General features: G+C 72.1%; 47 protein-coding genes and 2 tRNA genes (2 of these 49 cut by a window edge). 37 read left to right on the top strand and 12 right to left on the bottom strand.

The features are described 5' to 3' along the window. Both obgE and M6G08_RS03865 read left to right on the top strand, forming a co-directional pair. Positions 1-574 carry the end of a GTPase ObgE gene (obgE, locus tag M6G08_RS03870; protein WP_272585785.1) on the top strand. It extends 863 nt beyond the left edge of the window, so only the last 574 of its 1,437 coding nucleotides appear in the window; its start codon lies off the left edge, out of view; the stop codon is at positions 572-574. Positions 575-817: 243 nt separating this feature from the next. Next, entirely contained in the window at positions 818-2,797 is a 1,980-nt protein-coding gene (locus tag M6G08_RS03865) for a glycosyltransferase family 2 protein (RefSeq protein ID WP_272585784.1), read from the top strand. A gap of 19 nt (positions 2,798-2,816) precedes the next feature. Here M6G08_RS03865 and galU read toward each other — a convergent pair whose 3' ends face one another. The 4 genes from galU to M6G08_RS03845 form a co-directional block, all read right to left on the bottom strand. Further along, entirely contained in the window at positions 2,817-3,725 is a 909-nt protein-coding gene (gene galU / locus M6G08_RS03860) for a UTP--glucose-1-phosphate uridylyltransferase GalU (protein ID WP_272585783.1), read from the bottom strand. Between the two features lie 59 nt (positions 3,726-3,784). After that, complete coding sequence (locus tag M6G08_RS03855) at positions 3,785-6,094, bottom strand: bifunctional glycosyltransferase/CDP-glycerol:glycerophosphate glycerophosphotransferase (RefSeq protein WP_272585782.1); 2,310 nt, start codon at positions 6,092-6,094, stop codon at positions 3,785-3,787. Positions 6,095-6,464: 370 nt separating this feature from the next. Further along, a complete protein-coding gene (locus M6G08_RS03850; RefSeq protein WP_272585781.1) occupies positions 6,465-8,696 on the bottom strand; it encodes a bifunctional glycosyltransferase/CDP-glycerol:glycerophosphate glycerophosphotransferase in 2,232 nt (743 codons plus the stop codon). 177 nt (positions 8,697-8,873) lie between these two features. Further along, on the bottom strand, positions 8,874-10,910 hold the full coding sequence (locus M6G08_RS03845; RefSeq protein ID WP_272585780.1) for a hypothetical protein: 2,037 nt from the start codon (positions 10,908-10,910) through the stop codon (positions 8,874-8,876). A gap of 418 nt (positions 10,911-11,328) precedes the next feature. Here M6G08_RS03845 and proB point away from each other — a divergent pair, with 418 nt between their 5' ends. From proB to M6G08_RS03820, 5 genes are all read left to right on the top strand, one after another. Continuing rightward, on the top strand, positions 11,329-12,435 hold the full coding sequence (gene proB / locus M6G08_RS03840) for a glutamate 5-kinase (RefSeq protein WP_272591249.1): 1,107 nt from the start codon (positions 11,329-11,331) through the stop codon (positions 12,433-12,435). Between the two features lie 145 nt (positions 12,436-12,580). Next, complete coding sequence (locus tag M6G08_RS03835) at positions 12,581-13,057, top strand: DUF8830 family protein (protein WP_524540350.1); 477 nt, start codon at positions 12,581-12,583, stop codon at positions 13,055-13,057. Positions 13,058-14,384: 1,327 nt separating this feature from the next. Continuing rightward, a complete protein-coding gene (locus tag M6G08_RS03830; RefSeq protein WP_272585778.1) occupies positions 14,385-15,671 on the top strand; it encodes a glutamate-5-semialdehyde dehydrogenase in 1,287 nt (428 codons plus the stop codon). A gap of 133 nt (positions 15,672-15,804) precedes the next feature. Continuing rightward, positions 15,805-16,383 (top strand): SCO2584 family spore wall biosynthesis protein, encoded by a 579-nt coding sequence (locus M6G08_RS03825; protein WP_217251876.1) that lies wholly within the window; start codon positions 15,805-15,807, stop codon positions 16,381-16,383. A gap of 86 nt (positions 16,384-16,469) precedes the next feature. Continuing rightward, a complete protein-coding gene (locus tag M6G08_RS03820; RefSeq protein ID WP_272585777.1) occupies positions 16,470-17,540 on the top strand; it encodes an SCO2583 family membrane protein in 1,071 nt (356 codons plus the stop codon). A 28-nt stretch (positions 17,541-17,568) separates the two neighbouring features. Here the strand turns inward: M6G08_RS03820 and M6G08_RS03815 are convergent, their stop codons facing one another. Then, a complete protein-coding gene (locus M6G08_RS03815) occupies positions 17,569-18,717 on the bottom strand; it encodes a M48 family metallopeptidase (protein WP_272591248.1) in 1,149 nt (382 codons plus the stop codon). Between the two features lie 141 nt (positions 18,718-18,858). Here M6G08_RS03815 and M6G08_RS03810 point away from each other — a divergent pair, with 141 nt between their 5' ends. The 10 genes from M6G08_RS03810 (at position 18,859) to M6G08_RS03765 (ending at position 24,174) form a co-directional block, all read left to right on the top strand. Further along, positions 18,859-19,020 (top strand): hypothetical protein, encoded by a 162-nt coding sequence (locus tag M6G08_RS03810; RefSeq protein WP_079187196.1) that lies wholly within the window; start codon positions 18,859-18,861, stop codon positions 19,018-19,020. Positions 19,021-19,161: 141 nt separating this feature from the next. After that, the gene (locus tag M6G08_RS03805) at positions 19,162-19,329 is read left to right on the top strand and encodes a hypothetical protein (protein WP_272585776.1); all 168 of its coding nucleotides are present in this window, start codon (positions 19,162-19,164) and stop codon (positions 19,327-19,329) included. 74 nt (positions 19,330-19,403) lie between these two features. Then, the gene (nadD, locus tag M6G08_RS03800; RefSeq protein ID WP_272585775.1) at positions 19,404-20,102 is read left to right on the top strand and encodes a nicotinate-nucleotide adenylyltransferase; all 699 of its coding nucleotides are present in this window, start codon (positions 19,404-19,406) and stop codon (positions 20,100-20,102) included. A 17-nt stretch (positions 20,103-20,119) separates the two neighbouring features. Beyond that, positions 20,120-21,913 carry an LCP family protein gene (locus M6G08_RS03795; protein WP_272585774.1) on the top strand — a complete coding sequence of 598 codons (1,794 nt, stop codon included), beginning with the start codon at positions 20,120-20,122 and terminating at the stop codon, positions 21,911-21,913. Positions 21,914-21,994: 81 nt separating this feature from the next. After that, the gene (gene rsfS, locus M6G08_RS03790; RefSeq protein ID WP_272585773.1) at positions 21,995-22,441 is read left to right on the top strand and encodes a ribosome silencing factor; all 447 of its coding nucleotides are present in this window, start codon (positions 21,995-21,997) and stop codon (positions 22,439-22,441) included. After that, positions 22,438-23,109 carry a histidine phosphatase family protein gene (locus M6G08_RS03785; RefSeq protein WP_073722978.1) on the top strand — a complete coding sequence of 224 codons (672 nt, stop codon included), beginning with the start codon at positions 22,438-22,440 and terminating at the stop codon, positions 23,107-23,109. Before rsfS ends, M6G08_RS03785 begins: the two co-directional genes overlap by 4 nt. A 145-nt stretch (positions 23,110-23,254) precedes the next feature. Further along, a tRNA-Ala gene (locus M6G08_RS03780) sits at positions 23,255-23,327 on the top strand. A 201-nt stretch (positions 23,328-23,528) separates the two neighbouring features. Continuing rightward, positions 23,529-23,702, top strand: a complete 174-nt coding sequence (locus M6G08_RS03775) for a hypothetical protein (RefSeq protein WP_107429636.1) — start codon at positions 23,529-23,531, stop codon at positions 23,700-23,702. 3 nt (positions 23,703-23,705) lie between these two features. Next, a complete protein-coding gene (locus M6G08_RS03770; protein WP_003976229.1) occupies positions 23,706-23,939 on the top strand; it encodes a hypothetical protein in 234 nt (77 codons plus the stop codon). A gap of 162 nt (positions 23,940-24,101) precedes the next feature. Beyond that, positions 24,102-24,174, top strand: a tRNA-Ala gene (locus M6G08_RS03765). Positions 24,175-24,224: 50 nt separating this feature from the next. Here the strand turns inward: M6G08_RS03765 and M6G08_RS03760 are convergent. Next, entirely contained in the window at positions 24,225-25,838 is a 1,614-nt protein-coding gene (locus M6G08_RS03760) for an NADH-quinone oxidoreductase subunit NuoF family protein (protein ID WP_272585769.1), read from the bottom strand. After that, positions 25,835-27,121 (bottom strand): ferric reductase-like transmembrane domain-containing protein, encoded by a 1,287-nt coding sequence (locus tag M6G08_RS03755; RefSeq protein ID WP_272585768.1) that lies wholly within the window; start codon positions 27,119-27,121, stop codon positions 25,835-25,837. The genes M6G08_RS03760 and M6G08_RS03755 overlap by 4 nt, the downstream gene beginning before the upstream one ends. Positions 27,122-27,615: 494 nt before the next feature. Between M6G08_RS03755 and leuS the strand changes: the two genes are divergently transcribed. The 5 genes from leuS (at position 27,616) to M6G08_RS03730 (ending at position 36,188) form a co-directional block, all read left to right on the top strand. Beyond that, complete coding sequence (gene leuS / locus M6G08_RS03750) at positions 27,616-30,501, top strand: leucine--tRNA ligase (RefSeq protein ID WP_272585767.1); 2,886 nt, start codon at positions 27,616-27,618, stop codon at positions 30,499-30,501. Positions 30,502-30,705: 204 nt separating this feature from the next. Continuing rightward, complete coding sequence (locus M6G08_RS03745; protein WP_272585765.1) at positions 30,706-31,452, top strand: hypothetical protein; 747 nt, start codon at positions 30,706-30,708, stop codon at positions 31,450-31,452. A gap of 72 nt (positions 31,453-31,524) precedes the next feature. After that, positions 31,525-32,370 carry a DegV family protein gene (locus M6G08_RS03740; protein ID WP_272585764.1) on the top strand — a complete coding sequence of 282 codons (846 nt, stop codon included), beginning with the start codon at positions 31,525-31,527 and terminating at the stop codon, positions 32,368-32,370. A 108-nt stretch (positions 32,371-32,478) separates the two neighbouring features. After that, positions 32,479-33,555, top strand: coding sequence for a ComEA family DNA-binding protein (locus M6G08_RS03735; RefSeq protein ID WP_272585763.1), 1,077 nt, complete (start codon positions 32,479-32,481; stop codon positions 33,553-33,555). Further along, the gene (locus M6G08_RS03730; protein ID WP_443048730.1) at positions 33,552-36,188 is read left to right on the top strand and encodes a ComEC/Rec2 family competence protein; all 2,637 of its coding nucleotides are present in this window, start codon (positions 33,552-33,554) and stop codon (positions 36,186-36,188) included. Before M6G08_RS03735 ends, M6G08_RS03730 begins: the two co-directional genes overlap by 4 nt. A gap of 43 nt (positions 36,189-36,231) precedes the next feature. On the opposite strand, the gene M6G08_RS03725 is transcribed toward M6G08_RS03730, so the two are convergent. Continuing rightward, on the bottom strand, positions 36,232-36,855 hold the full coding sequence (locus M6G08_RS03725; protein WP_272585762.1) for a histidine phosphatase family protein: 624 nt from the start codon (positions 36,853-36,855) through the stop codon (positions 36,232-36,234). 98 nt (positions 36,856-36,953) lie between these two features. Here M6G08_RS03725 and M6G08_RS03720 point away from each other — a divergent pair, with 98 nt between their 5' ends. The 4 genes from M6G08_RS03720 to holA all read left to right on the top strand — a co-directional run bounded on the left by M6G08_RS03720 (position 36,954) and on the right by holA (position 40,133). Beyond that, positions 36,954-37,802: an arylamine N-acetyltransferase family protein gene (locus tag M6G08_RS03720; protein ID WP_272585761.1), complete on the top strand. Its 849-nt coding sequence runs from the start codon at positions 36,954-36,956 to the stop codon at positions 37,800-37,802. Between the two features lie 156 nt (positions 37,803-37,958). Then, a complete protein-coding gene (locus M6G08_RS03715) occupies positions 37,959-38,840 on the top strand; it encodes a YceI family protein (protein WP_272585760.1) in 882 nt (293 codons plus the stop codon). 15 nt (positions 38,841-38,855) lie between these two features. Next, on the top strand, positions 38,856-39,101 hold the full coding sequence (locus tag M6G08_RS03710; RefSeq protein WP_272585759.1) for a hypothetical protein: 246 nt from the start codon (positions 38,856-38,858) through the stop codon (positions 39,099-39,101). Positions 39,102-39,143: 42 nt separating this feature from the next. Next, on the top strand, positions 39,144-40,133 hold the full coding sequence (holA, locus tag M6G08_RS03705; RefSeq protein WP_272585758.1) for a DNA polymerase III subunit delta: 990 nt from the start codon (positions 39,144-39,146) through the stop codon (positions 40,131-40,133). Positions 40,134-40,374: 241 nt separating this feature from the next. On the opposite strand, the gene rpsT is transcribed toward holA, so the two are convergent. Continuing rightward, complete coding sequence (rpsT, locus tag M6G08_RS03700) at positions 40,375-40,641, bottom strand: 30S ribosomal protein S20 (RefSeq protein ID WP_272585757.1); 267 nt, start codon at positions 40,639-40,641, stop codon at positions 40,375-40,377. Positions 40,642-40,893: 252 nt separating this feature from the next. Between rpsT and lepA the strand changes: the two genes are divergently transcribed. The 5 genes from lepA to M6G08_RS03675 all read left to right on the top strand — a co-directional run bounded on the left by lepA (position 40,894) and on the right by M6G08_RS03675 (position 49,275). Continuing rightward, complete coding sequence (gene lepA, locus M6G08_RS03695; RefSeq protein ID WP_272585756.1) at positions 40,894-42,762, top strand: translation elongation factor 4; 1,869 nt, start codon at positions 40,894-40,896, stop codon at positions 42,760-42,762. A gap of 308 nt (positions 42,763-43,070) precedes the next feature. Continuing rightward, complete coding sequence (locus M6G08_RS03690) at positions 43,071-44,948, top strand: AMP-dependent synthetase/ligase (RefSeq protein WP_272585755.1); 1,878 nt, start codon at positions 43,071-43,073, stop codon at positions 44,946-44,948. A gap of 207 nt (positions 44,949-45,155) precedes the next feature. Next, entirely contained in the window at positions 45,156-47,303 is a 2,148-nt protein-coding gene (locus tag M6G08_RS03685) for a SpoIIE family protein phosphatase (protein WP_272585754.1), read from the top strand. A gap of 60 nt (positions 47,304-47,363) precedes the next feature. Further along, the gene (hemW, locus tag M6G08_RS03680; protein ID WP_272585753.1) at positions 47,364-48,596 is read left to right on the top strand and encodes a radical SAM family heme chaperone HemW; all 1,233 of its coding nucleotides are present in this window, start codon (positions 47,364-47,366) and stop codon (positions 48,594-48,596) included. Between the two features lie 100 nt (positions 48,597-48,696). After that, a complete protein-coding gene (locus M6G08_RS03675) occupies positions 48,697-49,275 on the top strand; it encodes a Uma2 family endonuclease (protein ID WP_272585752.1) in 579 nt (192 codons plus the stop codon). Here the strand turns inward: M6G08_RS03675 and M6G08_RS03670 are convergent. Next, on the bottom strand, positions 49,253-50,071 hold the full coding sequence (locus M6G08_RS03670; RefSeq protein ID WP_272585751.1) for a DUF3097 domain-containing protein: 819 nt from the start codon (positions 50,069-50,071) through the stop codon (positions 49,253-49,255). The genes M6G08_RS03675 and M6G08_RS03670 overlap by 23 nt on opposite strands. A gap of 34 nt (positions 50,072-50,105) precedes the next feature. After that, positions 50,106-50,840: an MBL fold metallo-hydrolase gene (locus M6G08_RS03665; protein ID WP_272585750.1), complete on the bottom strand. Its 735-nt coding sequence runs from the start codon at positions 50,838-50,840 to the stop codon at positions 50,106-50,108. Between the two features lie 194 nt (positions 50,841-51,034). Here M6G08_RS03665 and hrcA point away from each other — a divergent pair, with 194 nt between their 5' ends. The 4 genes from hrcA (at position 51,035) to M6G08_RS03645 (ending at position 55,131) form a co-directional block, all read left to right on the top strand. Then, a complete protein-coding gene (hrcA, locus tag M6G08_RS03660) occupies positions 51,035-52,051 on the top strand; it encodes a heat-inducible transcriptional repressor HrcA (protein WP_272585749.1) in 1,017 nt (338 codons plus the stop codon). Further along, the gene (gene dnaJ, locus M6G08_RS03655; RefSeq protein ID WP_073722961.1) at positions 52,052-53,188 is read left to right on the top strand and encodes a molecular chaperone DnaJ; all 1,137 of its coding nucleotides are present in this window, start codon (positions 52,052-52,054) and stop codon (positions 53,186-53,188) included. Between the two features lie 111 nt (positions 53,189-53,299). Beyond that, positions 53,300-54,385: a nitronate monooxygenase gene (locus M6G08_RS03650; protein WP_272585748.1), complete on the top strand. Its 1,086-nt coding sequence runs from the start codon at positions 53,300-53,302 to the stop codon at positions 54,383-54,385. Next, positions 54,382-55,131: a 16S rRNA (uracil(1498)-N(3))-methyltransferase gene (locus M6G08_RS03645; RefSeq protein WP_272585747.1), complete on the top strand. Its 750-nt coding sequence runs from the start codon at positions 54,382-54,384 to the stop codon at positions 55,129-55,131. The genes M6G08_RS03650 and M6G08_RS03645 overlap by 4 nt, the downstream gene beginning before the upstream one ends. Positions 55,132-55,138: 7 nt before the next feature. Here M6G08_RS03645 and M6G08_RS03640 read toward each other — a convergent pair whose 3' ends face one another. Further along, the gene (locus M6G08_RS03640) at positions 55,139-55,495 is read right to left on the bottom strand and encodes a hypothetical protein (RefSeq protein WP_272585746.1); all 357 of its coding nucleotides are present in this window, start codon (positions 55,493-55,495) and stop codon (positions 55,139-55,141) included. A gap of 72 nt (positions 55,496-55,567) precedes the next feature. Here M6G08_RS03640 and M6G08_RS03635 point away from each other — a divergent pair, with 72 nt between their 5' ends. Next, positions 55,568-56,077 carry a hypothetical protein gene (locus M6G08_RS03635; RefSeq protein ID WP_272585745.1) on the top strand — a complete coding sequence of 170 codons (510 nt, stop codon included), beginning with the start codon at positions 55,568-55,570 and terminating at the stop codon, positions 56,075-56,077. Between the two features lie 72 nt (positions 56,078-56,149). Then, positions 56,150-57,671 carry the 5' portion of a S41 family peptidase gene (locus M6G08_RS03630; RefSeq protein WP_272585744.1) on the top strand. It continues 1,694 nt past the right edge of the window, so the window shows 1,522 of its 3,216 coding nt (coding positions 1-1,522); its start codon is at positions 56,150-56,152; its stop codon lies off the right edge, out of view.

The raw sequence follows: 57,671 nt of genomic DNA, 5'->3' as shown, positions 1-57,671 counted from the left end.
CGGCAAGGACCTCGCCGAGATGGTCCGCCCGGACCTGGAGGAGCGCGGCTACCGCGTCTTCGAGGTGTCGGCGGTGGCCCACACGGGCCTGAGGGAGCTGTCGTTCGCGCTGGCGGACCTGGTGGCCAAGTCGCGTGCCGCCCGGCCGAAGGAGGAGGCGACGCGGATCGTCATCCGGCCCAAGGCCGTGGACGACGCGGGCTTCACCGTCACCCGCGAGGAGGACGGCCTGTTCCGGGTGCGCGGCGAGAAGCCCGAACGCTGGGTGCGTCAGACCGACTTCAACAACGACGAGGCCGTCGGCTACCTCGCCGACCGGCTCAACCGCCTCGGAGTCGAGGACGAGCTGATGAAGGCCGGCGCCCGGGGCGGCGACGGCGTGGCCATCGGCCCCGAGGACAACGCGGTCGTCTTCGACTGGGAGCCGTCCGTGTCGGCCGGCGCCGAGATGCTCGGCCGCCGCGGTGAGGACCACCGCCTCGAGGAGTCCCGCCCCGCCGCCCAGCGGCGCCGGGACCGGGACGCCGAACGGGACGAGGCGCAGCGGGAGTTCGACGGCTTCGAGCCGTTCTAGGCTGTTGCCGGGAGACGACGGTACCCGGTGTTCACCCGGGGGCATGCCGCAGGACATCGATCATGCAACCTTGGGACGTTTTCGGGAGTCCTACCTCACGTACTCAGCCGCACATCTTCACAAGTGTCCATCTGGAAGCAGCCGTACCCGGTTTCCCCACGGTCGGAAGCCGGGTACGCGAAGCGCTGTTGCCCCGGTGGCGGGTGGGTACACGCCACCGCCACCGAATCGTCGAGGAAAGCCATGCAGCCCCGAGTCAGTGTGATCGTCCCCGCCTACAACGCCATGCCCGAGCTGACCGACTGCATCACCTCGGCGATGGAACAGACCATCGGTCTGGACCAGCTTGAGATCATCGCGGTGAACGACGGGTCGACCGACGGCACCGGGAAGGAACTCGACCGGCTCGCCGCGACCTGCACGGCGCTCCGCGTCATCCACCAGGAGAACTCGGGCAACGCCGCCGTCCCGCGCAACGTCGCGCTGGACGTGGCCCGCGGTGAGTACGTCTTCTTCCTCGACTCCGACGACTACCTGGGTCCCGACGCACTGCGCCGCATGGTGGCCATGGCCGACGAGAACGACACCGACATCGTGCTGGGCAAGATGGTGTCGGTGGGCGGCAGGGCCGTGCCCACCGCTGTCTTCAAGACGACCCAGCCCCGTACGGACATCTTCTCCTCCGCCGCCTACCGGACCCTCGGCTGCTGGAAGCTCTTCCGCCGCTCGCTTCTCGAACGGCTGAACCTGCGATTCCCCTCGTTCCGCAATACCGAGGACAAGCCCTTCACCGCGGCCGCCTACCTCAACGCGAACGGTGTGTCCGTCGTCGCGGACTACGACTGCTACTACCACCGCGACCGCGCGAACGGGAACAACCTCACCCTCACCGCGCAGAACCTGAGCCATCGGATGCAGGGCTCCCGGATGTGCTTCGAGACGGTGGCCCGCTATCTGGAGCCCGGGCCGCGGCGCGACCAGATCATGCGCCGGCATGTCGAGTGGGAACTGTGCGGCCCGCTGTGGTGGCTGCTGCTCCGGGAGAGTGAGCAGGACGTGCGCGAGAGCATCTACCCAGAGATCCGTGACTGGGTGGAGAACTGGGTCACGGACCCGATCATCGCAATGCTGGAGTCGCGCGACCGCGTGCTGCTGCACTTGCTGCGGGCCGACCGCTTCGACGAGCTGATGACGGTCATCCGCAACGCCAAGGAAGATGCCGGGCGCGGTCACGTCGTCGAGGGGGGCCGGGTCTACTGGCAGCATCCGCTCTTCCGCGACACGGCGGTGGGGGTGCCGGACAGCGCGTTCGACGTCACCGGTCGGCTGCCGGTGCGCCACCGCGTCGAGTCGGTGGGCTGGCAGAAGGACGGGGCGCTACGGCTGTCCGGCCATGCCTACATCGAGAACGTGGCATCTTCGGACCCGGCCACCGAGCTGGTGCTGCGCTGCTACGACGCGGACCATCCGGAGGTCCGCGTGCCCGCCCGGGTGCACGCCGTCGCCGGACTTCCGGACGACGAGCGCTACGCGAACGCGGGCTTCGTCGTTGACATCGCGCCGGCCACGGCGGCGGCCGGCGCCCCACTGGGCCGCGGGCGGTGGAATCTCTTCCTCGACATACGGGCACAGGGCGTCAGCCGTGTGGTCCGGCTGAAGAGCCTGGAGGCCGGGCGGACACCACCGCAGAGCATCGTGACGACGGGCACGGGCAAGCCCACCACCGTCACACCGTATGTGACGAAGTGGGGCAACCTTTCCCTCAATGTCGGCCGGGAAGTGCCGCGCGACGACACCCCCTGCCGGGTGACCAAGCTGGCCTGGCACAGGTCGCGCAAGGGCACGCTGACGGTGACCGGCACCCTGGCCGAGCGCGTCGACGCACTGCGCCTGCGCGTGGAGAACGCCACCGGCGACCGCCGTGAGGTGACGGCGCCGATCAGCGGGACCGACGGCGGATTCTCGGTCGAGCTCCCGCTCAGGACTCTGCGTCCGGGCCGCTGGACGGTGACTCTGTCCCTGCCCGGCGCTTCCCCGGCTGCCGCCGTTCCTTACCTGGCCGGTCTGGGCCGCACTCACTGGTTCCACCTCGCCCGCCCCTACACCGCCCGTCCGGTGAAGGAGGCGTCGGAGACGACGCTGGTGGTGGAGGTCCGCGCGGTGGACGTGCGGGCAGCCGTGCGGCGGAGGCTGCGGAGGGCTGCGCGGAAGGTGCGAGGGTAGCCCGCCCCGTTCAGCGCTGTCAGGCGCCGGCGTCCGTCAGCTCCTGGTCGGCATACCCGCGAAGCCAGGTCCGGAAGTCCGGGCCCAGGTCTTCACGTTCGCATGCGAGTCGGACGATGGCACGCAGATAGTCGCCGCGGTCGCCGGTGTCATAGCGGCGGCCCTTGAAGACGACGCCGTGGACCGGACCGCCGACCTTCTCGTCCTCGGCGAGCTGCTGGAGGGCGTCGGTCAGCTGGATCTCGCCGCCGCGGCCGGGCTCGGTCTTGCGGAGTATGTCGAAGACGTGCGGGTCGAGGACGTAGCGGCCGATGATGGCGTAGTTGGAGGGGGCGTCGGCCGGGTCGGGCTTCTCGACCAGTCCGCTCACCTTGACCACGTCGTCGTCCCCGGTGGCCTCGACGGCCGCGCAGCCGTAGAGGTGGATCTGCTCGGGGGCGACCTCCATGAGGGCGATGACGCTGCCGCCGTGCTGCTCCTGGACGTCGATCATGCGCTGGAGCAGGGGATCGCGCGGGTCGATCAGGTCGTCGCCGAGCAGGACCGCGAAGGGCTCGTCGCCGACGTGCGGCGCGGCGCACAGCACGGCGTGGCCGAGGCCCTTGGGGTCGCCCTGGCGGACGTAGTGGATCATGGCGAGGTCGCTGGATTCCTGGACCTTCGCCAGCCGGCTCGCGTCACCCTTCTTCTGGAGGGCGGACTCGAGCTCGTAGTTGCGGTCGAAGTGGTCCTCCAGGGGGCGCTTGTTGCGGCCCGTGACCATGAGGACGTCACCGAGGCCGGCGGACACGGCCTCCTCGACCACGTACTGGATCGCCGGCTTGTCGACGACCGGCAGCATCTCCTTGGGAGTGGCCTTGGTGGCCGGCAGGAACCGGGTGCCGAGTCCGGCCGCGGGAATGACAGCCTTGCGAAGCCGTGGGGCCATGGGTTGTCTGATGTCCTTCGTCGTTCGAGTCGAAAGGTGTTCGGGACCGCCGGGCCGGGTCAGGCGTCGACCAGGCCGCTCTCGTTCCGGCCCGCCCGCTGCCGCACGATGCGAGCGGTCTCCACCGCGGCGGGTGAGGGCGCCGGCGTGCGCTCCTCCAGGGGCAGCACCCTGGGGCTGGACTCCTCGCCGAGGAACATGTGGCGGACCACACGCTCTGCTGCGTGCCCGTCGTCGTACTGCACGAACCGCTCACGGAACGCGGAACGCAGCTCGGCCGCCCGGGAACTGTTCCACGCACCGGAACGGAAGACCTCGATGAGCTGATCCTCGCTGGTCGCGGTCGCCCCGGGGGTCTCGCCCGCTTGTCCCGAGAGGATGTCGAAGTACACGCCGCGGGCCCGACTGTAGACCTGCCAGTCGTCCGCGTACGTGACGATCGGCCGGTCAAGGCAGGCGTAGTCGAACATGATGGACGAGTAGTCGGTGATCAGAGCGTCGGCGGCCAGGCAGAGGTCCTCCACCACCGGGTACCGCGACACGTCCTTGATCAGGCCCCGCTCCTGCAGAGCCTCGAGACTCGGGTCGGCGCCGTAGAAGTAGTGGGTGCGTACCAGGACGACGTAGTCGGGGCCCAGTTCGCGGCAGAACCGCTCCAGGTCGATGCGGGGTACGTAGCCCTTCTGGTAATCGCGTACCGTCGGGCAGTACAGGATGGCGGTCTTGCCCTCCTCGATGCCGAGCTCCCCACGGATTCGGGACACGTCCTCCGCGGTGGCGCGGAAGTAGACGTCGTTACGCGGGTAGCCGTACTCGATCGCCTCGAACGCGCAGGGGTAGACCCGTTCCCAGATCTCCGTGGAGTGCTGGTTGGACGTCAGGCTCAGGTCCCACTTGTCGGCCCGCTCCAGCAGTTTGCCGAAGCTCATGCCCTTGGCGGCCGCGGGGAACTTCTGCTGGTCGATTCCCATCTGCTTCAGAGGCGTGCCGTGGTGGGTCTGCAGGAAGACCTGTTCCGGACGCTTGACTATTTCGTTCGGGAAATTGACGTTGTTGACGAGGTACTTGGCGCGGGCCATGACCTCCCAGTAGCGGGGAGAGTTCGCCACGACGTAGTCCACGCCCGCGGGAACGGAGTCCACCTCTGTGCGCTTCACGACCCAGACGCCGTGGACGTCGGGGGCGAGTTCCTTCGCCTTCTGGTAAATGGCCGCAGGGTTGCAGGCGATGCCACGGTTCCAGTAGGCGGCGTACACGGCGAGGTTCTCGTCGACCGGTCGGCGCAGGTGCAGTCGGTAAAGGCGGTTGTAGGCGGTCTTCCCGAGCTTGGTCTTCGCCTTGGAGGCTCGCTGTACGACCTGGCGGTGGGTGCTGGAAGCGAACGTCATCGCCGCGTACGCGGCGTAGGATCCGCGGTCCAGTATCTGGAAACGCGTTCCCTGCCTGCCCTCGGGGACGACGAAGTCCCGCGGCTTGAGCCGCCGGTACTGCGCTGCCGACAGCTTGAAGAACTCTGCCCGGTCCTTGGGGACGATGCGGTCCTCGCGGGCGAGGGTGAAGAGGAAGTGGCTGGCCATGCGCTCGAAGAGCAGCGGCCGTACCGGGGCGAGGTGGGGGCGCTCGTCGAGGAACTCGAAGAGCCGCGCGTACTGCTGGAAGATACCGAAGTGCTTTCGCCCCGGGGTGCGCATGGAGTTGCCCTGGCGACGCTGGCGGTACTCGACGCAGACATGGTCGGTGGCGGCGATCCGTTCCGCGGTCAGCATGGTCTTGTAGACCATGAGAGCGTCCTCGTAGATGCCGTCGGTGAAAGTGAAATTGTGGTCGTCCACGTAGAACTGGCGGCGGTAGGCACGGTTCCATACCACTGCGAACATGCTCAGATACTCGGGGCGTTCCAGGGCGGTGAAAACGTCCGAACCAGCAGCGGCGAGAATTTCACCGGCGGCACTTGGCTGGACGCGATTGTTCCAGTAGGTGCGGACGTGGTTGAACAGCAGAATGTCCGGATTGCCGGTCTCGTCGATGCGGTCGGCCATGGCCTGCAGTGCACCCTCGGCGAGGGTGTCGTCGCTGTCCAGGAACACGATGTACTCGCCACGGGCCCTCAGCGCGCCGGCATCCCGCGCCTTGCCTATTCCCTGGTTCTCCTCCAGGTGGACGGGTATGACCCGGCTGTCCGCAGTCGCGTAGTCATCGAGAATGCGGCCGCAGGCGTCCGGCGAGAAATCGTCGATGGCGATGACCTCGAAATCGCCGAACGACTGCGAGAGGATCGAATCCAAGCATGCGCGAAGGTACCCCTGAACCTTGTAAACGGGTACGACAACGCTGATCTTCGGCGAAGTGTTTCCATTCGCGACGGACATGCTTGGGGCTCCTGGAGTGTCGATCAGACTCAACCGCGCCCCGTGACGGTGACCTGAACGGGACGCGAGAGGCACAAGGAGTGCAGGTTAACGGCTCGATCAGAGTACTGTACGCCCTGTGTTCGACGGTTCGACCGCGCGCGCTACCGCGAGGGCCTGATCCGGTGCCGTCCAGCAAAGTCGCAGACCAGAAGGTGTGGGCGGAAGGGCCGCCGAGCGTCACTCCATGAGTGAGTGTGACCTTTCGCTCGGTGGGCAACCATTTCCGTGAGTTATGGGTCGGCGCGCCCTGGGCAAGTGCGGCACCACTGGTCGAAGGGCACTCTCTGTCCGTGCCCGTCGCTCCCCAGAGCGGGCCGCCCCGACTACGTCAGACCCGCTCGTCGCCCTCGATCGTCTGGGCCGGGGTCGGGACGGGGAGGCGTTCGTCGAACGGGACCACGGGCAGCGGCGCCTGCTCGCCCAGGAAGACGCGCCGCACGACGCGCTCCGCCGCGTGCCCGTCGTCGAACGTGCAGAAACGGCGACGGAAGGCGTCCCGGTGCCGGGTGGCCTCCGGAGCGTCGTACTCGCCCGTGGTGAGCAGCCGGATCAGCTCCTCCTGCGTGGTCGCCACCGCGCCGGGCGGCTCCTGGAGGAGGTCGAAGTACGTGCCGCGGACCACGGAGTAGGTATCCCAGTCGGGGACGTAGCTGATGATCGGACGGTCCAGTACGGCGTAGTCGAACATCGCCGAGGAGTAGTCCGTGATCAGGGCGTCCGCCGCGAGGTACAGCTCCTCCACCGTGGGGTGCCCGGAGACGTCGACGATCCGGCCCGTGCTGCGCAGCTCGTCGGCGTGGGCCGAGTTGCCGTAGAAGTAGTGGCCGCGCAGCAGCACGGTCACGTCGGGCCCGAGCTCGTCGGCGAGCCTGGCGAGGTCCAGCGGCGGAGTGAAGTCCGGCTGGTACTCGCGGTGGGTCGGCATGTACAGGAACACCTTCGTGCGCTCGCCCAGCCCCAGCGCCGCACGCGCCTTGCGCACGGCGTCGGAGTCGGCGTTGACGAGGGCGTCGTTGCGCGGGTAGCCGGTCTCCAGCGTGGTGTAGGAGCAGGGGTAGACCCGTTCCCACACCAAGGTCGAGAAGCGGTTGGAGCTGATGCTGAAGTCCCAGCGGTCGCAACGCTTGAGAAGCTTGTGGAAGCTCATGTTGGTGGACGCCGGGTACTTCCGCTGATCCAGCCCCATGGTCTTCAGCGGAGTGCCGTGATGCGTCTGTACGTGCACCTGGCCTTCCCGCTTCACCACGTTGTCGCCGAAGTTCACGTTGTTGACCAGGTACTTGGCGCGCGCCATGACCGCCCAGTACTCGCGCGAGCCCACCCGCACGAAGTCCGTGCCCGCGGGCACCTGGTCCACCGCGTCCGGCCGGATCGCCCACACCCGGCGGATGTGCGGAGCGACACGGGCGACTTCGGCCTCGATGGCCGCGGGGTTGCAGGAGACACTGCGGTTCCAGTAGGCGGAGAACACCGCGAGGTTCTCGTCGAGCGGCAGCCTGAGCTGGGAGCGGTAGAAGGCCCCCATGGCGCGACGCTTGGACCGGTTCAGGGCGGAACGGGCCCGCTTCCTGACCTCATGACGCAGCCGCACCGCGCGCGTGGCGTACACCATGGTGTTGTACGCGCCACGTTCCAGCATGGCGTACTTGTGGCCCTGGCCACCGGCCGGCCGGGCGAAACCTCGCGGGACGCGGGCGCGGTAGTCGGCCGAGGCGCGGCCGAAGAACTCCGCCCGCGCCTTGTGCGGCAGACGGCCCGGGTGCTCCAGCACGGTCAGGTAGTGGTCGACCATCTTGCGGAACAGCGGGCCGCGCCACTGGTCCAGTTCCTCGTGCGCGTCGAGGTAGTCGAAGACGCGGCGGTACTGGTCGAACACGTCGAAGTGCTTGCGGCTGACCGTCTTGAGGATGTTGCCGCCCTCGCGGCGCTGCCGGTAGTACACGCAGACGCGGTCCAGAAGGGTGATCCGCTCGGCAGTGATCAGGGAGCAGAACGTCCAGGGGGCGTCCTCGTAGTACCCGGGCGGGAAGGTGAGCCCGGCGCGGGCGACGAAGTCGCGCCGGTACGCCTTGTTCCACACGATCTGGAGCAGATCCAGCAGCTCGGGGCGGTCACGCAGGGAAATGACGTCCGGTCCGTCGTTCGCCAGCAGGTCGGCCCGCTGGTTGCGCCTGACCTTGCCGTCCCAGTAGGTGCGGGCGTAGTCGTAGATGAGTATTTCGGGGTCGTCCGTGGCGTCGAGACGGTCGGATATCGCGGTCAGCGCTCCGGCGGACAACGTATCGTCGCTGTCCAGAAACAGTACGTAGTCGCCCTTGGCCTTTTCCAGGCCCGCGTTCCGGGCTCGCCCCAGCCCCACGTTCTCGGTGAGGTGAATCACCTCGATCCGTGCGTCGCGCGCCGCGTACTCGTCCAGGAGGACTCCGGAACCGTCCGGCGAGCAGTCGTCGACCGCGATCACCTCGAAGTCCGTGTAGTCCTGCCCGAGTACGGAATCGAGGCACTCGGGCAGATAGGCCTGCACCTTGTGCACGGGGATGATGAGGGAAAGCCTGGGCATCCTTTGCAACCTGTTCCAATGAGGGCTGGTGGTGGTTTTCGAGACACCGTAGCGGGCCAGTCTGTGCCGCGCCGCCAAATCCGATGCCCTCGATGTGGGACTACGTTTCATCTTCGGCCGGATTGCCTCTTGAGGATCCACACATGCGTTGTACTGTGCGCACACATCACGCACGGTTCACACGCGCCGCTCCGGAACGTCGGCGGGCAGGGTGCCGGGCGACTGCTGCCGGGGGCCGGGCAGCGACAGTTCCGTCGCGAGCCGCCCTGCCATCCGCGCCCGGTGCTCACCGGCCGCCGCGCACAGCGCCCGTACGGCCCCGGCGAAACGCTCCTGGGACGACGGTTCGGCGGGGCCCAGCAGGCGCCGGGCCAGCCCGGCCCGTTCCGCCGCCCGCGCGTCGCGCTCGGGGTGCCGGACCGCGTCCAGCAGCGCGGGCACCCCGGCCGCGTCCGGCGCCAGCACGGTCGCCGCCGCCACCGTCGGGAACGTCTTGCGGAACCCGTCCTCGGCCAGCCCGCTGGTGTTGGCCACCGCGTACGGCTTGCCGCTCGCCAGGAAGTCGCTGATGACGCTCGACACATCGCTGATCAGCAGGTCGGCCCGGTTGAAGCAGGCGTACAGCGGCGGCCGGGCGTCGGTGACGACCTGGTGCTCCCACTCGGGCAGCGAGGCCCAGTACGCCTCCTCCCAGGCGGCCGCCGCCCGCGCCACCGCGGCGGCCCGTCCCGGCTCCGGCGCCGGCTGCCGCAGCATCCGCTCCGCCTGGTCCGCGGCGGAGCGGAAACCGGATGTCGTCAGCCGGTCCAGCTCCGCCGTCAGCCGGCCCAGCCCGGCCGCCGCCGACGCGTCCGGCCGGGGCCCGCCCCGCTCCCGGTTCGCGGACCGCACCAGCTCCCGGATGCGCAGGTCGGCAGCGCGCGCCCGCGGGTCCACCGACCCCGTCAGCGGATGCGGCTTGTACAGCAGCCGTACCCTCGGGTCCGCGAGCAGCGCCCGCACCAGGTTCTCGCCGGCCTCCACCACCGACGTGTTGCCCGGGTTGCCGTCCCAGCCCTCCCAGGTCGGCGCGTAGAGCACCGTCGTGAACGCCCCCTGCGCGGGCGGTCCCGCGTACGGCCGTACGGCGTCCAGCTGCGGGCGGCCGATCTCCACCACGTCCTTGTCCTCGACGCCGACCTCCGCCAGCGCGTACCGCTCGCGCGCCGCCGGACCGGCCACCCACACCTCGTCGTACGCCTTCGCGTACGGGTTGCAGGAGGACAGCTTGTCGCTCTCCCCGTGGTTGACGAACGCGTGCTTGATCGTGGGGATGCGCAGGACCTGCGAGGTCTTGCCCGAGTTGGAGGGGTGCAGGAGCACCTGGAGCGTGGAGTGTTCCAGGCGCATCAGCGTGGACACCTTCGGCAGGCACACCACGGGGATGTCGGTCGCCGCGATCCGCTGCACCATGTGCCGCTCCCGCAGCAGGATCACCGGGCGCTGATCCAGCCGCGCCAGCGGCTCCAGCCACATGTTGGCCTGGTACGCCGAGGACGCCCCGCCCGAGAAGTACAGGCCGACGGTCGGCCGGTACTGAGCCAGCCAGGCGTCGAACCAGTCCAGGACCTCCTGCTCGCCCGCGGGCCGGCGCCCCGGCAGCAGCCGCAGCAGCAGCACGCCCAGGCCGGTCAGCGCCATGGTCAGCGACAGGGCGAGGCCGGCCGCCCCGTACACCGGGGCGTCGGCGGCGGCCGTGGCCAGCAGCCCGGCCGTCGCGGGCAGCCCGAGGACCGCCAGCCGGTGGCCGGGGCGGCGCAGCAGCGCGGGTGGGGCGGGGGACAGGCGCAGCGCGGAGGTGTCCACGTTCCGGGTGACCACGGGCAGCGTGCGGGTGCGCCGGACCAGCACGGAGGCGGCCTGGATCGCCCAGTGCAGCCCGTAGAAGGCGAGCAGGGCGGCGACCAGCGGGGCGTACGCGGGCTCCCGGTGCTGCTCGCCCAGGCGCAGCAGGCCGACCACGAGCAGCAGGTCCCGCAGCACGTGCCGCACCGTGACGTCGGCGTGCGACTTGGCGAACAGCGACACCATGCCCCGCTGCCACCGGTACAGCACCCCTTCGGCGGCGAGCGAACCGGCGGTCGCGGCGAGCAGCAGGGGCACGTGCGGCAGCAGCGCGCCGACGGCCTGCGCGACCGACGCGGTGGCCAGCACGGCGAGGACGAGCAGCTTCACGGCGGTCCGGCGGCGCGGCAGGGCGAGGCCGGGGACACGGGGGCGCGGGCGGCGGCCCGGGCGGGGGACACGGCGGGGAAGTCTGCGGCGGGGCAGGGATAGGGGCACTGCGGTCGCTCCAGGCTTGCTCGTCGCGCATCGGACATCCGGGTTAACGCACGGCGGCCACCCGACGACACGCACGTGTTGGCCCGGGCGCCGGTGCGGGTGGCCTCCGGCGGTCGGTACGGGTGGGCGCGTGCGGTCGACGCGGTCGCCCGCGGGGCTCGGCGCGGGAGCCGGGCCGGCCGCGCCGTCCGCAGCCTGGACCGCGGCGCGGCACGCGACCCGCTTCGCGTAGATTGCCTGGCGGGCGCCCGGACGGGCGCGCGTCGACGGGGAAGGACGGGCGGCAACAGTGGCTGGGGCAAGGCAGGCCGTGGGCGAGGCCCGCAGGATCGTCGTCAAGGTCGGTTCCTCCTCGCTGACCACGGCGGCGGGCGGCCTGGACGCCGACCGGGTAGACGCGCTCGTCGACGTCCTCGCGAAGGTCCGCAGCGGCGGGGAACGGGAGATCGTCCTGGTCTCCTCCGGCGCCATCGCCGCCGGTCTGGCCCCGCTGGGCCTGCGCCGCCGTCCCAGGGACCTGGCCCGTCAGCAGGCCGCCGCCAGCGTCGGCCAGGGCCTGCTGGTCGCCCGCTACACCGCGTCCTTCGCCCGCTACGGCGTCCGTGTCGGCCAGGTGCTGCTGACCAGCGACGACATGAGCCGCCGTGCCCACCACCGCAACGCGTCCCGCACCCTCGACAAGCTGCTGGCGATGGGCGCCTTCCCGATCGTCAACGAGAACGACACCGTCGCCACCGACGAGATCCGCTTCGGCGACAACGACCGGCTCGCCGCCCTCGTCGCCCACCTGGTCCGCGCCGACCTGCTGGTGCTGCTCTCCGACGTGGACGGCGTCTACGACGGAGACCCGAGCAGGCCCGGCACCTCGCGGATCGCCGAGGTGCGCGCACCGGCCGACCTCGCGGACATCGAGATCGGCAGCGCCGGCAAGGCGGGCGTCGGCACCGGTGGCATGGTCACCAAGGTCGAGGCGGCCCGGATCGCCGCCGCCGCCGGCATCCCCGTCGTGCTGACCAGCGCCGTCCACGCCGCCGACGCGCTGGCCGGCGGCGACACCGGCACCTACTTCCACGCCACCGGCAGGCGTTCCGCCGACCGGCTGCTGTGGCTCCAGCACGCCTCCACCCCGCAGGGGGCGCTCGTCCTCGACGACGGGGCGGTCCGCGCGGTCGTCGAGGGCCGCAAGTCGCTGCTGCCGGCCGGCATCGCCGGTGTCGAGGGCGACTTCGCCGCGGGCGAGCCCGTCGAGCTGCGGGACGGGGCGGGCCGCGCGGTCGCCCGGGGGCTGGTCAACTTCGACGCCAAGGAGCTGCCTCGGCTGCTCGGCCGCTCCACCCGGGATCTGGCGCGCGAACTCGGACAGGCGTACGAACGTGAGGTCGTACACAGGGACGATCTGGTGATCCTGCACCCGTAATGGGCCGAAACGTCCCCGAATCGGCGGTGTACGTTCCGCAAAACCGCCCCGCGATCTTGCGAGGCCTGCTCAACTTTCCTTCAGCGACAGGCCCGGCCGACCACCGGGCTCAGCAGTGTGCGTGAAGGAGGCCGTCGTGAGCGGAGTGCGCCCTGGAACGGCGGCGTCCCGCGCCCGCCCGGGCGGCAGCGCCCGCAAGGTGCCCCGCGCGGCCGGCGAGGAACGCCCCCTGACCAGCGTCGCGGCCGGCGACCGCTTCCAGGGCGGGGAACCCGAGCACACCCCGCGCCTGTGGCACGTCACGCTCAGCGTCTCCGGCGCCCGCGCCCCGTTGTCCGAGGTCCGCCGGGCCCTGGAACAGCTCGCCCACGACCACCCCTTCCTGCTGACCAGCCGCTACGCCGACGACCACGCCGAGATCCGGTACTGGGAGGAGGCCCGCGACCTGCACGACGCCGCCGCCGTCGCCCTGCGCCTGTGGGGAGAGCACCGGCAGACCGCGGGGCTGCCGCCCTGGGAGATCGTCGGCCTGGAGGTCATCGACCGGGCCACCTACCACCAGCGCATCGCCGCCGGCTACGGCCCGGCTCCGGCGACACCGGTGGGGGTCCACCCGTTCTAGGGGGACTGTCCGCGCTCGGTCTGTGTTCATCGTGCGGGGTACGCCGGGAGCGCTCGGCGTCCGCGCTCGCAGACCCCGGCGGCACCGGTCCGTGTCTGTGGTGCGAGGCCTGCCGGGGACGCTCGGCGCAGGTGGCCGCGATTGCCCTGTGCCCGACCCGTGCGTGGAGGGCGTCTGCCTGCTCTGCCCACAGTCGGCGGCATCCTCACCGATGCGCGGGACCGACCTGCGCGCGGGAACGCCCACCGCGCCACCCCCTCAGGTCCCCGGCCATCCCAGCGCGCCTGGGCGCGGGAACGCCCTCGCGCCGGCCCCTCAGGGCCCCGCCATCCCAGCAGTGCCCCGACCCCGCCACCCCGAGCTGCCCCTGCGTCACCGGGCTGCCTGATGGACCTGGGCTGCCGGGCTGTCTCTGCGTCTTCGGGCTGTCCCTGAGCTCCTGTGTTGCTCCCGCGTCGTCGCCGCGTTGTTCCTGTGTCGCCGGGTGCTGGCCCCGTGCGGCCGCTGCGCCGCCCGACCGCCTCGGCTGCGGGGCTGTCTCTGTGTCGAGGGGCTGCCTGATGGACCTGGGCTGCGGGGCTGTCTCTGCGTCGACTGGCTGCCCACGAGCCACTGGGCTGCTCCCGCGCGGCCCCTGCGCCGCCGCCGCTGCGCCACCCGACCGCCCTCGGCCGCCGGTCCACCCCTGCGCTCGGGCCTTCGCGTCGCCCCGACCGCAGGGCTGTTCCCGAGCCACCGGGCTGCTCTCGAGGCCGCCGGGCTGTTCCCGAACCACCGAGGCCGCCTCCGAGGCACCGAGGTCGCCCCCGAGCCGCCGGGCTCGCCCTCGCGCCACCGGGCCCGCCGCCGAGCCGCCGCGGGGCGCCCCGACCGCCCGGTCCACCCCGACCGCCGGACTGTTCCCGAGCCACCGGGGAGCCGCCTCCAAAGCACCCGGACTGTTCCCGAGCCACCGGGGGAGCCGCCTCCAAAGCACCCGGACTGTTCCCGAGCCACCGGGGAGCCGCCTCCAAAGCACCCGGGCTGCTCCCGAGCCACCGGGGCCGTCCCCGAGCCACCGGGGCCGTCCCCGAGCCACCGGCGTCCCCGAGCCACCGGGGCCCATCCCCGCGCCACCGGGCCCGCCCCCGAGCCGCCGCCGGGCGCCCCCGCCCCCGGCCGGCGCCGGGCGCCCCCGCCCCCGCCCGCCGGGCTCGCCTCCCCGGGCCGCGACCGGAAACCAGACCGGGCCCGGGCCCTGGCCCGTCCCTTTTCGCCCCCTTCGGCGCATGTCTCGGGGTTTGGGACGACCGGTGGGCAGCGCCGTCCGGCCTACTACGCTTCCCCCATGACCACGCTCTCGCCGTACGACTCGATGTCCCCGGTCACCCGGGCCGCCTACCGGGCCAAGGCCGCCGCGGCCGACCTCGCGCCGCTGCCGCGGGCCGCCAAGGACGACGCGCTGCTCGCCGTCGCGGACGCGCTGGAGGTCCGTACCAGCGAGATCGTCGAGGCCAACGCCCAGGACGTGGCCAAGGCCCGCGCCGCCGGGACCAGCGAGGCCATCGTCGACCGGCTGACGCTGACCCCGGAGCGGGTCCGTGCCATCGCCTCCGACGTGCGGGACGTCGTCGCTCTGCCCGACCCGGTCGGCGAGGTCGTGCGCGGCAACACCCTCCCCAACGGCATCGACCTGCGCCAGGTCCGCGTGCCGCTCGGCGTCGTCGGCATCGTCTACGAGGGCCGGCCCAACGTCACCGTCGACGCCGCCGCCCTCTGCCTGAAGTCCGGCAACGCGGTGCTGCTGCGCGGCTCCTCCTCCGCCTACCAGTCGAACACCGCCCTCGTCCGGGTCCTGCGCGACGCAGTGGGCGGGGCCGGGCTGCCCGCCGACGCCGTGCAGCTGGTGCCCGGCGAGAGCCGCGAGAGCGTGCGTGAGCTGATGCGGGCGCGCGGCCTGGTCGACGTGCTCATCCCGCGCGGCGGCGCCTCGCTGATCAACACCGTCGTCCAGGAGTCCACCGTCCCCGTCATCGAGACCGGCACCGGCAACTGCCACGTCTACGTCGACGCCCAGGCCGACCTCGACACGGCGGTCGACATCCTCGTCAACTCCAAGGCCCAGCGGGTCGGCGTCTGCAACGCCGCCGAGACCCTCCTGGTCCACCAGGACATCGCCGCCGCCTTCCTGCCCCGCGCCCTGGACGCCCTCGCCGAGGCCGGCGTCACCGTGCACGCCGACGAGCGGGTCATGGCCTACGCCGAGGGCTCCAAGGTGACGGCCGTCGAGGCCACGCCGGAGGACTGGGAGACCGAGTACCTGTCGTACGACATCGCCGCGGCCGTCGTCGACTCCCTCGACAAGGCCGTCGAGCACATCCGGCTGTGGACCTCCGGCCACACCGAGGCCATCGTGACGACCTCGCAGCAGGCCGCCCGCCGCTTCACCCAGCTGGTCGACTCCACCACCGTCGCCGTGAACGCCTCCACGCGCTTCACCGACGGCGGCCAGTTCGGCTTCGGCGCCGAGATCGGCATCTCCACGCAGAAGCTCCACGCCCGAGGCCCCATGGGCCTGCCGGAGCTGACCAGCACCAAGTACATCGTCACCGGCGACGGGCACGTACGGCGCTGACGGCCGGCGCCGCGCCCACGGCGCGCGCCGAGGGTGGATGCCACGCGCCCGTGACCCGATCGGGGCATCTCACCCACCGGATGAATTTCCCCGCCGTCTGCCCAAAACGACCCCCCAGGTCTACTCTGGACCCGTGCCGGAGGACGTGGGGGGTAGGCCGTTCCCTGACGGCTGGGAGCCCGACGACGACCACGACCACGGGGTGTCGGACGAAGAGTTCGCCTCCGTGGTCTTCGACGAGGCCTTCGTACGGGCGGCCGCGGTGCACGAGCCGTCCGCCGTCGAACGCCTCCTGGCCGCCGCCGAGGCCAGAGCCGAGGCCACCGAGGCGGAAGCGGCCCGCCGCGGCCGCAGCAGAGCCGAGCGCTACGACGACGGGTACGGCGATTTCGGCCATGATCCCGACCTCGACGACCCGGACGACGACCGAGACCTCCTGGACCGCCCCTACGGCGCCCCGCCGGCCACCGGCAAGCAGGTCCGCTGGCACCGGCCGGTCGCCTGGATGCTCGCCGTCGTGATGGGCGTCGGCATGGTCGCGCTGGCCTTCGCGGCGGTCTACCGCGGCGCCTCCTCGGGCGGCGGCACCCAGCAGGTGCCCCCACCGGCCTCACCCGCCTCCACCGGTCCCGAACAGGGCGGCAAGGTGACGCCGTCGGCCTCCGCCGACTACTCACAGCCCGCCGTCCCGGTCATCCCGCGCAGCCCCTGACCTGCCCGCCCGGCGGCTCGCAAGCTGTCCCGACCTGACCCGTGGCGACGCGTTTACCGGGCCCCGGGCAGACCAACCCTGAAGGTATGGCAGGGCTGGGCGACCCGCCCGGAGGGACGCCCGAGGGCTCCCCCGGAGGCGGAGAGGACGAATACCGATCCGTCGTCTTCGACGAGTCGTTCGTCCGTGCTGCCCGGCTGGAGGAGTTCTCCGCCCAGGAGCGCATGGCCGACCACGCGCACGCCGTACGCCGCCGCACCCCGCTGCGCCGGGCCGGCCTCTCCCGGCAGGCGCTGATCCTCGTCGTCCTCGTCGCCGTCGCCGTCGGCACCGCCCTCTACATGGGTGTACGGCACCCGTACCAGAGCCCCGCCGCCCAACGGGCCGCCGAGCCGGTGCGGATGACCGTCGTCCCGCTCGCCCCGCAGGGCGAGGTCCCCGGCGCGGCCGACGCCGCCCACCTGTACGAGCACAGCCCCGCCGCGGAGTTCCAGGCCGCGGCGAGGGGCGTCCCGCTGCCGGGCCACCACCGCACCGCGCACTTCTCGGACGACCAGGTCATGAACGCGCTGACCACCGCCAAGCAGTACATCGTCCGCTCGGCGCTGGACCCGGACGTGCTCGGCGGCGAGGAGGTCCGGTCGGTGCGGGTGCTGCTCGACCCGGCCCAGCTGGAACAGTTCGACCGGAGCTTCGAGAGGCCCGCCCGGAACGGCCGGCACGCTGCCACCGGATGGCTGGTGCGCTTCGACCCCGCCCGCACCGAGCTGGCCGACGCCGAGATCCGGGTGCACGGCAGCATGCGCTTCACGGAGACCGACGCCTCCACGCTGGAGGTCACCGCCGACCACACCATGGTGTACCCGCTGCGGCCCGCCGGCGACGACCGGGCGGAGACGTCCCTGTTCACCGTCCGGCGCGAACTGCACTTCCGCTTCGACCGGGACGACCTGCGCCTGCGGCAGACGCAGCTCGTCGCCTCCCACGTCCAGGCCGGACCGCTCTCCTGCGCCGACGACCCGGCCGGCCACCTGCGCCCGCTGCTCGCCGGCCAGACGGCCGGGACCGGACTCCCCGCCGGCACCGACCCCTACACCGAGGACAACCCCAAGGCCCTGTGCGGCACGCTCGCGGCGAGCGCCCAGCCGAAGGTGTAGGGCCTGTCCTCAGGCGCCCCGCGGCCTCTCAGGCGCCGCCGCCCGGCGGACGGTCGTCCGGCGTCCCGGGGCCGCCCGACGCGGGGCCCGGTCCCTCGGACGCCGGCCCGCCCTCGTCCTTGGGCGGCCTCGGCTGCGAGGACGCGAATCCGCCGAAGCCGCGCCGCATCCGGTCGCCGAGGTCCCCGGCGCCGCCGGCGATGTCGTTCACCAGCTTCATCAGCGGATCCTTGGAGTCGCGCACATGGGTGGCGTAGCTGGACGCCGACTCGCGGAAGGAACCCCGCACCGAGGTGTCCTTGTCCTCGTCGCGCCGCGGGTAGTGGCCGTCCATGATCCGCTGGTGGTCCCGGGAGGCCGCCCACTTCTTCAGCTCGGCGGCCCGCACCGTCGTGAAGGGGTGGGACCGGGGCAGCACATTGAGGATCTTCAGCACGGAGTCGCGCAGGTCGCCGCCCGCCTCGTACTCGTCGGCCTGCTCCAGGAACGCGTCCACGTTCATCTCGTGCAGGTGGTTGCCGCCCGCGATCTTCATCAGGCCCCGCATGGACGCCTGGAGGTCCTGGCCGACCAGCAGACCCGCGCGGTCGGCGGACAGCTCCGACTTGCGGAACCACTCGCGCAGCGCGGTCACGATCGCCATGATCGCCACGTTGCCCAGCGGGATCCAGGCGACCCGGACCGCGAGCGAGGTCAGGAAGAGCAGGATGGTCCGGTAGACCGCGTGCCCGGACAGCGCGTGCCCCACCTCGTGCCCGACGACCGCCCGCATCTCCTCCTCGTCGAGCAGCTCGACCAGGCCCGTGGTGACGACGATGATCGGCTCGTCCAGGCCGATGCACATCGCGTTCGGCTTGGGGTCCTGGTTCACGTACATCGCCGGGACCTTCTCCAGGTCCAGGATGTAGCAGGCGTCGCGCAGCATGACGTTCAGATGGGCGAACTGCCGGTCCGAGACCCGCACCGAGTCGGACAGGAACAGCAGCCTGAGACTGCGCTCGGGCAGCAGCCCGCTCAGTGCCTTGAACACCGTGTCGAAACCGCTCAGCCTGCGCAGCGCCACCAGCGCGCTGCGGTCGGCCGGGTGCTCGTACGCACGCGAGGAGATTCCGGGGAAGCGCCTGCGCTGCCTGCTCGGCACGTTCTCGTGCCCGTTGTGCTGGTGGCCGTCGGACATGTCTTCCCCCATGTGCGTGTGTGTGGCCTGTGCGTATGTCTGGGCCTTTGCGAACCCTTGTACGGCCCTTTGCGCCCCCGAAGCCGAGCCCAGCCTAGGCGGAGATACCGTGGACGGGCAGTACAGCGAAGGAGTCCCGTCATGGCGCACACCCCCCACACCGACTGGCTCGCCGCCGCGGCGACGGCGGCAGAGCAGCAGGGGCCGGGGAATCTGCTCCGGATCGTGCTGATCGTGATGGTGGTGGGCTGTGTGCTGACCGCGTGGTTCCTGCTGCGGGGGTACAGCCGGAAGGACGACTGACGCCACCCGAAGGTTCCCCGGACCGCACCGGACAGCCCCCGGACCTCCCCGACGGCGGAGTCGGCGTGATCGCCCGCGAGGCGCCCGCATACGATGAGGCGACGTCTTTATTCCGCCCACACCGGATAGGTCCTGCCGAAGATGAGCTTCCACAGCACCGCTGCCCAGATCGTGACCCTCGCCTCCGAGGGTGGCGAGGGTCACGGCGGCAACCACGAGAGTCTCAGCCCCTACGTCACCGGCATCGGCGCGTTCGTCATCCTGATGCTCCTGCTGTGGATCACCACCCGGTTCAACCGCGACCGCTGAGCGCGGGGGGCCGTGTGCCCCCAGGCAGTGGGCCCGGCAGGAGCCGTCACGCCGGGCCGGTAGGGTCTGCACGCATGGGAGAGCAGGACATGCCTACCGGTTCGGCGCACGCGCCGGCGCACGGCACGCACAACCGCGCGGTGCCCGCCCGCGCCACCGGCCGGGGCAACGGCCCGGCGCCCTCGGGCAAGCGCCGCCTCGGCGTCATGGGCGGCACCTTCGACCCGATCCACCACGGTCACCTCGTGGCGGCCAGTGAGGTCGCCGCGCAGTTCCACCTCGACGAGGTGGTGTTCGTGCCCACCGGGCAGCCCTGGCAGAAGAGCCACCGCACGGTCTCCGCCGCCGAGGACCGCTATCTGATGACGGTCGTGGCGACCGTCGAGAACCCGCAGTTCTCCGTGAGCCGCATCGACATCGACCGCGGCGGTCCGACTTACACCGTGGACACCCTGCGCGACCTGCGCGCGCTCAACCCGGACGCCGACCTGTTCTTCATCACCGGCGCCGACGCCCTCGCCCAGATCCTGACCTGGCGCGACAGCGAGGAGCTGTTCTCCCTCGCCCACTTCATCGGCGTCACCCGGCCCGGTCACACGCTGACGGACGCCGGACTCCCCAAGGGCGGCGTCTCGCTGGTCGAGGTCCCCGCCCTCGCCATCTCCTCCACGGACTGCCGTGCGAGAGTCGCCAAGGGCGACCCCGTCTGGTACCTGGTGCCGGACGGAGTCGTGCGCTACATCGACAAGCGCCAGCTGTACCGCGGCGAGTGAGCCGAGAGGGGCACCGGGTGAACGACGGATACGACGCGGGATACGGCGGCGGCGACCCGTACGAGATCGTCGGCTACGACGAGTACGGCCGGCCCGTGTACCGCCAGGCCCAGGCCCACGGCCAGGACCCCTCCCAGGCAGGCGGTCAGCAGCCGTACGACCCCTACGACCCGTACGGGCAGTACCAGGCTGGGCACGACCAGCAGGGTCACCAGAACCACCAGAACCACCAGAACCACCAGAACCACCCGGGCTATGGCTACGACCCGTACGCGGGCGGCGGTCAGCAGCCCTACGACGCCTACGCCCCCCACGGCTCCCAGCCGGGCTGGGACACCGGTCAGCAGCCGTACGACCCCCACCACACCCAAAGCCCTTACGACCCCTACGGCCAGGCGGCCGCCGGCACCGCGCAGCCCCGGGTCGCCGAGCAGACCGCACACATCCCGCAGCAGGCGGGCCCGCCCGACGAACCGGAGCCCTCCGCCGAGAGCGCCGAGCCCGGCCGGGACGGCCGGGACGACCGGGACGACCGGGAGTACCGCACCGAGCAGTTCGCCTTCGTCGAGGAGCCCACCGACGACTCCGAGGACGTCATCGACTGGATGAAGTTCACGGAGAACCGCACCGAACGCCGCGAGGAGGCCCGGCGCCGCGCCCGCACACGGATCGTCGCCCTGGCCGTCGTCCTGGCGCTGGTCGCGGTCGGCGGCGTCGGCTACCTCTGGTACGCCGGGAAGCTGCCCGGCACGTCCTCCTCGGACGACAGGACGGGCGGTACGACGGCGGCGGGCGCCCAGAAGCGCGACGTGATCGCCGTCCACCTGCACGACACCGACGGCGGCGGCACCTCCACCGCCCTGCTCGTCGACAACACCACCGCCGAGCAGGGCACCGCCGTCCTGCTGCCCAACACCCTCGCCCTGACCGCCGACGACGGCACCGCCACCACGCTCGACAAGTCCGTCGACGAGGCCGGCCCCGACGCGACCCGCACCGCGCTCGACACGGTCCTCGGCACCGACATCGAGGGCACCTGGCGCCTGGACACGCCCTACCTCCAGATCCTGGTCGACCTGGTCGGCAACATCGAGGTCGACACCGACACCGACGTCCCCGACCCGGACGCCAAGGACAAGGGCGCGGCCCCCCTCGTCCACAAGGGCGAGGCCCAGACGCTCAGCGGCAAGATGGCCGTCGCCTACGCCACGTACCGGGGATCCGGCGAGGAGGCCGACGCCCAGTTGCAGCGGTTCGGGCAGGTCATGCAGGGCGTGCTGCGGAAGCTCTCCTCCGATCCGCAGGCCGCGACGACCACCGTCCAGACCCTCGGGCTGATCCTCGACCCGCCGCTGACCGAGAAGGACCTCGGCTCCTTCCTCGCCGGGCTCTCCGACCTCGCCAAGGGGGGTGACTTCAAGACGGAACTGCTGCCCGTCCAGGACGACGGCAGGCTCAGCACCGAGGCCGCCGACGGCGTCGTCAAGGACGTCCTCGGCGGCACCGCCAAAAGCCCTGACAAGGACGCGGCGGTCAGCGTCTCGGTCCGTAACGCCACCGGCGTCGAGGAGCGCACCGCCAAGGCCCGCGTCACCCTCCTCAACGGCGGCTTCACATTCCTGTCCGGCGGCACCGCCTCCGGCGCCGAGGCGACCTCGGAGGTCGTCTACGCCGAGGCCGCCGACAAGGAGAGCGCCGTCCAGGTCGCCAAGACCCTGGGCCTGTCCGCCGACGCGGTGAAGCAGGGCGAGGTCTCCGCCAACGCCAGGGTCTCGGTGGTGCTCGGCCAGGACTACGACCCGGCGTCGTAGGGGCGGACGTTTATCACGTGGGCCGCCGTCGGCGGTCGTGAGACCCTTGAGGTCAAACGACCGCCGACCGAAAGCCACGCAGTGACCGCGACCGACCGATCCATCGAACTCATCAACACCGCCGCCCAGGCGGCAGCCGACAAGCTCGCGCACGACGTCATCGCCTACGACGTCAGCGACGTGCTGTCGATCACGGACGCCTTCCTGCTGGCCTCCGCGCCCAACGACCGCCAGGTCAAGTCGATCGTCGACGAGATCGAGGAACGGCTCAACAAGGAACTGGGCGCCAAGCCGGTGCGCCGCGAGGGCGACCGCGAGGCCCGCTGGGTCCTGCTCGACTACGTCGACATCGTCGTCCACGTCCAGCACAGCGAGGAGCGCGTCTTCTACGCCCTGGAGCGGCTGTGGAAGGACTGCCCCGAGCTGGAGCTGCCCGCCGACGCCAAGGAGACCCGCGGCAAGGCCAAGGAGCACGCCGAGCGCCAGGCCGCCGAGGAGGCGACGGAGACCGACGGGGACTGGCGGTGAGCGCCACCGGCGAGGTGACGGCCGGCCGGCCCGGCCGCGGCCGGCGCGTCATCCTGTGGCGGCACGGCCAGACCTCGTGGAACGTGGAGCGCCGCTTCCAGGGCACCACCGACGTCGAGCTCACCGGGACGGGCGTAGCCCAGGCCCGGCGCGCGGCGCAGCTGCTGGTGCACCTGAAGCCCGACGCGATCGTCGCCTCCGACCTCGCGCGCGCCGCGAACACGGCCGCGGAGCTGGCGGCCCTCACCGGCCTCGAGGTGACGCTGGAGGAGGGCCTGCGGGAGACCTACGCGGGCGTCTGGCAGGGCCTGACCCACGACGAGATCATCGCCCGGCACGGCGAGGAGTACGCGGCGTGGAAGCGCGGCGAGCCGGTCCGCCGCGGCGGCGGCGAGCTGGAGACCGAGGTCGCCGACCGGGCCGCCCCCGTCGTGCTCCGGCACGCCGAGAAGCTCGCCGAGGACGGCACTCTCGTCGTGGTCAGCCACGGCGGCACCATCCGCACCACCATCGGCCGTCTGCTCGGCCTGGAGCCGCACAGCTGGGAGAGCCTCGGCGGCCTCACCAACTGCTGCTGGTCCGTCCTGGGCGAGGGCGCCCGGGGCTGGCGCCTGCTGGAGCACAACGCCGGCACCCTGCCGGAACCGGTGCTCGGCGACGACGACTGAGCGGCCGGGGGAGTGGCCGGGGAGCGGGCTCCGGGTGGGCCCGGGACCCGGATTTCACTTTCCGGCAGGTCGCAGGCTAAAGTTCTTCTTGTTCGCCCCGCCGAGCGGGACGAAACACCACACGGCTCCGGCCGGGTGGCAGCAAGGGGCTATAGCTCAGTTGGTAGAGCGCCTGCATGGCATGCAGGAGGTCAGGAGTTCAATTCTCCTTAGCTCCACAGCCCACGGACGAATCCCGTCCCCCTCGGGGGGCGGGATTTTTCGTTCGCGTCCGCTTGAGCAACACGCGTCCCACGGGCGTATACATCGGTGGAACTCCGTGTCCGGAATGGTACTGAGGCGTCGCTGACCGTATTGGCCCGCTCGTGGCAGAATCAAACGGCCGGAAGGGGACCGCGACCCGACGGGAGGGAGTGGCGATGCCTGCGAGCGTCATCGAGGAGGTCGGTCACCTCCTCGGCTCGGCGGTGACACGGAACACGGCCACTCGTCTCCTCTGCCCCTCCTGCGGTTCCGGGCACGTGGCCCAGGTCCTCGGGGACAACGGCGGAATCTCTTACGTGTGCACGGCCTGCGGCCACAGCTGGAGCTGATCGATGGGTGCACACAGGCGGAAGTGCGACTGGTGCGGCAGCGGCACGCCGATCGTGCGGGACATGGAGCCGGTCAACCCGGACTACCAGTACTGGTGCGAGGAGTGCGCGCGGGCGCTGATCATAAAGGGCGACCCGATCGAGACGTACCGCGAACTCGAGGGCGAGCCGATCTACGGCCGGCTCCTGGAGGAGCACTGCACGCTCAAACGGTTCTACTCGTTCGTCACGGCGTAGCGGCCCGGTGTAGAGGACCGACGTAGAGGGCCGACGTAGAGGGCCTGTAGTGTCGGGCCTGCATGCGGGCAAATCGGGCGAACCGGAAACGATTTGGTGTTGTGCCCGGTGGACCGTGTAATGTTGGCGTCGCCGCCGGGGAAACCGGGCGGAGCGAAACAAGGGGCTATAGCTCAGTTGGTAGAGCGCCTGCATGGCATGCAGGAGGTCAGGAGTTCAATTCTCCTTAGCTCCACAGGAAGACAGGGAAACCCCCGGATCACCGATCCGGGGGTTTCCTCGTGTTCAGCGGCCCAGCGCCCGGCGGCCCCGGCCCGGGGAGAGGACCGGCAGGTTGCTCCGCGAGGACGGGGCGGCCGGTGCCCGAGTGTCCCCCTCGATGCGCAGCGCGAGCGCCGGACAGCGGCGCACCGCGCGCACCGCCTTGGCCTCCGCGAAGCGCGGCACGTCCGCCTGTGCGACCGTCGGGAAGCCGTCGGCGCCGAGCTGGAAGACCTCCGGGAGGACGTCCGCGCACAGCCCGTGGCCCCGGCACAGCGTCCAGTCCACGTAGATCTTCTGCCGACTGGGCCCGCTCTCCCCGTCACCGCCCGGGACGCCCGTAGGAGTCCCCCCGCCCTCCAGGAGCGGCAGGACGCCCTCCACGGGCCGTCCGCAACCGTTGCCGAGGACGTGGGCGGCGAGGTCGTCCGTGAACGCCTTGACCGTCGACTCCAGGAACATCGCCGAGCCGTCCGGGTGCGAGCAGGCGCCGCGCCGCTTCACGTTCCGCGCGACCTGCTTGACCGCCTCCAGGGCGGCCGGGCCGCCGCCGTTCAGGATGTCCTCCAGGCCCCGCGCGGCGGCCGGCAGACCGAGGTAGCAGGGGCCGCACTGGCCCGCGCTCTCCTGGGCCAGCCACTGCGCCACCCGCAGCGACTCGCCCAGCGGGCAGGTGTCCTGACCGATCGGCAGGATCGCGCCCGCGCCGAGCGAGCCGCCCACCTGCTGCAGCGAGTTGCGGGAGACGATCGCCTCGTCGACGGTCGCCGCGTCGATCCACTTGCCGTGGTAGCCGCCGGTCAGCACCCCCTGCGGCACCGGCGGGGCGCCGGCCAGCTGGAGGACGTAGCGCAGCGGTACGCCCGTCGGCACCTCGATCACCATCGGCCGGGCGACCGCACCGGAGACGGTGAGCATGACGGTGCCCGGCTCGTCGTACAGGCCGGTGTTGCCGTAGCGCTCCGGGCCGATGCGGGCGGCGATCGCGAGCTGTGCGAAGGTCTCGGCGTTGGACAGCAGGGTCGGTGCGCCGCCCACGCCGCTCTTCGAGGCGCTGACCTTGCGGCCGGGCGGGATCGCCGGGCCGCCGTCGATGGAGCGGATCAGCGAGGCGGCCGCGCCGGTGACCATGCGCACCGGGTTGCGCTGCACGCGTGCGCGCAGGGCGGAGCGGCGTCCGTTGCTCAGGCCGCGTTCGGCGAGGGCCGCCTCCATGGAGCGCTGGGTGGACTCACGGGTGACGCCGATGACGAGGGTGCGGGCGCCCATCGCCTCGGCGCACAGCAGCGCGCCGTCCAGGATCAGGTGCGGGGCACGGTTGATCAGCACCGTGTCCTTGCGGCAGGCCGGTTCGTCCTCGCTGCCGTTGACGACCACGACCGGCCGCACGCCGCGCTTGATGGCGGACTCGGCGACCGAGCGCAGCTTCTTGTGGAAGGGGAAGCCCGCGCCGCCGCGGCCCTTCAGGTTGATGCGTTCGGAGAGCTGCGCGAGCTGCTCCCCGCCCATCGGTTCGAGCGGCCCGTGCACCTTGAGGTGCATGGGAAGATCCAGGCGCTCGACAAGGTCGAAGCCCGACGTGAGCTGGGGAAGACCGACCACGCGGACTTCGGGGACGTCGGGCAGGGCCTCGTTCACTTAAAGCCTCCGGAGGGCGCGTTCCAAGGTTCGCCCGAACCCGGTGCGTCGAAGTCGTGGGACGACGAGGGCGCACCGGGGCTTGGTTCGGTTGCGGGACCGCTGTTGTACGTGTCGTTGGGGTAGTACGTGTCGTGCACGGCGTTCGTCTCACCGGTGTCGTACACGTCACTCGAGCCGTGGCCCGGCGCGTGGCCGTGGTCCGGCGACCGGCCGGTGGTGTCCGGGCCGCCGTAGACCGGGATGGTGTGTCCGGTGTCGTCGAGCGGGTCGTACGCCGACGGGGGCGCCTCCCCGACCGGGGGCGGCGAGGGCACCGGCCAGCTTCCCGACGTGCTGCCGCCGCCGTCGACCAGGGGCATCGCCTCGGTGGGCCGCATGTCCGGCGGCAGCCGGTCGGACGCGGCCGGGTCGGCCGTCAGCGGCCGGCGGCGTCCGCCCGACGGGTTGGACACCGCGCGGTAGGCCGCCGCGAAGCCGCCCGCCGGTTCCGGTGCCGTAAGGCGTTCCGCGGGCTCGTACAGCGGCGCGGAGGACTCGTACAGCGGTGCGGAGGAGGAAGCTCCGCGCCGCCGGGACGCCGTCCGGCTCCCGTAGCCGGGCAGCGCGGCGGCCGTGGCCCGGAACCGGCTCTCCTCCAGTTCCTCGCGGGCCACCCGCTCCTCGGTGCCCAGGAAGGCGGCGATCCGGGCGGCGACCGTGCGCTTGACCGGGCGGGGTGCCGCGCGCAGCGCCAGGGCCGCCATGACACCCAGCACGGACAGCGCGTACAGGACGGTGAACAGCGGTTTCGCCGCGCGACCCGCGTAGAGCCCGTGCAGCAGGGCCAGGCACCACGCCGGGTAGGCCAGCATGTGCATGGCCCGCCAGCGCGAGGCCACCGGCGCCGGGGCGGCGAAGCGGTTGCGCAGGGCACCGGTGACGCCCACGAAGATCATGAGCATGCTGGCCAGGGTGCCGAAGCCGATGAGCACGGACCGGCCCCCGAACGCCTCGTCGTCCGTGGCCAGCAGCCCGAAGGGGATCACCGCGGCGACCCAGGTGGTGTGGTCCAGGGCCAGCTTGACCCCGATGTGCACCAGCAGGAAGACCACCGAGGCGACGGCGGTGGTCCGGTGCACCGCCTGGGCGAGGATGCGCCGGCGGGCGTCGAGGACGATCCGGTCCTGGGCGACCAGCCCCCAGATGACGGAGCAGCTGAGGAGGACGAGGGAGAGGACGCCGGCGCCGAAGTTGAGGAACTCGGCGAAGGTGTCGTCCACCGTGCTGTCGTTCGTCACCACGGCAGACCACCCCGCGTCAGGGGGGTGCGGGGAGGGGGCGAGCCGGCGCTGCCCGGGTGGATCAAGGGAGGAGGGTTCATGGGGGCGACTCCGAGCGGTTCGGGAAAGCGGTCCCGCTGCCGCACTCTAAGTGGCGCCATACCCGTGAGTACGGGGTTTGAGTTATTGCGTTGTTATCAAACGACAATGCGCTCGTGGTGTTGTCCCCTTAGTGGTCGTTACGCGAAGTAACCTTTGACCTTGGTTCAGGCTCGGGTCGGCGGGAAGCCCGTCGCGGCCCGCGCGGCGACTGCGGTACCCTGACGCCATGCGTGCCGTACGCCTTCTGCTTAGCGAGCCGCGCTGATCAGTCCCGACCCCGGTCCGTTCCGGCGGTCGGAATCGGCGCGGCGTCCCCTCCTGTGCGAGGGGATTTTTCATTTCCCGGCAATCGCAGCCGCTGGTCTTGAAGGTCGCAGCCGCTGGCAGAGACGATCGATGGAGCTTTGAGGATCATGAGCGAGACGAACCCCGCGGCGACCGCCCCCGTGACGGCGGACGCCGCGCCGCACCGCTACACGGCGGCCATGGCCGCCGAGATCGAGGCACGCTGGCAGGACTTCTGGGACGCCGAGGGGACGTACGCCGCACCGAACCCCAAGGGTGACCTGGCGGGCGACCCGGAGCTGGTCGCCAGGCCCAAGAAGTTCATCATGGACATGTTCCCGTACCCCTCGGGCGCCGGCCTGCACGTCGGCCACCCCCTGGGGTACATCGCCACCGACGTCTTCGCCCGCTTCCAGCGGATGACCGGCCACAACGTCCTGCACACCCTGGGCTTCGACGCCTTCGGCCTGCCCGCCGAGCAGTACGCCGTGCAGACCGGCACGCACCCGCGCGTGTCCACCGAGGCCAACATCGAGAACATGCGGAGCCAGCTGCGCCGGCTGGGCCTGGGCCACGACAACCGCCGGTCGTTCGCCACGATCGACCCGGAGTACTACAAGTGGACCCAGTGGATCTTCCTGCAGATCTTCAACTCCTGGTACGACGACGAGGCGAGGAAGGCCCGCCCGATCTCCGAGCTGGTCGCCCAGTTCGAGTCCGGTGAGCGCGCCGTTCCCGGTGGCCGTTCCTGGAGCGAGCTGACCGAGGGCGAGCGCGCCGACGTCCTGGGCGAGTACCGCCTGGCCTACGCCTCCGACGCGCCCGTCAACTGGTGCCCCGGCCTGGGCACCGTGCTGGCCAACGAGGAGGTCACCGCCGACGGCCGCTCGGAGCGCGGCAACTTCCCCGTCTTCAAGTCCAAGCTGCGCCAGTGGAACATGCGGATCACCGCCTACGCCGACCGGCTGCTGGACGACCTGGACGAGCTGGACTGGCCCGAGGCCATCAAGCTGCAGCAGCGCAACTGGATCGGCCGCTCCGAGGGCGCCCGCGTCGACTTCCCGATCGACGGCGAGAACATCACCGTCTTCACCACCCGACCCGACACCCTGTTCGGCGCCACCTACATGGTGCTGGCGCCCGAGCACCCGCTGGTCGAGAAGTTCACCCCGGCCGCCTGGCCCGAGGGCACCCACGACGCCTGGACCGGCGGCCACGCCACCCCGACCGAGGCCGTCGCCGCCTACCGCGCGCAGGCCGCGGCCAAGTCCGACGTCGAGCGGCAGGCCGAGGCCAAGGACAAGACCGGCGTCTTCGTCGGCGCGTACGCGACCAACCCGGTCAACGGCGAGCGGGTCCCGGTCTTCATCGCCGACTACGTGCTGATGGGGTACGGCACCGGCGCGATCATGGCGGTCCCGGCGCACGACACCCGTGACTTCGAGTTCGCGCGCGCCTTCGAGCTGCCGATCAGCTGCGTCGTCGAGCCGACGGACGGCCGGGGCACGGACACGTCGACCTGGGACGAGGCGTTCGCCTCGTACGACGCGAAGATCGTGAACTCCTCCGGTGCGGACGTCTCCCTGGACGGCCTGGGCGTCGTCGAGGCCAAGGCCCGCGTCACCGAGTGGCTGGAGCGCTCCGGCACCGGCCGGGGCACCGTCAACTTCCGGCTGCGCGACTGGCTGTTCAGCCGCCAGCGCTACTGGGGCGAGCCCTTCCCGATCGTCTACGACGAGGACGGCGTCGCCCACGCCCTGCCCGAGTCGATGCTGCCCCTGGAGCTGCCCGAGGTCGAGGACTACTCCCCGCGCACCTTCGACCCCGACGACGCCGACACCCGGCCCGAGACGCCGCTGTCCCGCAACGAGGACTGGGTCCACGTCACCCTGGACCTGGGCGACGGCCGCGGCCCGCGCAAGTACCGGCGCGAGACCAACACCATGCCCAACTGGGCCGGATCCTGCTGGTACGAGCTGCGCTACCTGGACCCGCACAACGGCGAGCAGCTGGTCGACCCCGAGATCGAGCAGTACTGGATGGGCCCCCGCGAGGGCCTGCCGCACGGCGGCGTCGACCTGTACGTCGGCGGCGCCGAGCACGCGGTGCTGCACCTGCTGTACGCCCGCTTCTGGTCCAAGGTGCTGTTCGACCTGGGGCACGTCTCCTCGGCCGAACCGTTCCACAAGCTGTTCAACCAGGGCATGATCCAGGCGTACGTCTACCGCGACGCACGCGGCATCGCCGTACCCGCCGCCGAGGTCGAGGAGCGTGACGGCGCCTACTTCTACCAGGGCGAGAAGGTCTCCCGGCTGCTGGGCAAGATGGGCAAGTCCCTGAAGAACGCGGTCACCCCCGACGAGATCTGCGCCGAGTACGGTGCCGACACCCTGCGCCTGTACGAGATGGCCATGGGCCCGCTGGACGTGTCCCGCCCCTGGGACACCCGCGCGGTGGTCGGCCAGTTCCGCCTGCTGCAGCGGCTGTGGCGCAACGTCGTGGACGAGACCACCGGTGACGTGACGGTGGTGGACGCGGAGCCCGACGAGGACACCCTGCGCGCCCTGCACAAGGCCATCGACGGCGTGCGGCAGGACCTGGAGGGCATGCGGTTCAACACCGCGATCGCCAAGGTCACCGAGCTGAACAACCACCTGACCAAGGTCGGCGGCCCTGTCCCGCGCACGGTCGCCGAGCGGCTGGTGCTGCTGGTCGCGCCGCTGGCCCCGCACGTCGCCGAGGAGCTGTGGCGCAAGCTGGGCCACCCGGACTCGGTCGTCCACCAGGACTTCCCGGTGGCCGACCCGGCGTACGTGGTCGACGAGACCGTGACCTGCGTCGTCCAGATCAAGGGCAAGGTCAAGGCGCGCCTGGAGGTCTCCCCGTCCGTCTCCGACGAGGACCTGGAGAAGGCGGCGCTGGCCGACGAGAAGGTCGTGGCCGCGCTGGGCGGCGCCGGGATCCGGAAGGTGATCGTGCGGGCGCCGAAGCTGGTGAACATCGTTCCGGCGTGAGGCGAGCGGCCGCGTAGGACAGCCCCCTACGGGCTGTTTCAGGGATGTGTGCGGGCAGGTTCGGGGTTCCGTCGGAACCCGGGGCCTGCCCGCTGCGTTTACCGTGGAAGAGCGGCGCGGAGAGTGCCGCGGTCTGTCGGTCTGTCGGCCGGACGGCCTGTCGGTCTGCCGTCCGGCGGGCCGGACGCTCGGAGGAGGAGCTTCGTGGAAGCAGTCATCACAGTCTTCGCCCTGCTCTTCCTGCTCGCCGTCGTACTGGGCGTCTACGCCACGGTGAAGGCCGTCGGCGTCGCCAAGCGCAGCGTGGACCGCGGCATCACCCAGGCCCGCCGCACGGTCGAGGACCACACCCTGCGCGCCAAGTCCCTCGTCCAGGTCGGTCCGGCCGCCGAGCTCGCCCAGCTGCGGCTGACGTTGCGCACGTCGATGCGGGCCACGCAGGACGCCCTGCACGCGGGCGTCGCCGAGGACGAGTCCCTCAAGGAGTCCCTGGGCCTCTTCGAGCGGCTCAGCGCCCACGGTTTCGAACTGGACGGGGAGCTCAGGCGCCTGGAGTCCGAGCCCGACCGTGCCACGCTCGCCCAGCGCCTGCCCGAGCTGCGGGAACGCACCGAGCGCATCGCCCGGTCGGCGGAGTCCCTGCGCTGGGCGGCCCGTGACCGGGCCCGCCGCTTCGCCGACGACGACCTGGACTCGCTCAGCGCCCAGATCGACGTCGAGGCCGGTGCGCTGCGGCACTGGACCGAGACGGAGCCCGCCGCCGCGCCGCCGTCCTGGCCCGAGGCGCCGGCCGCCGACGCCCCGCCCGCCCCGCAGAGCCGGCCGGAGGACCCGCGGTCGGAGCCGCGACCGGAGCCCGCTCGAGAGCCCGAGCGGCCCGCCATCACCCCGCCCGCTCCGAGCCCCGTCTACCCCTGGCAGAAGCAGGCCCGACCGGAGAGCACGACCTGATCACAGCCCTCCGGGAGCCGGTCACCGGGGCCGGACTGCCGTATGGGCGCTACGGCAGGTAACCTCCAGCTCATGTCCCGCCATGTCGCGATCGTCACGGATTCAACGGCCTACCTCCCGGCCCGGACGATGGAGCGGCACGGCATCACCGCGGTACCCCTGACCGTCGTCCTCGGCGACCGGGCGCTGGAAGAGGGCACCGAGATCTCGACCCGCTCGCTGGCCCAGGCCCTGCAGAAACGGCGCCCGGTCACCACCTCCCGTCCCGCGCCCGAGCTCTTCGCCGAGACCTACCGCCGCATCGCCGACTCCGGCGCCGACGCCATCGTCTCCCTCCACCTCTCCGCCGAGCTCTCCGGTACCCACGACGCGGCCGTCGTCGCCGCGCGCGAGGCGCCGGTGCCGGTGCGGGTCGTGGACACCGGCATGATCGCGATGGCCCTCGGCTTCTGCGCGCTCGCCGCGGCCGAGACGGCGGAGGCGGGCGGCACCGTGGACGAGGCGGTCACGGCCGCGGAGAAGCGGGCCGCGGCCACCTCCGCCTACTTCTACGTCGACACCCTGGACTACCTGCGCAGGGGCGGCCGGATCGGAGCCGCCCAGGCCCTGTTCGGCTCCGCGCTCGCGGTGAAACCCCTGCTGCAGCTGGCCGACGGCCGCATCGAGCCCCTGGAGAAGGTCCGTACGGCGTCCAGGGCCATCGCCCGGCTGGAGGAGATCGTCGCCGAGCGCGCGGGCAGCGCCCCCGTGGACATCGCCGTCCACCATCTCGCCGCGCCCGACCGGGCGTCGGCCCTGGCGGAACGCCTGCGGGAGCGGGTGCCGGAACTAGCCGACCTGCATGTGAGCGAGGTCGGCGCGGTGATCGGGGCGCACACGGGGCCGGGGTTGTTGGGGGTCGTGGTCTCGTCGCGGTGACGCGTCGTATCACTCGTGTGAGGGCCGGAGTTGTCCACAACCCGTCGGTAGTCCCCGGGAATCGAGCATGATCATCGCAGGTGCGGCGAGGTGCCCCATCCTCGTCGCATGGCTCTTCGATCACGCACACGTACACCGCACGCGACCAGCGGCCCGGGACGCGGGCCGGCCTCGGACGGCCGTTCCCGCCACCACCGCGCCCTCCGCTCCCGTTCCGGTCCGCCCGGCCGCGCACGGCACGGGCGCCGCCGTCCGCCGCCGGAGCACCTCCGTCTCCGCGCGGAGGCGATCTTCGGCGAAGGCGCCGGTGTGCGGGGGGAGTCGGGGAAGGGACCGCCGGGCGGGGAGCAGGAGAGGCTGCCGAGCAGGGCGGCAACCGCACCGGATCCGGTCGCCCTCACGGGCGCCGGGGCTGCCACGAACGCGGGGGCCGTCACGGATGCCGGGACTGTCCCGGACGCCGGCGCGCTCACCTGGCGCGAACGCGCCGGGCAGGCACTGCGGGAGCGCATGCCGGTGTGGCTGCAGACCCGGTGCGGGATGGAGCGGCGCAGCGCGGTCGCGCTCACGGTCCTGCTCGTGGTCGCCGCGGTCTTCGCCGTGCAGCACTTCTGGACCGGCCGCACCCAGCAGGTATCCGCGCCCGAGGTGGTGCGGGAGGCGGCGGCCTACGGTGCCGGGGAGAAGAGCGAGGCGGCCGACGGACGGACAGCCACCGACCCGCCCACGGGCACCGCGCCGGCGACGGCCGGGGCCGAGATCGTGGTGGACGTCGGCGGCAAGGTGCGCGAGCCCGGGGTCCACCGCCTCCCGGCCGGTTCACGGGTCGAGGACGCCCTGCGCGCCGCCGGGGGAGTACGGCCCGGCACGAAGACCGACGGCCTGAACCGCGCCCGCTTCCTCATGGACGGCGAGCAGGTGATCGTCGGCGCTCCGGCGCAGCCCGCGGGGGCCGGCCCGAACGGCGCGGCGGTGGGGCCGACCGCTCCCGCGGCACCGGTTTCCCTCAGCACGGCGACCGCCGACCAGCTCGACACCCTCCCGGGCGTCGGCCCGGTGCTGGCCCAGCACATCATCGACTACCGCACCAGGAACGGCGGGTTCCGCTCGGTCGACGAGTTGCGCGAGGTCAACGGTATCGGCGACCGCCGCTTCGCCGACCTGCGGAATCTCGTGCGGCCATGAGCACCGGACCTCGGGCGGCCGTGAGCACCGGACCTCGTGCGGCCGTGAGCACCGGGTCGGACGACGCGCAGACGAGCGCCGCCAACGGCACGACATCTCCGCGTGCCCCCGTGCACGCCGCCTCCGGGCACCGGCTCGGGGCCGCCCACCCCCGGCAGGAGGGCCCCGCGGACCTGCGGCTGGTCCCGCCCGCGCTCGCCGCCTGGGGCACGGCGGCGCTGCTGCTGGACGCGCCGGCCGGGTGGGCCGTGGGCGCGGTGACGGTCGGTCTGGCAGTGGCCGCCGTCCTGCTGCTGAGGACACGAGCACGCGGGCCCGCACGAGGGCGGTCCCGGGCCTCGGTCGCCGCTCTCCTCCTCTGCGTCGCCGCCTCCGCGGCCTCGGCCGCGCTGCACGGCGCCGACCTGCGACGCGGGCCCGTACCAGCGCTGGCCCGGCAGTACGCCAGCGTCACCGCGGAGGTCGAGCTCACCGCCGACCCGCGCCTCACCCGGCCCAGAGTCCGGGGGAACCGTGCCGTGCCGCCCACCGTGCTGATCGAGGGCGACGTACGGCGGGTGACCGAGACCGGCGGGCGGGAGGTCCGGACGCGGACGCCGGTGCTGATGCTCGTCGACGTGGGCGGGGGCGACGAGTCGGGCAAGGCAGGCGCCGGCACCGCCCGTTGGCTGGAGCTCCTGCCCACCACGCGGCTCCGCGTCACCGCTCGCACGGCGCCCCCGAGGACGCCCGGCGACCGCGTCGCCGCCGTGCTGCGGGTACGGGGCGATCCAGCGGGCCCGAAGGTGACGGCCGGTCCGTCGGACGCGCAACGACTCGCGGGACGACTGCGGGCCGGTCTGCGGGAGGCCACCGACGGCCTGTCCGCGGACGCGCGAGCCCTGCTGCCGGGGCTGGTCGTCGGGGACACCTCGCGCATCACGCCCGAGCTGGAGGAGGCGTTCAAGGAGACCGACCTCGCGCACACGCTGGCCGTGTCCGGAGCCAACTTCACGATCGTGCTGGCACTACTGCTAGGCCCTCCCGGACTGGCCCAGCGCAGCGAACGCCGGGGACTGGCGCCACGCCTCGGCATCTCCCTGCGGACGACCGCGCTGCTCGGCGGGGTGCTCGCACTGGCCTTCGTCATCGTCTGCCGCCCCGACCCGAGCGTGCTGCGTGCCGCCGCCTGCGGAACCGTCGCCCTCCTCGCCCTGGCCACCGGACGCCGCAGGTCCCTGCTCCCGGCGCTGGCGACGGCGGTCCTCCTGCTGGTGCTGTACGACCCGTGGCTGGCCCGCAGTTACGGCTTCCTGCTCTCCGTGCTGGCCACCGGCGCCCTGCTCACGCTCGCCCCGCGCTGGAGCGCGGCACTGCGCCGACGCGGTGTGTCGCCCCGGCTCGCCGAGGCACTGGCCGCCGCGGGCGCGGCGCAGGCCGTGTGCGCGCCGGTCGTCGCCGTGCTGTCGGCGCGGGTGAGTCTGGTCGCGGTGCCGTGCAACCTGCTCGCGGAGTTCGCGGTGGCGCCGGCCACGGTGCTGGGCTTCGCGGCGCTGGCGACGGCACCACTGGCGATGCCGTTGGCCAAGGCGCTGGCCTGGTGCGGGGGCTGGCCGGCCGAGTGGATCGCGGGGATCGCCCGCACCGGCGCCGCGCTGCCCGGCGCGGGTGTGGACTGGCCGGGCAGCTGGCCGGGCGCGGCGCTGCTCGCCCTCGTCACGGTGGCGGTGCTGTTCCTCGGCCGACGGCTGCTGAAGCACCCCTGGTGGTGCGGTGTCTGTGCGGTGGTGCTGGCGCTGGCGGTGGTGCAGCCGCCACCACTGACCCGGGTGATCGCCGGGTGGCCCCCAGCCGGCTGGCGGATGGTGATGTGCGACGTGGGACAGGGCGACGCCCTGGTCCTCGCGGCGGGCGACGACACGGCCGTCGTCGTGGACGCCGGACCCGACCCGGCGCTGGTCGACCACTGCCTGCGCTCACTCGGCATCACCCGCGTCCCACTCGTGCTGCTGACCCACTTCCACGCCGACCACGTGGCGGGACTGCCCGGGGTGCTGCGGGGACGCTCGGTGGGCGCGATCGAGACCACGGCCCTGGAAGAGCCCGCCGACCAGGCGGAGTTCGTCCGCAGACAGGCGGCGGCCCGACAGATCCCCCTGCGGCACGCCACCGCCGGGGAACGGCGCCGGACCGGCCCGCTGTCCTGGGAGGTGGTGTGGCCACCTCCGAGCACCCCACCCGCCGCCGCGGTGCCGGGTTCCCCCACGCCCCCGCCACCGAGCGCGCAAAGCCCCAACGATGCCAGCGTCACCCTCTTGGTGCGGACGGCGGGCCTGCGCCTGCTGCTCCTCGGGGACCTGGAGCCCCCGGCCCAGCAGGCCCTGGCGAGATCGCCGGCCGCCGCGGCCCTGGAGGAGGTCGACGTACTGAAGGTCGCCCACCACGGCTCCGCCCACCAGGACCCCGGCCTCATACGGAAGATGGCCCCGAGGCTGGCGCTCATCAGCTGCGGTGAGGACAACACCTACGGCCACCCCGCGCCGGCCACCGTCGCCGCGCTGCGCTCGCGGGGCGCGATGGTGCTGCGCACGGACCGGGACGGGGCGCTGGCGGTCACCGGCACCGGAGAGAGGCTGCGGGTGGCGGGTGGCTGAGGCATGTGCGGTGGCCGGACGGCGTCCCGCGCCACGGGCACCCTCAGACGCGCACCTCGGGAGGAAACCCGGTCCAGCGCAGCTCGGTGGGCAGGTGGCGCATGTCATTGGTGGTGAGGACGGAGGCGGGCCGACCGGGCGGGTACCGGATGACCGTGAGTGCGGCGTTGCAGTGGTTGAGGCCGAGCCAGCGCCACGGCGGCGCGTGCATGGCGTCCCGTACGAGCCAGGCGATCAGGAAGTTGTGCGTGACGACCAGTTCGTACCGGTCCTGTTCACCGTCCACCGGCCCGGTGAACATGTCCAGCGCCCGGCGGGCCAGCGCGGGTCCGTGCTCCCGCTCCTCCTCGGTGGCCCCGGCGAGGAAGCCGAGGAAGAAGTCCGCCGACTCCACCGGGAGATCGTCCCTGTCCGGCACGTGGGGAACGTAGTCCCCGGCGACTTCCGAGGCGTGGAGAGGCACGTTCTCCAGCTGGTCACCGATGAGACGTGCGGTCTGTTCGGCCCGGGGCAGCGGACCGTGGTGAACGGCCGTCAGGGGGAGATCCCGGAGGCGCCGGCCGAGCAGCACGGCTTGCCGGCGGCCGTTCTCCGTCAGCCCGCTCTCCTCCGACGACGCCTCGCCGTGCCGGGCCAGGCAGAGGTATCGGGTGGCCGTGCCGGTCATCGCATGCTCCTCCACGTCCATCAGCGGTCTTGTGCACCGATCGACGCCCGGTCCCGCCTCGCCGGTTCCGTCCAGTCACGCTCCAGGAGACTGAGGGCATGGAGACATCACAGGTCGACGCCTACCTCCGCCGGCTCGGAGCCGGGGCTCCGGCCCGGCCCACCCTCGACGCCCTGCGCGAGCTGCACCTGCGCCATCTGCGGACGGTGCCGTTCGAGAACCTGTCCGTCCACCTGGGCGAGGAGATCGTGCTGGAGGAGGCGCGGCTGCTGGAGAAGATCGTGGGTGCGCGGCGGGGCGGGTTCTGTTACGAACTCAACGGGCTCTTCGGCGCGCTGCTGTCCGCGCTCGGGTACGAGGTCACGCTGCTCGCGGCGCGGGTGTACGGGGACGGCGGCGTGCTCGGGATCCCGTACGACCACATGGCGCTGCTGGTGCGGACGGTGGACGGGGGTGACTGGCTGGCGGACGTCGGGTTCGGGGCGCACAGTCACGGGCCGTTGGAGTTCGGGGAGCGGGGTGAGCAGGAGGACCCCGGAGGCACCTTCCGGATCGTGGCGGCGGGGCCGGACGCGGCCGGGGTGCGCGGCGGGCATTACGCGGCCCGCGCGGCCGACCTGGACGTGCTGTGCGACGGGAAGCCCGTGTACCGGCTGGAGCCGCGCCCGAGGGTGCTCGGCGACTTCGTGGCCGGTGCGTGGTGGCACAGCACCTCGCCCCGGTCTCACTTCCTCCAGTCCCCGGTGTGCTCCCGGCTCACGGAGGACGGAGGGCGGGTCACGCTCAGCGGGCGCAGGCTCACGACGACCGCCGTCGACGGGGGACGGGAGGTGCGTGAGGTGGCGACGGACCAGGAGGTGCTGGGGGTGTACCGGGACCTCTTCGGGGTCCGCCTCGACCGGGTGCCCGCCGGGCCCGCTCGTGAGGAAACCCGCCGGGAGCACTGAAACCGGGCAACACGGGGCTACAAGGGCTACTCGTGCGTACCCGCGGCACATGCGTCGCTTTCCCGCGATGTGGCCCCGTGTTGCCGCGAAAGCCCCAATGGTGATCGAATGTTTCTTCGTCAACCATTTTTCCACGTCACGCAGAGGGGGTCGCAGATGATCGGCCGCTTGCTGGGGAACCGTACGAAGCGGATGCAACGGACGGGACCCCTGGCCGCGGTGCCAACGCCACCGAACGCCGGAGTGCTCAGCTGCCGGGTACTCGACCCGGTCAACGAGCCGGTGGCGAACGCGGAGTTCGCGGTCAGCGACACCATGGGGCGCAAGGTGGTCGGCGGCGGGACCGACCCCTTCGGGACGTTCGTGGCGACGGTGCCCTCGGGGGAGTACCGGCTCGCCGTGTCCGCCGAGGGTTACACGCCCTACCGGGCGTCCGTGACGGTCATCGAGGACGCGCTGGCGTCGCTCGGCGACGTGACGCTTCAGGTGGCCCAGCCCCCCGAGCTGCCCGCGCCGGGCGACTGGGAGATCGAGCCGACGCACTCCTCGATCGCGTTCACCGCGCGGCACATCGGTCTGGCCCGCATCCACGGCCGCTTCAACGCGTTCGCCGGCGCGGTGCGGATCGCCGAGGGCATGGAGCGGTCGGCGATGCACGTGGTGATGGACGCGGCGTCCATCGACACCAACGTGAAGATGCGCGACGACCACCTGCGGTCCGCGGACTTCCTGGACGTGCAGCGGTATCCGACGCTGGAGTTCTACGGCGACAAGTTCACGCACCGGGGCGGCAACCGCTGGGCCGTGACCGGCGCGCTGTCGCTGCACGGTGTGACGCGCACGGTCACGCTGGACGCCGAGTACCTCGGCCTCGGCAACGGCATGGAGGGCGAGACGCGGGCGGCCTGCCGCGCCACCACCGAGCTGCACCGCGACGACTTCACGGTCAGCTGGCAGACGATGCTGGCGCGCGGTATCGCCGTCGTCGGGCCCAGCATCCGCATCGACCTCGACGTGCAGATCGTGCCCAAGGGCTGACCGACAATGGCACCCGTGAGCGATGTGAGACATGTGCTGGTGCTGCCCGACCGCGACGCCGCCGAGGAGGCGGCCCAGGCGCTCGGCGAACGGTTCGGGACCGACGAGGAACCGCGGATCCTCAGGGACGCGCTGGCCGGCGAGGACGACGCCGAGGACGCCCAGTGGCTCGTCGTCCTGCGGGACGAGCGTGAGGCCCTGGACCCCGCCGAGCTGGACGCGTTCGCGGGGGAGTGGGAGGGCTGGCGCGAGGAGCCGTAGGGCACGCCGCCGCTGTCAGTGGCGCGTGCGATGCTTGTCGCGATGGCCAGGAAGACTGCGAACGACGACCCTCTCGCCCCGGTGACCCTTGCCGTGGGCCAGGAGGACCTCCTGCTCGACCGCGCCGTGCAGGAGGTGGTGGCCGCCGCGAAGGCCGCCGACGCCGACACGGACGTACGCGACCTGACCCCCGACCAGCTGCAGCCCGGCACGCTCGCCGAGCTCACCAGCCCCTCGCTCTTCGCCGAGCGCAAGGTCGTCGTGGTACGCAATGCGCAGGACCTGTCCGCCGACACGGTCAAGGACGTCAAGGCCTACCTCGGCACGCCCGCCGAGGAGATCACCCTCGTACTGCTGCACGCGGGCGGCGCCAAGGGCAAGGGCCTGCTGGACGCCGCGCGCAAGGCGGTCGCCCGCGAGGTGGCGTGCGCCAGGATGACCAAGCCCGCGGACCGGCTGGCCTTCGTGCGGGCGGAGTTCCGCACCGCCGGGCGGTCCGCCACCCCCGAGGCGTGCCAGGCGCTGGTCGACGCGATCGGCAGCGACCTGCGGGAGCTGGCCTCTGCGGTGTCCCAGCTGACCGCCGACATCGAGGGCACGATCGACGAGGCCGTCGTCGGCCGCTACTACACCGGGCGGGCGGAGGCCTCCAGCTTCACCGTCGCCGACCGCGCGGTCGAGGGACGGGCGGCGGAGGCTCTGGAGGCGCTGCGCTGGTCCCTGGCGACCGGAGTGGCGCCGGTACTGATCACCAGCGCGCTCGCCCAGGGCGTGCGGGCCATCGGAAAGCTCTCCTCCGCCCGCGGCGGACGCCCCGCCGACCTCGCCCGCGAGCTGGGCATGCCGCCGTGGAAGATCGACCGCGTCCGGCAGCAGATGCGCGGCTGGACCCCGGACGGCGTATCGGTGGCCCTGCGCGCGGTGGCCGAGGCGGACGCGGGCGTGAAGGGCGGCGGGGACGACCCCGAGTACGCCCTGGAGAAGTGCGTGGTGACCGTCGCGCGGGCGGCGCGTTCACGGGGACGCGCGTAACCCGGGTCGGACAGCCGCCCGACACCGAAGGCCCCGCCGCTCACACCAAGGTCCCGCCGCTCACACCGAAGGCCCCGGCGTACGTCCTGGGGAAGGACGGCCACCGGGGCCTTCGGATCAAACTCGCGGATCCATGCCCGCGTGGCGAACGCAGGCCGCGCATGGATCCTGGGTGCCGGACGGGGGCGGATGAGAGAGGGCCCGCCCTGGGTCCCTCCGGCGATCAGACCAGATAAGGGGTTCAGCCCTTGAGGGCGCCGACCTTCTGGGCCAGGGCCGACTTCTTGTTGGCGGCCTGGTTCTTGTGGATGACGCCCTTGGAGACGGCCTTGTCGAGCTGGCGCGCAGCAACGCGCTGGTACTCGGTGGCCTTCTCGGCGTCGCCCGCGGCAGCGGCCTCACGAGCCTTGCGGATCGCGGTCTTCAGAGAGGACTTGACGGCCTTGTTGCGCAGCCGGGCCTTCTCGTTGGTCTTGTTCCGCTTGATCTGGGACTTGATGTTCGCCACGAATGAGCCTTTGCAGGTTCAGGTACGAGGCCGCGAGGGTCCCGTACCGGTGATTTCTTGAAGGAGTGCCTCGCGCTGAGAGGGCATGAGACACAGCAACCCACACTACCAGCGGCCACTCTGCCCGCCCAAACCCGCCCGCTACCCCTCCCGAACCCCTCCCGGCGCCCCACCCGTGGGACGATGGAAGCTACGTATCGATCCGACCCGAGACCGCAGACACTGCGGACGCCTCAAGAATCAGGACCCTGCGTGCCCGCGATCCCCAGCCATGTGCCCGAGCCGAGCCGTACCGACCCGGCGCTGATCCGCAATTTCTGCATCATCGCGCACATCGACCACGGCAAGTCCACGCTCGCCGACCGGATGCTCCAGCTGACCGGTGTGGTCGAGCAGCGGCAGATGCGCGCCCAGTACCTCGACCGCATGGACATCGAGCGCGAGCGCGGCATCACGATCAAGTCCCAGGCGGTGCGACTGCCGTGGGCCCCGTCCCACGACGAGGGCAACACGCACATCCTCAACATGATCGACACCCCGGGGCACGTCGACTTCACCTACGAGGTCTCGCGGTCGCTGGCCGCCTGCGAGGGCACCATCCTCCTCGTCGACGCCGCCCAGGGCATCGAGGCCCAGACCCTCGCCAACCTCTACCTGGCGATGGAGAACGACCTCACGATCATCCCCGTACTGAACAAGATCGACCTGCCGGCCGCGCAGCCCGAGAAGTTCTCCGAGGAGCTCGCCAACCTGGTCGGCTGCGACCCCGACGACGTCCTCAAGGTCTCCGCCAAGACCGGCATGGGCGTCGACGCGCTGCTGGACAAGGTCGTCGCCGAGGTCCCCGCGCCGGTCGGCGTCAAGGACGCCCCCGCCCGCGCGATGATCTTCGACTCGGTCTACGACTCCTACCGCGGTGTCGTGACGTACGTCCGCGTCATCGACGGCCAGCTCAACAAGCGCGAGCGCATCCGGATGATGTCCACCGGCGCCACGCACGAGCTGCTGGAGATCGGCACCAACTCGCCGGAGATGCTCTCCGCCGACGGTCTCGGCGTCGGCGAGGTGGGCTACCTGATCACCGGCGTGAAGGACGTCCGCCAGTCCAAGGTCGGTGACACCGTCACCAGCCAGCACAAGGGCGCCGAGGAGCCGCTCGGCGGCTACAAGGACCCCAGGCCCATGGTCTTCTCCGGCCTGTACCCGCTGGACGGCTCCGACTACCCGCTGCTGCGCGAGGCCCTGGACAAGCTCCAGCTCAACGACGCCGCGCTGGTCTACGAGCCGGAGACCTCCGCCGCCCTCGGCTTCGGCTTCCGCGTCGGCTTCCTCGGCCTGCTCCACCTCGACGTGATCCGCGAGCGCCTGGAGCGCGAGTTCGGCCTCGATCTGATCGCCACCGCGCCCAACGTGGTCTACCGCGTGGTCATGGAGGACGGCACCGAGGTCGAGGTCACCAACCCGAGCGAGTTCCCCGAGGGCAAGATCAACGAGGTCTACGAGCCGGTCGTGCGCGCCACGATCCTGGCGCCGACCGAGTTCATCGGCGCCATCATGGAGCTGTGCCAGACCCGGCGCGGCACCCTGCTCGGCATGGACTACCTCTCCGAGGACCGGGTGGAGATCCGCTACACCCTCCCGCTCGCGGAGATCGTCTTCGACTTCTTCGACCAGCTGAAGTCCAAGACCCGCGGCTACGCCTCCCTGGACTACGAGCCCACCGGCGAGCAGACCTCCAGCCTGGTCAAGGTCGACATCCTGCTGCACGGCGACAAGGTGGACGCCTTCTCGGCGATCACCCACAAGGACCAGGCGTACGCGTACGGCGTCCGGCTCGTCGCCAAGCTCAAGGAGCTGATCCCGAGGCAGGCCTTCGAGGTGCCGGTGCAGGCCGCCATCGGCTCGCGCGTCATCGCCCGCGAGACCATCCGCGCCATCCGCAAGGACGTCCTCGCCAAGTGCTACGGCGGTGACATCTCCCGCAAGCGGAAGCTGCTGGAGAAGCAGAAGGAGGGCAAGAAGCGGATGAAGATGGTGGGCTCCGTGGAGGTTCCGCAGGAGGCCTTCATCGCGGTGCTGTCGAGCGACGACAACGCGGGGTCGGGCAAGGGCAAGAAGTAGCCGCCAGGCCGCGGTGCCGCACGCACACCGAGTCCGGCAAAACGGACGCGAAGGGGCCCGTCGTACGAAAGTGCGGCGGGTCCCTTCGCATGTCACGGGCGCGCATCTGTAGGAAGTGACAGGGCGCGGACTCTTACGCCGACGCCACTCGCCCTTTACTCTGATGCCTGCCCCGTAGTTACTCGTGAGTTAAACAAGTGATGGCACGTGACCCGGGCCTCTGTCCGGTCCCCTGCCCGACCACCGCCCGAGAGTGAATCCAGCCGCACCTGAGCAAGCCGCGCCGTCGCGGGCCCACGGAGGATGTCGTGAGCGACACACAGACACTGATCGAGAACCGTCCGCCCTCCGTGGCGGGACTCTTCCTGGAGCGGGTGGCGGCCACGCCGGACGCCGAGGCCTACCGCTACCCGGTGCCGTCCGCGTCGGGTGAGGGCCCGGACGACTGGAAGTCGCTGACCTGGGCGCAGGCGGCCGAGCGCGTCCACGCGATCGCGGCCGGTCTCATCGAGCTGGGCGTGCAGCCCGAGCAGCGCGTGGCGCTCGCCTCCTCCACCCGCCTGGAGTGGATCCTGGCCGACCTCGGCATCATGTGCGCCGGCGCCGCGACGACCACCGTCTACCCGCAGACCAACGCGGAGGAGTCGGCGTACATCCTCTCCGACTCCGAGAGCCGGGTGCTGATCGCGGAGGACGCCGCCCAGCTGGCCAAGGCCAGGGAGAAGCGGGCCGAGCTGCCCGAGCTCACCCACGTCGTGGTCGTCGACGCGGCCGGCGCCGACACCTCCGAGGACTGGGTCCTCACCCTCGACGAGCTGGAGCGCCGGGGCGCCGCCCGCCTGGAGCAGGACCCGGAACTGGTCAGGAAGCGGGTCGGCGCGCTCACCAAGGACCAGCTCGCCACCCTCATCTACACCTCCGGTACCACCGGCCGGCCCAAGGGCGTCCGCCTCCCGCACGACAACTGGTCGTACATGGCGAAGGCGATCGCGGCGACCGGCCTGGTCACCGAGGGCGACGTGCAGTACCTGTGGCTGCCGCTCGCGCACGTCTTCGGCAAGGTGCTCACCTCCGGCCAGATCGAGGCCGGTCACGTCACCGCCGTCGACGGCCGCGTCGACAAGATCATCGAGAACCTGCCGGTGGTCCGGCCGACCTACATGGCGGCCGTGCCCCGCATCTTCGAGAAGGTCTACAACGGCGTCGCCGCCAAGGCCCGCGCGGGCGGCGGGGCCAAGTACAAGATCTTCCAGTGGGCCGCCGGGGTCGCCCGCGAGTACGCCAAGGTCACCCAGGACAACTTCAAGCGCACCGGCACCGCGAGCGCCCCCGCCGGCCTGCGCGCCAAGCACGCCGTCGCCGACAAGCTGGTCTACGCCAAGATCCGCGAGGCCTTCGGCGGCAACCTGCGCGCCTGTGTCTCCGGGTCGGCCGCCCTCGCCCCCGACATCGGCTACTTCTTCGCCGGCGCCGGCATCCACATCCTGGAGGGCTACGGCCTCACCGAGTCCTCCGCCGCGTCCTTCGTCAACCCGGGCGAGGCCTACCGCACCGGCACCGTCGGCAAGCCGCTGCCCGGCACCGAGGTGCGCATCGCCGACGACGGCGAGATCCTGCTGCGCGGCCCCGGCATCATGGAGGGCTACCACAAGCTGCCCGAGAAGACCGACGAGGTGCTGGAGTCCGACGGCTGGTTCCACACCGGCGACATCGGCGAACTCTCGCCGGACGGCTACCTGCGCATCACCGACCGCAAGAAGGACCTGATCAAGACGTCGGGCGGCAAGTACATCGCGCCCGCCGAGGTCGAGGGCGGGTTCAAGGCGGTCTGCCCCTACGTCTCCAACATCCTCGTCCACGGAGCCGACCGGAACTTCTGCACCGCGCTCATCGCCCTCGACGAGATCGCCATCACCGAGTGGGCCAAGGAGAACGGCCTGGAGGGCAAGCCGTACGCGGAGATCGTCGCGGCGCCCGCCACCGTCGAGATGGTCGACGGCTACGTCCAGCAGCTCAACGAGGGCCTCCAGCGCTGGCAGACCATCAAGAAGTTCCGTCTGCTGCCCCGCGACCTCGACGTCGAGCACGGCGAGATCACGCCCAGCCTGAAGCTGAAGCGGCCGGTCGTGGAGCGGGAGTACAAGCACCTGATCGAGGAGATGTACGAGGGCTCGCGGGAGGCGTAGCGCGAGCGGGCATCGTCCCGAGCGTCGGGACCCGTACGGCGAATGCCCGGAACTGACCGGATTCCGGCCTTCTTCGAGCGTTCGCCTACCACGGATCTCGCCCATGGCGGCCCACTTCGGTAACTCCGAGCTTATGGGCGGGGCCGGTCTGTCACTCTGTCGGCATTGACTGCGAAGTATGCGCACGCACTGCCCGGGGAGCCGTCCATGGGGGCCATTCCGACGCAACGGGAGACCGTCTCCCGCGCCGCAGGGGTGCCCGCGCACCCTGGCGGCGTGTCCGTCCAGGAGTGCGCGCGGGCGCACGTGACCCTGCTCGGCAGCTCCCTCGCGCCGGGCGCGGCCCGCGAGATGGTGCGGGCCGCGCTGGCCGACTGGTCCGCGCTCGGCCTGCCCGGCACGGAACAGCTGACCGAGCACCTGACCGCAGACGCCCTGGTGGCCGTCAGCGAACTGGTCACCAACGCCGTCGTGCACGCCGGCACCGACGTCGAGGTCGTCTGCCGGCTGGAGGAGACGGGAACCCTCGTCGTCGAGGCCACCGACCACCACCCGTCCCGGGCGCCGAGGAGCGGCGACCGGGAGACGCCGCACGAGACCCCCGAGTACGGCCGGGGCCTGCGGCTCGTCGCCGCGCTCGCGGAGGCCTGGGGCATCACCTACCGGCCGGGCACGAAGACGGTCTGGGCACGGTTGCGGGCCGCGGGTGCCGAGGGGGAGGAGGCGGCGGAAGCCGGCGAGCGGACCGCGTCGTACCCGGACGGGTGCGACCTGCCGTTCGCGCCGGAGCCGGGCCCCGGCCGCCACGAGATCCCCGACCGTGCGGAACCTCTCGCCCCGCGTGGCTTTGCATCCGCTGCCTCCGCCCGCCCGGGACCCGCCGCCCCCGGCCGCGCTGGACCCACCGCCCCCGACCGCCCGGAAGCCGAGCACTCACGGCCCACGGCGTTCCCCGACCGCTTTGACCCCCCGCGGTGGACCGGTCGGCGGGACGGACGGGACGGCACGGCCGACACCGGCCGGCGCGGTGTCCGCGACCGCGAGTGGCTGGGCCGCGGCGCCCTGTCCTTCCTCGCCGAGGCATCCGACCTGCTGGCCGGGCAGCTCGACGAGGATCTGGTGGCCTCCCTCACCGGACAGCTGATCGTGCCGCGGCTCGCCGACTGGTGCGCGGTGTGGCTGGAGGACGAATCCCTGGGCCGCGGAGCCTGGAGCGACGCCCCCGGCACGGTCGTCGGGGCGCGGCTGGCCCGCGTCTGGCACGGCAGCGAGAGCCACATCGAGGAGCTGCGCCGCGCCCTGGAGAAGGACCCGCCCCGCCCCCGCGACCCCTGGCGCTCCGGCCCCGTCGCCCACCCCTGGCCCGGCGGGGCGCTGGGCCCGGACGGCACCCGCGGAACCGCGCTCGCCTACCGCCTGGTCGCCGGGGGCCGGCCGCTCGGCACCCTGGTCATCGGCCGGGCCGGCCCGGCAGGCTTCCCCGACGAGATCACCGGCCTCGTTGAGGACCTCAGCCGCCGTGTCGCGCTCGCCATCGGCGCCGCCCGCCAGTACGCCCGCCAGGCCACCATCAGCGCCGTCCTCCAGCGCGGCCTGCTGCCCGGCGCCGTCGCCGAGATCCCCGGCGTGCGCAGCGCCCTCGTCCACGAACCGCGCGACAAGGGCGGCCCCAGCGGCGACTTCTACGACCTCTTCCCGGCCGGCGACGGCCGCTGGTGCTTCGCCCTCGGCGACGTCCAGGGCAAGGGCCCCGAGGCCGCCGTCGTCATCGGACTCGCCCGGCCCTGGCTGCGGCTGCTGGCCCGCGAGGAGTACGGCGTCCCCGACGTCCTGGACCGCCTCAACCAGCTCCTCCTCGACGACGCCACCGAGGCCGCCGACGCCGCCGCCCGTGCCCTGGTCGCCGCGGGCGGTCCACCGGTTGCCCCGGGCGACGGACCCCAGACCCGCTTCCTGTCCCTCCTCTACGGCGAACTGATCCCCCACGACGACGGCGTCCGCTGCACCCTCGCCTCCGCCGGCCACCCGCTGCCCCTCCTCCTCGGCCCCGACGGCACCGTCCGCACGGTCGCCGAGCCGCAGACCCTGCTCGGCGTCGTCGAGGACGTGACGTACACGAGCGAGACCTTCGAGCTGCGCTCCGGCGACACCCTTTTGTGCGTCACGGACGGGGTCACCGAGCGGCGCAGCGGCTCCCGTCAGTTCGACGACGGGGACGGGCTCGCCGCGGCCCTCACCGGGTGTGCGGGCCTGGACGCCGAACTGGTCGCGGAGCGGATCAGGCGGCTGGTGCACGAGTTCGGGGCGAGGCCTCCCGAGGACGACCTGGCGCTGCTGGTGCTCCAGGCCGAGTAGGCGGGCGGCCGAGCCAGGCGGGCAACCGAGCAACAGCCGCCGTACGGGACAATGGAACGCATGCCCTCCGCACTCCCCGACGGCGAGCCCGTCCCCGCCGACGGTGCCCTCCCGGCGTCCGCGCTCGCCGGCGCCGCCGACCGTCCCCTCGGCTTCTACCTGCACGTCCCGTACTGCGCGACCCGCTGCGGCTACTGCGACTTCAACACCTACACCGCGACCGAACTGCGCGGCACCGGAGGCGTCCTCGCCTCGCGCGGCAACTACGCCGAGACCCTGACCGACGAGGTCCGCCTCGCCCGCAAGGTGCTCGGCGACGACCCCCGCGAGGTCCGCACGGTCTTCGTCGGCGGCGGTACGCCGACCCTGCTGGCCGCCGGCGACCTGGTCCGGATGCTGCACGCGATCCGCGACGAGTTCGGCCTCGCACCGGACGCGGAGATCACGACGGAGGCCAACCCGGAGTCCGTCGACCCGGCCTACCTGGCCACCCTCCGCGAGGGCGGCTTCAACCGGATCTCCTTCGGCATGCAGAGCGCGAAGCAGCACGTGCTGAAGATCCTGGACCGCACCCACACCCCCGGCCGCCCCGAGGCGTGCGTCGTCGAGGCCCGCGCGGCCGGCTTCGACCACGTCAACCTCGACCTGATCTACGGCACCCCCGGCGAGACCGACGACGACTGGCGCGCCTCCCTGGAAGCCGCGCTCGGCGCCGGACCCGACCACGTCTCCGCGTACGCCCTGATCGTCGAGGAGGGCACCCAGCTCGCCCGCCGCATCCGGCGCGGCGAGGTCCCCATGACCGACGACGACGTCCACGCCGACCGCTACCTGATCGCCGAGGAGACCCTCGCCGCGGCGGGCTTCGACTGGTACGAGGTGTCCAACTGGGCCACCTCCGACGCCGGGCGCTGCCTGCACAACGAGCTGTACTGGCGGGGCGCCGACTGGTGGGGCGCGGGGCCGGGCGCACACTCCCATGTGGGGGGCGTGCGGTGGTGGAACGTGAAGCACCCGGGGGCGTACGCGGGGGCGCTGGCGGCAGGCAAGTCGCCGGGGGCCGGACGCGAGGTCCTGACGGACGAGGACCGGCGCGTGGAGCGGATCCTGCTGGAGCTGCGCCTGCGGGAGGGCGTCCCGCTGTCCCTGCTGAGGGAGGCGGGGCTCGCGGCGGCGCGGCGGGCGCTGGGCGAGGGGCTCCTCCAGGAGGGGCCGTACGAGGACGGGCGCGCGGTGCTGACGCTGCGCGGGCGGCTGCTGGCGGACGCGGTGGTGCGGGATCTGGTGGATTGATCCCTCGGGCGAGTGAATCGGTGCGGAACGGAGGTTCGGAACCTAGTCTGATTCGTAGGCTGCCGCCAAAAGGACGCGGCGGATGTGGAGGGCCACGGAGATGACCGCTGTGGACGAACGCGGGATGACCAAGTATTTCGAGGAACTTGAGCCTCCCGAGGGCGTGAAGGTGGAGCTTCTCCGGGGGGTAATCGTGATGATGGCCAGTCCTGACATCGTGCACAACATGATCGTTGCCGATGTACAGGACCAGGTCCCGCGGCAGCGCTGGTCCCGTCTGCAGACCCAGGACGTCGACATCCTCGACGAGGCGAGCGAGCCGGTGCCGGACCTGGTGGTGCTGGGGCGTGACCTCATGCCTGCGTCAGGCCGCCTGCTGCCCTGCCAGTTGGTCACGATGGTCGTGGAGGTCGTCTCCAAGTCCAGCGTCCACCAGGATTACCTCACCAAACGCTCGATCTACGCGGCGGGAGAGATCCCCGTCTACCTCGTCCTGGACCCGATCATGGCGCAGTGCGTCCTGCTGACGAAGCCCACGGGGGAGGGCGAGGAAGCCGACTACCTGACTCAGGAGATCGTGAAATTCGGGGACCGGCTGCCACTGGAAGCTCTGGGAATCGACCTCGACACCAGCGAGTTCGGCACCTTCACCGGCGTCAAGCCCCACCGCTACCCGTGACGAAGTCGATCAGTTCCTCCACCCGCCCCAGCAGCGCCGGCTCCAGGTCCTTGTACGACCCCACCCGCGCCAGGATCGCCTGCCACACCGCCCCCGTGTTCTCCGACGGCCACCCCAGCGCCCGGCACACCCCCGTCTTCCAGTCCTGACCGCGCGGCACCCGGGGCCAGCCCTCGATCCCAAGCGACGACGGCTTCACCGCCTCCCAGATGTCGATGTACGGGTGGCCCACGACCAGCGCGTGCTCGCTCGTCACGGACTCCGCGATCCGCCACTCCTTCGAGCCGGGCACCAGATGGTCCACCAGGACGCCGAGCCGCGCGTCCGGTCCCGGCGCGAAGTCGGCGACGATCGACGGCAGGTCGTCGACACCCCCCAGGTACTCCACCACCACGCCCTCGATGCGCAGGTCGTCGCCCCACACCTTCTCGACCAGCTCGGCGTCGTGCCGCCCCTCGACGTAGATGCGCCCGGCGCGCGCCACCCGCGCGCGGGCCCCCGGGACCGCCACCGAACCCGACGCCGTACGGGAGGGCCGCACCGGACCCGAGGACGACGAGGGCCGCACCAGCGTCACCACCCGCCCCTCCAGCAGGAAGCCGCGCGGTTCCATCGGGAAGACCCGGTGCTTGCCGAAGCGGTCCTCCAGGGTCACCGTGCCGGCCTCGCAGCCGATCACCGCGCCGCAGAACCCGGTGCCGGGCTCCTCGACCACCAGGCCGGGGTCGGCCGGAACCTCCGGTACCGGCTGCGGCTTCTTCCACGGAGGGGTCAGGTCGGCGGAGTACTGGCGCATTCTCCCGACGATACGAGGAACCCAGGCCCCAAGATCAGCGCGACACGCCGAAGCGTGCCGCCAGCGCGTCCCGTTGGGCCCGCACGAACGCCGCGTCCACCACCGCGCCGTGCCCCGGCACGTACAGCGCGTCCTCGCCGCCCAGCTCCAGCAGCCGGTCCAGCGCGGCCGGCCACCGGGTCGGTACGGCGTCGGGGCCCGCCTGCGGCTCGCCGGACTCCTCGACCAGGTCGCCGCAGAAGACGACCTCCACCTCGCCCGGCACCAGCACCGCCAGGTCGTGGCCGGTGTGCCCGGGGCCCACGTTGGCCAGCAGGACCTGCCGGCCGCCGCCCAGGTCGAGGGTCCACTCGCCGCACACCTCGTGCCGGACGCCGACCAGCGCGTCGGCCGCCTCCTGAGCGGACCGCGCCTCCAGCCCTTCCGCCTCCGCGTCCGCGCACAGCGCCTCCCGCCCGTGTCCGCCCCGAGCGAACACCGCGCCGGTGCCCACCGCCCCGTACACCTCCGCCCCCGCGAACGCCGCCGCGCCGAAGACGTGGTCGAAGTGCGGGTGGGTCAGCGCGAGATGCGTCACACGGTGACCGGCGAGCGCCTGCGCCGCGGCGCGCAACCGGGCGCCCTCGGAGAGGCTCGACCCGGCGTCCACGAGCAGCGCGGCGCCCGCGCCGACCACCAGCCCCGCCGTGCAGTCCCACCCCGGCAGGCGGCACCGCCCCACCCCCGGGGCCAGCCGCTCCCACCCCAGCTCTTCCCAAGTCACGCTCATGACGGCGACGCTATCGGGGCACGCGCGCCCCGGCGCGGCGGCACCGTACCGGCGGTGACCGGCCCGGTGCCCGGCCTTGCCGTGGGTGTACCCCACAGCCGTACACTGGGCCGGGGAAGTCTGGCACTCGCGCACCGTGAGTGCCAGGACAGACAGGCAGGACAACGGACCGACGACTTCTGGAGGTGTGCGCGATGCTCAGTGAACGCAGGCTGAAGGTGCTGCGCGCCATCGTCCAGGACTACGTCGGCACCGAGGAGCCCGTCGGTTCCAAGGCCCTCACCGAGCGGCACAACCTCGGCGTCTCCCCGGCCACCGTGCGCAACGACATGGCGGCCCTGGAGGACGAGGGGTTCATCGCCCAGCCGCACACCAGCGCGGGACGCATCCCGACCGACAAGGGCTACCGGCTCTTCGTCGACAAGCTGGCCGGCGTCAAGCCGATGACCGCGCCCGAGCGCCGCGCCATCCAGAACTTCCTGGAGGGCGCCGTCGACCTCGACGACGTCGTGGCCCGCACGGTGCGGCTGCTCGCGCAGCTCACCCGGCAGGTCGCCGTCGTGCAGTACCCGTCGCTGACCCGCTCGACCGTGCGCCACGTCGAGCTGCTCTCGCTCGCGCCCGCGCGTCTGATGCTCGTGCTGATCACGGACACCGGGCGGGTCGAGCAGCGCATGGTCGACTGCCCGGCGCCGTTCGGCGAGGCGTCCCTCGCCGATCTGCGGGCGCGGCTCAACAGCCGGGTGGCGGGGCGGCGGTTCACGGACGTGCCCGGTCTGGTGGAGGACCTCCCGGAGGCCTTCGAGGCCGAGGACCGGGGTACGGTCTCCACCGTGCTCTCCACTCTCCTGGAGACGCTGGTCGAGGAGAACGAGGAGCGGCTGATGATCGGCGGCACCGCCAATCTCACCCGCTTCGGGCACGACTTCCCCTTGGTGATCCGGCCGGTGCTCGAGGCGCTGGAGGAGCAGGTCGTGCTCCTCAAGCTGCTCGGCGAGGCGAAGGATCCGGGCGTGACCGTCCGTATCGGTCATGAGAACGCCCACGAAGGACTCAACTCCACGTCCGTCGTGTCGGTGGGCTACGGTTCGGGCGGCGAGGCGGTTGCCAAGCTCGGCGTGGTCGGACCGACCCGCATGGACTACCCGGGAACGATGGGAGCGGTACGCGCAGTGGCACGGTACGTCGGACAGATCCTGGCGGAGTCGTAGGTGGCCACGGACTACTACGCCGTACTCGGCGTGCGCCGCGACGCCTCCCAGGACGAGATCAAGAAGGCGTTCCGGAGGCTCGCGCGCGAGCTGCACCCGGACGTCAACCCCGATCCGAAGACCCAGGAGCGGTTCAAGGAGATCAACGCCGCCTACGAGGTGCTGTCGGACCCGCAGAAGAAGCAGGTCTACGACCTCGGCGGAGACCCGATGTCCCAGGCGGGCGGCGGCGGAGCCGGCGGCTTCGGCGCGGGCGGCTTCGGGAACTTCTCGGACATCATGGACGCGTTCTTCGGCACGGCGTCGCAGCGCGGACCGCGCTCGCGCACCCGCCGGGGCCAGGACGCCATGATCCGTATCGAGGTCGAGCTGGACGAGGCGGCCTTCGGCACGACCAAGGACATCCAGGTCGACACGGCCGTCGTCTGCAACACCTGCAACGGCGAGGGCGCCGCCCCGGGCACCTCGGCCCAGACGTGTGACATGTGCCGCGGCCGCGGCGAGGTCTCGCAGGTCACCCGGTCCTTCCTGGGCCAGGTCATGACCTCGCGGCCCTGCCCCCAGTGCCAGGGCTTCGGCACGGTGGTCCCGACCCCGTGCCCCGAGTGCGCGGGCGACGGCCGCATCCGCTCCCGCCGCACCCTCACCGTGAAGATCCCGGCGGGCGTCGACAACGGCACCCGCATCCAGCTCGCGGGCGAGGGCGAGGTCGGCCCCGGCGGCGGTCCCGCCGGCGACCTGTACGTCGAGATCCACGAACTGCCGCACTCGACCTTCCAGCGGCGCGGCGACGACCTGCACTGCACGGTCACCATCCCGATGACGGCGGCGGCCCTCGGCACGAAGGTGCCGCTGGAGACCCTCGACGGCATGGAGGAGGTCGACATCCGCCCGGGCACCCAGTCCGGCCAGTCGATCCCGCTGCACGGCCGGGGCGTCACCCACCTGCGCGGCGGCGGCCGGGGCGACCTGATCGTCCACGTCGAGGTGACCACCCCGACCAAGCTCGACCCCGAACAGGAACGCGTGCTGCGCGAGCTCGCCAAGATGCGCGGCGAGGAGCGTCCGCAGGGGCAGTTCCAACCGGGTCAGCAGGGCCTCTTCTCCCGCCTGAAGGACGCCTTCAACGGGCGCTGACGGGCACCTGTCGAGGTAGGACGCCAGGAGCCTCCCGATGCGGATGCTCCTGGCGTATGCCAACGGAAGCCCGGATTCGGACTTGTTCGGAGGACGTGACAACATGCGCTCATGTCCTCCGCACTGACCGATCTCTTCCCCTGTCCGATCGTGCAGGCACCCATGGCGGGCGGCGTCTCCGTGCCGCAGCTCGCCGCCGCGGTCTGCGATGCGGGAGGGCTGGGATTCCTCGCCGCCGGGTACAAGACCGCGGACGGGATGTACCAGGAGATCAAGCAGCTGCGGGGACTGACGGCCCGCCCCTTCGGCGTCAACCTCTTCATGCCGCAGCCCGAGACGGCCGACCCGTCCGCCGTCGGCGTCTACGCCCACCAGCTGGCCGGCGAGGCCGCCTGGTACGAGACGGAACTCGGCGACCCCGAGTGCGGCCGGGACGACGGCTACGAGACGAAGCTCGCGGTGCTGCTGGACAACCCGGTGCCGGTGGTGTCGTTCCACTTCGGCGTCCCGAGCCGTGAGGTCGTCGACTCCCTGCACCGCGTCGGCACCTTCGCGCTGGTCACCGCGACCACCGCGGACGAGGCCCGGGCCGTCGAGCAGTCCGGCGCCGACGCGGTGATCGCACAGGGCACCGAGGCCGGCGGACATCAGGGCACCCACCGGGACAACCCGGAGACCGGCGGCACCGGCACCGGACTGCTGTCGCTGGTCGCCCAGATCCGCGAGGCGGTGAGCCTGCCGATCGTCGCCGCCGGCGGCATCATGCGCGGCGGCCAGATCGCCGGCGTCCTCGCCGCCGGCGCGAGCGCGGCCCAGCTCGGCACCGCCTTCCTCGCCACCCCCGAGTCCGGCGCCCACGCCCTGCACAAGCAGGCGCTGACCAATCCGCTGTTCGTGCGCACCGAACTGACCCGCGCCTTCTCCGGCCGCCCGGCCCGCGGCCTGGTCAACCGCTTCCTGCGCGAGCACGGCCCCTACGCCCCCGCCGCCTACCCCGAGGTGCACCACCTCACCGCGCCCCTGCGCAAGGCGGCGGCCAAGGCGGGCGACGCGCAGGGCATGGCCCTGTGGGCGGGGCAGGGACACCGGATGGCGCGGGAACTGCCCGCCGGTCAGCTGGTGGAAGTCCTGGTGGCGGAACTCGCCTCCGCCGGGACAGCGTTGTCAGGCTTCGCGACGGGAGGTACGGGCCGATGACGGCACCGGTGTTCGTGGTCGACTCCCTCCCGCCGGGCGGCCTGCCCGGCGGGGAGTACGTCCTGGACGGCCCCGAGGGACGGCACGCGGTCTCCGTGAAGCGGCTGCGGCCCGGTGAGGACGTGGTCCTCACCGACGGGCGCGGACACTGGGCCGAGGGCGTGGTGAAGGCCGCCGAGGGCAAGGACCGCCTCGTCGTCACGGACCTGGAGACGGTCCACGAGGAGCCCGAGGAGCGGCCCCGCCTCACCGTCGTCCAGGCGCTGCCCAAGGGGGACCGGGGCGAGCTGGCCGTGGAGACGATGACCGAGGTCGGTGTCGACGCGATCGTGCCGTGGGCGGCGTCCCGCTGCATCACGCAATGGAAGGGCGACCGAGGCGTGAAGGCGCTCGGCAAGTGGCGGGCGACGGCCCGGGAGGCCGGCAAGCAGTCCCGGCGGGTCCGCTTCCCCGAGGTCGCGGACGCGGCGACGAGCAAGCAGGTTGCCTCACTTCTGGCCGACGCCGACTTCGCCGCCGTACTCCACGAGAGCGGCGAGGAACCCCTGGCCGCCACCGAACTCCCCGCCTCCGGCGACATCGTGCTGGTCGTCGGCCCCGAAGGCGGCGTCTCCCCGGAGGAGCTGGCGCTCTTCGCGGAGGCCGGCGCCAAGCCCTACCGTCTGGGGCGCAGCGTCCTGCGCACCTCCACGGCGGGCACCGCGGCGACCGCCGTCCTGCTGGCCCGCACCGGCCGCTGGTCCTGAAGCCCCGTCAGTCGTCCGTCTCGCGGGCGGCGACCACGGCCGGGAACAGCTCCCAGCCGTCCAGGTCTGCGGACCTGTCGAGCAGCCCGCGCCGAGCCGCCTCGTCGACGAAGGACCGTACGACGCCCGGTTCGTGCAGGTTGAGGGCGGCGTCCCCCAGCGCCACACAGCCCGAGGGCAGGAAGCCGTCGGGGACGTACCGTCCCTTGCCGCCCTGGAACAGCAGACGGATCCGCGTCCCGCCCCGGGACAGGGTGAGCACCTCCTGACACGGCCCCGCGGCACTGTGCCGGTGACGCACCGACCACACGTAGGCGTCCGCCTCGTCCACCACCAGCCGTCTCAACCGGCGTCCGTCGCGCATGAGCGCAACGGTAGTGAGGAGTGGCCGTATGCGCCCTACCGCCGCCCCCGCACCGATGGCAGGCTGCCCTCCATGGGGGCTTCGAGGCGAATTTGGCGTGCGGCTCCGGTGGTCGTCGGTTCGGTGGTAGCCGTCGGCGGTGTCGCCGCGTGCGACCCGGGCGGACTCAGCTCCGCCTCGGTGGCGTTCACCACCGACCAGACCGTGACGCGTGAACTGGAGCGGCGGAAGGCGGAGGTCCGGTGGATCACCTGCACCGCCTCCTACGGCGACAAGGGCAGCAGTGCTTCCGAGAACGCCGTCGCGTCCGTCGAGTGCGACGGCAGGACGGACGACGGCAAGGACATCACCGTCGACGGCAAGATCACCCGCGTCGTCAACGGTGCCTGCGTGCGCGGCGAACTGACCGCGAAGGTGGACGGCAAGCAGTGGTTCCGGGTCGACGGGCTGGGCGACTGCGACGCCACCGGCGCCCCTCCCGCGAACCGGCCTTCCCAGCAGCAGCCCGGCCCCACCGTGACCGTCACCCGGACCATCTGGTGCCCGGACGACCCGCACTGCCGCCCCGTGGAGGGCAAGTAGCCCGGCGTGGCGGTGGCCGGCAAGTGATCCAAACCTCTGTCGGCGGGCGCCGCCCCTGCATAGGGTGAAGGGGTGACACAGCCCGCAGCGCCTGCCTACCTCCGCTTTCCGCACCCGCACGGCGAGTTGGTCGCCTTCACCGCCGAGGACGACGTGTGGCTCGCCCCGCTCGGCGGCGGCCGGGCCTGGCGGGTCAGCGCCGACAACGTGCCGGTCAACCACCCGCGCGTCTCGCCCGACGGCACCACCGTCGCCTGGACCTCCACCCGCGACGGCGCCCCCGAGGTGCACGTCGCGCCCGTCGACGGCGGCCCCGCCAAGCGCCTCACCCACTGGGGCAGCGTCCGCACCCAGGTACGCGGCTGGACCGCCGACGGACGGGTCCTCGCCCTGAGCACCCACGGCCAGGCCAGCCTGCGCCGCAGCTGGGCCCGTGCCGTCCCGCTGGACGGGGGACCGGCCGAGACCCTGCCGTACGGGCCCGTCGGCGACGTCGCGGCCGGCCCGCACACCGTGCTGCTGTCCGCCCCGATGGGCCGCGAGGCCGCCTGGTGGAAGCGCTACCGGGGCGGCACGGCGGGCAAGCTGTGGATCGACCGCGAGGACGACGGAGAGTTCGTACGGCTCCACGACGGCCTCGACGGCAACATCGAGTACCCCTTCTGGGTCGGCGACCGCATCGCCTTCCTCTGCGACCACGAGGGCACCGGCGCCCTCTACTCCTCCCTCGCCGACGGCTCCGACCTGCGCCGCCACACCCCCCTCGGTGGCTTCTACGCCCGGCACGCCGCGACCGACGGCACCCGCGTCGTCTACTCGTGTGCCGGTGAGCTGTGGACGCTGGACGACCTCGACGGCGCCGAGCCGCGCCGCCTCGACGTCCGGCTCGGCGGCCCGCGCGTCGACCTCCAGGCCTACCCGGTCAACGCCGCCCGCTGGTTCGGCTCGGCGTCCCCCGACCACACCGCGCGCGGCAGCGCCGTCGCCGTCCGCGGCGGCGTCCACTGGGTCACCCACCGCTCCGGCCCCGCCCGCGCCCTCGCGGCGACGCCCGGCGTCCGCACCCGGCTGCCGCGCACCTTCCGCGCCGACGGCGAGGAATGGGTGGTGTGGGTGACGGACGCCGAGGGCGACGACGCCCTGGAGTTCGCGCCCGCCTCCGGACTCGCCCCCGGCAGCAGCCCGCGCCGCATCGCCGCCGGGCAGCTCGGCCGCGTCCTGAACCTCGCCATGGCCCCCGACGGGAGCCGCGCCGCCGTCGCCTCGCACGACGGGCGCGTCCTGCTCGTCGAGCGCGAGACCGGCGAGGTCCGCGAGGTCGACCGCAGCGACAACGGCGACGTCTCCGGCCTGGTCTTCTCGCCCGACTCCGCCTGGCTCGCCTGGTCCCACCCCGGGCCCGACCCGCTGCGCCAGCTCAAGCTCGCCAACACCACCGACCTGTCGGTGAGCGAGGCGACCCCGCTGCGTTTCAAGGACTACGCGCCGGCCTTCACCCTGGACGGCAAGCACCTCGCCTTCCTCTCCACCCGCTCCTTCGACCCGGTCTACGACGAGCACGTCTTCGACCTGGCCTTCGTCGAGGGCGCCCGCC

The organism is Streptomyces sp. M92, assembly GCF_028473745.1.
GTDB lineage: Bacteria > Actinomycetota > Actinomycetes > Streptomycetales > Streptomycetaceae > Streptomyces.
Note: the sequence above shows the minus strand (reverse complement) of the source record. Positions and strands in the feature narration are given on the sequence as shown.

What these genes read in the sequence shown, in the direction of transcription:
- M6G08_RS03740 (WP_272585764.1), top strand. Translation starts at nt 31,525, where the DNA reads ATGTCCCGCCATGTCGCGATCGTCACGGATTCAACGGCCTACCTCCCG.
- M6G08_RS03645 (WP_272585747.1), top strand. Translation starts at nt 54,382, where the DNA reads ATGACGGCACCGGTGTTCGTGGTCGACTCCCTCCCGCCGGGCGGCCTG.
- M6G08_RS03715 (WP_272585760.1), top strand. Translation starts at nt 37,959, where the DNA reads ATGATCGGCCGCTTGCTGGGGAACCGTACGAAGCGGATGCAACGGACG.
- M6G08_RS03775 (WP_107429636.1), top strand. Translation starts at nt 23,529, where the DNA reads ATGCCTGCGAGCGTCATCGAGGAGGTCGGTCACCTCCTCGGCTCGGCG.
- M6G08_RS03735 (WP_272585763.1), top strand. Translation starts at nt 32,479, where the DNA reads ATGGCTCTTCGATCACGCACACGTACACCGCACGCGACCAGCGGCCCG.
- M6G08_RS03865 (WP_272585784.1), top strand. Translation starts at nt 818, where the DNA reads ATGCAGCCCCGAGTCAGTGTGATCGTCCCCGCCTACAACGCCATGCCC.
- M6G08_RS03720 (WP_272585761.1), top strand. Translation starts at nt 36,954, where the DNA reads ATGGAGACATCACAGGTCGACGCCTACCTCCGCCGGCTCGGAGCCGGG.
- M6G08_RS03810 (WP_079187196.1), top strand. Translation starts at nt 18,859, where the DNA reads ATGGCGCACACCCCCCACACCGACTGGCTCGCCGCCGCGGCGACGGCG.
- galU (WP_272585783.1), bottom strand. Translation starts at nt 3,725, where the DNA reads ATGGCCCCACGGCTTCGCAAGGCTGTCATTCCCGCGGCCGGACTCGGC.
- M6G08_RS03820 (WP_272585777.1), top strand. Translation starts at nt 16,470, where the DNA reads ATGGCAGGGCTGGGCGACCCGCCCGGAGGGACGCCCGAGGGCTCCCCC.
- M6G08_RS03805 (WP_272585776.1), top strand. Translation starts at nt 19,162, where the DNA reads ATGAGCTTCCACAGCACCGCTGCCCAGATCGTGACCCTCGCCTCCGAG.
- M6G08_RS03675 (WP_272585752.1), top strand. Translation starts at nt 48,697, where the DNA reads ATGACCGCTGTGGACGAACGCGGGATGACCAAGTATTTCGAGGAACTT.
- M6G08_RS03830 (WP_272585778.1), top strand. Translation starts at nt 14,385, where the DNA reads ATGACCACGCTCTCGCCGTACGACTCGATGTCCCCGGTCACCCGGGCC.
- M6G08_RS03855 (WP_272585782.1), bottom strand. Translation starts at nt 6,094, where the DNA reads ATGTCCGTCGCGAATGGAAACACTTCGCCGAAGATCAGCGTTGTCGTA.
- holA (WP_272585758.1), top strand. Translation starts at nt 39,144, where the DNA reads ATGGCCAGGAAGACTGCGAACGACGACCCTCTCGCCCCGGTGACCCTT.
- leuS (WP_272585767.1), top strand. Translation starts at nt 27,616, where the DNA reads ATGAGCGAGACGAACCCCGCGGCGACCGCCCCCGTGACGGCGGACGCC.
- M6G08_RS03770 (WP_003976229.1), top strand. Translation starts at nt 23,706, where the DNA reads ATGGGTGCACACAGGCGGAAGTGCGACTGGTGCGGCAGCGGCACGCCG.
- M6G08_RS03670 (WP_272585751.1), bottom strand. Translation starts at nt 50,071, where the DNA reads ATGCGCCAGTACTCCGCCGACCTGACCCCTCCGTGGAAGAAGCCGCAG.
- M6G08_RS03640 (WP_272585746.1), bottom strand. Translation starts at nt 55,495, where the DNA reads ATGCGCGACGGACGCCGGTTGAGACGGCTGGTGGTGGACGAGGCGGAC.
- nadD (WP_272585775.1), top strand. Translation starts at nt 19,404, where the DNA reads ATGGGAGAGCAGGACATGCCTACCGGTTCGGCGCACGCGCCGGCGCAC.
- M6G08_RS03685 (WP_272585754.1), top strand. Translation starts at nt 45,156, where the DNA reads ATGGGGGCCATTCCGACGCAACGGGAGACCGTCTCCCGCGCCGCAGGG.
- M6G08_RS03635 (WP_272585745.1), top strand. Translation starts at nt 55,568, where the DNA reads ATGGGGGCTTCGAGGCGAATTTGGCGTGCGGCTCCGGTGGTCGTCGGT.
- hrcA (WP_272585749.1), top strand. Translation starts at nt 51,035, where the DNA reads ATGCTCAGTGAACGCAGGCTGAAGGTGCTGCGCGCCATCGTCCAGGAC.
- M6G08_RS03650 (WP_272585748.1), top strand. Translation starts at nt 53,300, where the DNA reads ATGTCCTCCGCACTGACCGATCTCTTCCCCTGTCCGATCGTGCAGGCA.
- M6G08_RS03725 (WP_272585762.1), bottom strand. Translation starts at nt 36,855, where the DNA reads ATGACCGGCACGGCCACCCGATACCTCTGCCTGGCCCGGCACGGCGAG.
- hemW (WP_272585753.1), top strand. Translation starts at nt 47,364, where the DNA reads ATGCCCTCCGCACTCCCCGACGGCGAGCCCGTCCCCGCCGACGGTGCC.
- M6G08_RS03730 (WP_443048730.1), top strand. Translation starts at nt 33,552, where the DNA reads ATGAGCACCGGACCTCGGGCGGCCGTGAGCACCGGACCTCGTGCGGCC.
- M6G08_RS03850 (WP_272585781.1), bottom strand. Translation starts at nt 8,696, where the DNA reads ATGCCCAGGCTTTCCCTCATCATCCCCGTGCACAAGGTGCAGGCCTAT.
- M6G08_RS03665 (WP_272585750.1), bottom strand. Translation starts at nt 50,840, where the DNA reads ATGAGCGTGACTTGGGAAGAGCTGGGGTGGGAGCGGCTGGCCCCGGGG.
- M6G08_RS03815 (WP_272591248.1), bottom strand. Translation starts at nt 18,717, where the DNA reads ATGTCCGACGGCCACCAGCACAACGGGCACGAGAACGTGCCGAGCAGG.